The sequence below is a fragment of the Streptomyces sp. NPDC024555 genome, from assembly GCF_055559335.1.
This window is the reverse complement of sequence record NZ_JBVHKV010000026.1, coordinates 1-57,154: the sequence shown is the minus strand read 5'-3', so window position 1 is coordinate 57,154 and position 57,154 is coordinate 1. Positions and strand designations below refer to the sequence as shown.

Annotated in this window: 48 protein-coding genes (1 of these 48 cut by a window edge); 33 read left to right on the top strand and 15 right to left on the bottom strand. The window is 71.1% G+C overall.

The features are described 5' to 3' along the window. Positions 1 to 200: the 3' end of a type VII secretion-associated serine protease mycosin gene (gene mycP / locus ACZ4FH_RS32850; protein ID WP_467309429.1), read on the top strand. Its footprint begins 1,006 nt before the window's first position; 200 of the gene's 1,206 nt are visible here — the last part of the coding sequence; its start codon lies off the left edge, out of view; its stop codon occupies positions 198 to 200. Between the two features lie 97 nt (positions 201 to 297). Here mycP and ACZ4FH_RS32845 read toward each other — a convergent pair whose 3' ends face one another. Further along, positions 298 to 1,227 (bottom strand): serine hydrolase, encoded by a 930-nt coding sequence (locus ACZ4FH_RS32845; RefSeq protein ID WP_467309428.1) that lies wholly within the window; start codon positions 1,225 to 1,227, stop codon positions 298 to 300. Positions 1,228 to 1,313: 86 nt separating this feature from the next. Between ACZ4FH_RS32845 and ACZ4FH_RS32840 the strand changes: the two genes are divergently transcribed. Continuing rightward, complete coding sequence (locus tag ACZ4FH_RS32840) at positions 1,314 to 2,042, top strand: SseB family protein (RefSeq protein ID WP_467309427.1); 729 nt, start codon at positions 1,314 to 1,316, stop codon at positions 2,040 to 2,042. 77 nt (positions 2,043 to 2,119) lie between these two features. Here ACZ4FH_RS32840 and ACZ4FH_RS32835 read toward each other — a convergent pair whose 3' ends face one another. Continuing rightward, positions 2,120 to 2,482, bottom strand: a complete 363-nt coding sequence (locus ACZ4FH_RS32835) for a DUF1844 domain-containing protein (protein ID WP_385104179.1) — start codon at positions 2,480 to 2,482, stop codon at positions 2,120 to 2,122. Positions 2,483 to 2,869: 387 nt separating this feature from the next. Here ACZ4FH_RS32835 and infC point away from each other — a divergent pair, with 387 nt between their 5' ends. The 8 genes from infC (at position 2,870) to ACZ4FH_RS32795 (ending at position 12,076) form a co-directional block, all read left to right on the top strand. Next, positions 2,870 to 3,499, top strand: coding sequence for a translation initiation factor IF-3 (infC, locus tag ACZ4FH_RS32830; RefSeq protein ID WP_383646147.1), 630 nt, complete (start codon positions 2,870 to 2,872; stop codon positions 3,497 to 3,499). A 120-nt stretch (positions 3,500 to 3,619) separates the two neighbouring features. Continuing rightward, positions 3,620 to 3,814, top strand: coding sequence for a 50S ribosomal protein L35 (gene rpmI, locus ACZ4FH_RS32825; RefSeq protein WP_003970213.1), 195 nt, complete (start codon positions 3,620 to 3,622; stop codon positions 3,812 to 3,814). A 106-nt stretch (positions 3,815 to 3,920) separates the two neighbouring features. Then, a complete protein-coding gene (gene rplT, locus ACZ4FH_RS32820; protein WP_003970214.1) occupies positions 3,921 to 4,304 on the top strand; it encodes a 50S ribosomal protein L20 in 384 nt (127 codons plus the stop codon). Between the two features lie 128 nt (positions 4,305 to 4,432). Beyond that, the gene (locus ACZ4FH_RS32815; protein ID WP_467309426.1) at positions 4,433 to 5,275 is read left to right on the top strand and encodes a TrmH family RNA methyltransferase; all 843 of its coding nucleotides are present in this window, start codon (positions 4,433 to 4,435) and stop codon (positions 5,273 to 5,275) included. Positions 5,276 to 5,386: 111 nt separating this feature from the next. After that, positions 5,387 to 6,538, top strand: a complete 1,152-nt coding sequence (locus ACZ4FH_RS32810; protein ID WP_467309425.1) for a sensor histidine kinase — start codon at positions 5,387 to 5,389, stop codon at positions 6,536 to 6,538. Positions 6,539 to 6,662: 124 nt separating this feature from the next. Continuing rightward, positions 6,663 to 7,790 carry a phenylalanine--tRNA ligase subunit alpha gene (pheS, locus tag ACZ4FH_RS32805; protein WP_467309424.1) on the top strand — a complete coding sequence of 376 codons (1,128 nt, stop codon included), beginning with the start codon at positions 6,663 to 6,665 and terminating at the stop codon, positions 7,788 to 7,790. Beyond that, positions 7,790 to 10,300: a phenylalanine--tRNA ligase subunit beta gene (gene pheT, locus ACZ4FH_RS32800; protein WP_467309423.1), complete on the top strand. Its 2,511-nt coding sequence runs from the start codon at positions 7,790 to 7,792 to the stop codon at positions 10,298 to 10,300. Before pheS ends, pheT begins: the two co-directional genes overlap by 1 nt. Positions 10,301 to 10,735: 435 nt before the next feature. Continuing rightward, positions 10,736 to 12,076: a transcriptional regulator gene (locus tag ACZ4FH_RS32795; protein WP_383645648.1), complete on the top strand. Its 1,341-nt coding sequence runs from the start codon at positions 10,736 to 10,738 to the stop codon at positions 12,074 to 12,076. 203 nt (positions 12,077 to 12,279) lie between these two features. Here the strand turns inward: ACZ4FH_RS32795 and ACZ4FH_RS32790 are convergent, their stop codons facing one another. From ACZ4FH_RS32790 to ACZ4FH_RS32775, 4 genes are read right to left on the bottom strand one after another with little or no spacing between them, the layout of a single operon-like run. Continuing rightward, entirely contained in the window at positions 12,280 to 13,056 is a 777-nt protein-coding gene (locus ACZ4FH_RS32790) for a succinate dehydrogenase/fumarate reductase iron-sulfur subunit (protein ID WP_467309422.1), read from the bottom strand. Then, complete coding sequence (locus ACZ4FH_RS32785) at positions 13,053 to 14,963, bottom strand: fumarate reductase/succinate dehydrogenase flavoprotein subunit (protein WP_467309421.1); 1,911 nt, start codon at positions 14,961 to 14,963, stop codon at positions 13,053 to 13,055. Before ACZ4FH_RS32785 ends, ACZ4FH_RS32790 begins: the two co-directional genes overlap by 4 nt. After that, positions 14,964 to 15,806 carry a hypothetical protein gene (locus ACZ4FH_RS32780; protein WP_383634558.1) on the bottom strand — a complete coding sequence of 281 codons (843 nt, stop codon included), beginning with the start codon at positions 15,804 to 15,806 and terminating at the stop codon, positions 14,964 to 14,966. It abuts the gene before it with no gap. A gap of 30 nt (positions 15,807 to 15,836) precedes the next feature. Continuing rightward, complete coding sequence (locus ACZ4FH_RS32775; protein ID WP_467309420.1) at positions 15,837 to 16,064, bottom strand: hypothetical protein; 228 nt, start codon at positions 16,062 to 16,064, stop codon at positions 15,837 to 15,839. Positions 16,065 to 16,394: 330 nt separating this feature from the next. Here ACZ4FH_RS32775 and ACZ4FH_RS32770 point away from each other — a divergent pair, with 330 nt between their 5' ends. The 7 genes from ACZ4FH_RS32770 to ACZ4FH_RS32740 all read left to right on the top strand — a co-directional run bounded on the left by ACZ4FH_RS32770 (position 16,395) and on the right by ACZ4FH_RS32740 (position 27,359). Further along, the gene (locus ACZ4FH_RS32770) at positions 16,395 to 18,728 is read left to right on the top strand and encodes an ABC transporter family substrate-binding protein (RefSeq protein WP_467309419.1); all 2,334 of its coding nucleotides are present in this window, start codon (positions 16,395 to 16,397) and stop codon (positions 18,726 to 18,728) included. 408 nt (positions 18,729 to 19,136) lie between these two features. Beyond that, on the top strand, positions 19,137 to 21,011 hold the full coding sequence (typA, locus tag ACZ4FH_RS32765; RefSeq protein WP_467309418.1) for a translational GTPase TypA: 1,875 nt from the start codon (positions 19,137 to 19,139) through the stop codon (positions 21,009 to 21,011). A 459-nt stretch (positions 21,012 to 21,470) separates the two neighbouring features. Continuing rightward, positions 21,471 to 23,111, top strand: a complete 1,641-nt coding sequence (locus tag ACZ4FH_RS32760) for a peptide ABC transporter substrate-binding protein (protein ID WP_467309417.1) — start codon at positions 21,471 to 21,473, stop codon at positions 23,109 to 23,111. A 170-nt stretch (positions 23,112 to 23,281) separates the two neighbouring features. Further along, the gene (locus ACZ4FH_RS32755) at positions 23,282 to 24,214 is read left to right on the top strand and encodes an ABC transporter permease (protein ID WP_467309463.1); all 933 of its coding nucleotides are present in this window, start codon (positions 23,282 to 23,284) and stop codon (positions 24,212 to 24,214) included. Then, positions 24,207 to 25,154 (top strand): ABC transporter permease, encoded by a 948-nt coding sequence (locus ACZ4FH_RS32750; protein WP_383634568.1) that lies wholly within the window; start codon positions 24,207 to 24,209, stop codon positions 25,152 to 25,154. Before ACZ4FH_RS32755 ends, ACZ4FH_RS32750 begins: the two co-directional genes overlap by 8 nt. A gap of 11 nt (positions 25,155 to 25,165) precedes the next feature. After that, positions 25,166 to 26,224 (top strand): ABC transporter ATP-binding protein, encoded by a 1,059-nt coding sequence (locus tag ACZ4FH_RS32745; protein WP_467309416.1) that lies wholly within the window; start codon positions 25,166 to 25,168, stop codon positions 26,222 to 26,224. Further along, positions 26,217 to 27,359, top strand: a complete 1,143-nt coding sequence (locus ACZ4FH_RS32740) for an ABC transporter ATP-binding protein (RefSeq protein ID WP_467309415.1) — start codon at positions 26,217 to 26,219, stop codon at positions 27,357 to 27,359. Before ACZ4FH_RS32745 ends, ACZ4FH_RS32740 begins: the two co-directional genes overlap by 8 nt. Positions 27,360 to 27,547: 188 nt before the next feature. Here ACZ4FH_RS32740 and ACZ4FH_RS32735 read toward each other — a convergent pair whose 3' ends face one another. The 5 genes from ACZ4FH_RS32735 to ACZ4FH_RS32715 form a co-directional block, all read right to left on the bottom strand. Beyond that, positions 27,548 to 28,615: an ABC transporter ATP-binding protein gene (locus ACZ4FH_RS32735; protein ID WP_467309414.1), complete on the bottom strand. Its 1,068-nt coding sequence runs from the start codon at positions 28,613 to 28,615 to the stop codon at positions 27,548 to 27,550. 26 nt (positions 28,616 to 28,641) lie between these two features. Next, positions 28,642 to 29,679, bottom strand: coding sequence for an ABC transporter ATP-binding protein (locus ACZ4FH_RS32730; RefSeq protein WP_467309413.1), 1,038 nt, complete (start codon positions 29,677 to 29,679; stop codon positions 28,642 to 28,644). Between the two features lie 57 nt (positions 29,680 to 29,736). Then, a complete protein-coding gene (locus ACZ4FH_RS32725; RefSeq protein WP_467309412.1) occupies positions 29,737 to 30,717 on the bottom strand; it encodes an ABC transporter permease in 981 nt (326 codons plus the stop codon). A 162-nt stretch (positions 30,718 to 30,879) separates the two neighbouring features. Next, positions 30,880 to 32,646: an ABC transporter substrate-binding protein gene (locus tag ACZ4FH_RS32720; RefSeq protein ID WP_467309411.1), complete on the bottom strand. Its 1,767-nt coding sequence runs from the start codon at positions 32,644 to 32,646 to the stop codon at positions 30,880 to 30,882. An 81-nt stretch (positions 32,647 to 32,727) separates the two neighbouring features. Further along, positions 32,728 to 33,762 (bottom strand): ABC transporter permease, encoded by a 1,035-nt coding sequence (locus tag ACZ4FH_RS32715; RefSeq protein WP_467309410.1) that lies wholly within the window; start codon positions 33,760 to 33,762, stop codon positions 32,728 to 32,730. 420 nt (positions 33,763 to 34,182) lie between these two features. On the opposite strand from ACZ4FH_RS32715, the gene ACZ4FH_RS32710 reads away from it, so the two are divergent. The 6 genes from ACZ4FH_RS32710 to ACZ4FH_RS32685 all read left to right on the top strand — a co-directional run bounded on the left by ACZ4FH_RS32710 (position 34,183) and on the right by ACZ4FH_RS32685 (position 41,500). Then, a complete protein-coding gene (locus ACZ4FH_RS32710; protein WP_467309409.1) occupies positions 34,183 to 35,814 on the top strand; it encodes a peptide ABC transporter substrate-binding protein in 1,632 nt (543 codons plus the stop codon). Between the two features lie 120 nt (positions 35,815 to 35,934). Next, positions 35,935 to 36,858, top strand: a complete 924-nt coding sequence (locus tag ACZ4FH_RS32705) for an ABC transporter permease (protein WP_383634586.1) — start codon at positions 35,935 to 35,937, stop codon at positions 36,856 to 36,858. Continuing rightward, positions 36,851 to 37,825, top strand: a complete 975-nt coding sequence (locus ACZ4FH_RS32700) for an ABC transporter permease (protein ID WP_467309408.1) — start codon at positions 36,851 to 36,853, stop codon at positions 37,823 to 37,825. The genes ACZ4FH_RS32705 and ACZ4FH_RS32700 overlap by 8 nt, the downstream gene beginning before the upstream one ends. A 13-nt stretch (positions 37,826 to 37,838) precedes the next feature. Beyond that, positions 37,839 to 38,816: an ABC transporter ATP-binding protein gene (locus ACZ4FH_RS32695; RefSeq protein WP_467309407.1), complete on the top strand. Its 978-nt coding sequence runs from the start codon at positions 37,839 to 37,841 to the stop codon at positions 38,814 to 38,816. After that, the gene (locus tag ACZ4FH_RS32690) at positions 38,806 to 40,206 is read left to right on the top strand and encodes an ABC transporter ATP-binding protein (RefSeq protein ID WP_467309406.1); all 1,401 of its coding nucleotides are present in this window, start codon (positions 38,806 to 38,808) and stop codon (positions 40,204 to 40,206) included. Before ACZ4FH_RS32695 ends, ACZ4FH_RS32690 begins: the two co-directional genes overlap by 11 nt. Positions 40,207 to 40,426: 220 nt before the next feature. Beyond that, positions 40,427 to 41,500, top strand: coding sequence for a hypothetical protein (locus ACZ4FH_RS32685; RefSeq protein WP_467309405.1), 1,074 nt, complete (start codon positions 40,427 to 40,429; stop codon positions 41,498 to 41,500). A gap of 3 nt (positions 41,501 to 41,503) precedes the next feature. Here the strand turns inward: ACZ4FH_RS32685 and ACZ4FH_RS32680 are convergent, their stop codons facing one another. Continuing rightward, positions 41,504 to 43,585: a S9 family peptidase gene (locus tag ACZ4FH_RS32680; protein WP_467309462.1), complete on the bottom strand. Its 2,082-nt coding sequence runs from the start codon at positions 43,583 to 43,585 to the stop codon at positions 41,504 to 41,506. Positions 43,586 to 43,795: 210 nt separating this feature from the next. Between ACZ4FH_RS32680 and ACZ4FH_RS32675 the strand changes: the two genes are divergently transcribed. The 6 genes from ACZ4FH_RS32675 to ACZ4FH_RS32650 all read left to right on the top strand — a co-directional run bounded on the left by ACZ4FH_RS32675 (position 43,796) and on the right by ACZ4FH_RS32650 (position 49,838). Beyond that, on the top strand, positions 43,796 to 43,990 hold the full coding sequence (locus ACZ4FH_RS32675) for a hypothetical protein (protein WP_450685140.1): 195 nt from the start codon (positions 43,796 to 43,798) through the stop codon (positions 43,988 to 43,990). 72 nt (positions 43,991 to 44,062) lie between these two features. Next, positions 44,063 to 44,962 carry an N-acetyl-1-D-myo-inositol-2-amino-2-deoxy-alpha-D-glucopyranoside deacetylase gene (gene mshB / locus ACZ4FH_RS32670; RefSeq protein WP_467309404.1) on the top strand — a complete coding sequence of 300 codons (900 nt, stop codon included), beginning with the start codon at positions 44,063 to 44,065 and terminating at the stop codon, positions 44,960 to 44,962. Then, positions 44,959 to 45,408 carry a DUF6113 family protein gene (locus ACZ4FH_RS32665; RefSeq protein ID WP_467309403.1) on the top strand — a complete coding sequence of 150 codons (450 nt, stop codon included), beginning with the start codon at positions 44,959 to 44,961 and terminating at the stop codon, positions 45,406 to 45,408. The genes mshB and ACZ4FH_RS32665 overlap by 4 nt, the downstream gene beginning before the upstream one ends. Before the next feature lie 337 nt (positions 45,409 to 45,745). Continuing rightward, positions 45,746 to 47,986, top strand: coding sequence for a peptidoglycan binding domain-containing protein (locus tag ACZ4FH_RS32660; RefSeq protein ID WP_467309402.1), 2,241 nt, complete (start codon positions 45,746 to 45,748; stop codon positions 47,984 to 47,986). A gap of 164 nt (positions 47,987 to 48,150) precedes the next feature. Next, entirely contained in the window at positions 48,151 to 49,086 is a 936-nt protein-coding gene (locus ACZ4FH_RS32655) for an ABC transporter ATP-binding protein (RefSeq protein WP_467309401.1), read from the top strand. Then, the gene (locus ACZ4FH_RS32650; protein ID WP_467309400.1) at positions 49,083 to 49,838 is read left to right on the top strand and encodes an ABC transporter permease; all 756 of its coding nucleotides are present in this window, start codon (positions 49,083 to 49,085) and stop codon (positions 49,836 to 49,838) included. The genes ACZ4FH_RS32655 and ACZ4FH_RS32650 overlap by 4 nt, the downstream gene beginning before the upstream one ends. Here the strand turns inward: ACZ4FH_RS32650 and ACZ4FH_RS32645 are convergent. Then, a complete protein-coding gene (locus ACZ4FH_RS32645; RefSeq protein WP_467309399.1) occupies positions 49,789 to 51,099 on the bottom strand; it encodes an RNA-guided endonuclease InsQ/TnpB family protein in 1,311 nt (436 codons plus the stop codon). The two genes, ACZ4FH_RS32650 and ACZ4FH_RS32645, sit on opposite strands and share 50 nt — an antisense overlap. Before the next feature lie 144 nt (positions 51,100 to 51,243). Here ACZ4FH_RS32645 and ACZ4FH_RS32640 point away from each other — a divergent pair, with 144 nt between their 5' ends. Both ACZ4FH_RS32640 and ACZ4FH_RS32635 read left to right on the top strand, forming a co-directional pair. Beyond that, positions 51,244 to 52,425, top strand: a complete 1,182-nt coding sequence (locus ACZ4FH_RS32640; protein ID WP_467309398.1) for a sensor histidine kinase — start codon at positions 51,244 to 51,246, stop codon at positions 52,423 to 52,425. After that, complete coding sequence (locus ACZ4FH_RS32635) at positions 52,422 to 53,033, top strand: response regulator (protein WP_467309397.1); 612 nt, start codon at positions 52,422 to 52,424, stop codon at positions 53,031 to 53,033. The genes ACZ4FH_RS32640 and ACZ4FH_RS32635 overlap by 4 nt, the downstream gene beginning before the upstream one ends. A 61-nt stretch (positions 53,034 to 53,094) precedes the next feature. On the opposite strand, the gene ACZ4FH_RS32630 is transcribed toward ACZ4FH_RS32635, so the two are convergent. Together ACZ4FH_RS32630 and ACZ4FH_RS32625 are read right to left on the bottom strand one after the other, a co-directional pair. After that, on the bottom strand, positions 53,095 to 53,769 hold the full coding sequence (locus tag ACZ4FH_RS32630) for a response regulator transcription factor (protein ID WP_467309396.1): 675 nt from the start codon (positions 53,767 to 53,769) through the stop codon (positions 53,095 to 53,097). Next, positions 53,766 to 54,983, bottom strand: a complete 1,218-nt coding sequence (locus ACZ4FH_RS32625; protein WP_467309395.1) for a sensor histidine kinase — start codon at positions 54,981 to 54,983, stop codon at positions 53,766 to 53,768. Before ACZ4FH_RS32625 ends, ACZ4FH_RS32630 begins: the two co-directional genes overlap by 4 nt. A 133-nt stretch (positions 54,984 to 55,116) precedes the next feature. On the opposite strand from ACZ4FH_RS32625, the gene ACZ4FH_RS32620 reads away from it, so the two are divergent. Further along, on the top strand, positions 55,117 to 56,025 hold the full coding sequence (locus tag ACZ4FH_RS32620; protein WP_467309394.1) for an ATP-binding cassette domain-containing protein: 909 nt from the start codon (positions 55,117 to 55,119) through the stop codon (positions 56,023 to 56,025). Further along, complete coding sequence (locus tag ACZ4FH_RS32615; protein WP_467309393.1) at positions 56,022 to 56,888, top strand: ABC transporter permease; 867 nt, start codon at positions 56,022 to 56,024, stop codon at positions 56,886 to 56,888. Before ACZ4FH_RS32620 ends, ACZ4FH_RS32615 begins: the two co-directional genes overlap by 4 nt. The last annotated feature ends 266 nt before the right edge of the window (positions 56,889 to 57,154 follow it).

Below are 57,154 nucleotides of genomic sequence, written 5' to 3'. Positions count from 1 at the left end.
GCCCCGAGGACGCGCACGCCGGCTCCGCCGCCGGCTACCAGAAGCGGTACTTCGGGTCCGGCCCCGCCCCGGCCCGCCCGGACGACGGACCGGCCGGCTGGCTCGCCCCGGTGGCGGGCGGACTCGGCGCGCTCCTGCTCGCCCTGGCGGTCCTGCTCTGGCGCGGCCGGGGACCCCGCATCCGCACCCCGCGCCGCTGACCGTATCCGCTCCCCGCGCCGCTGACCGCCGCCACCGGGCCTCGCCCGTCGCCCGATCTGCGCCGCCCCGCCCCCCGCCGGTCGAACCCGGTGTGGCTCAGCCGTCCTTCGAGGCCCGGACCACACCCACGGCCGCCTCCGCCACCGACTCGACCCGCGCGATCCCCGCCTCCTTGGTGGGCTGCCCGGCGGAGAGCACGGCGACCAGACAGGGATGGCCGTCCACCGTGACGCGGCCGACGCTGTTGATGTTCCACAGTCCGGTGGCGGTCCTCGGCATCCAGCCGTTCTTCAGCGCCACGCCGCTGCCCGCCGCCGACACCCCCCACCGCTGGTCGGCCTGGACCCGCTCCATCAGCCCCCGCAGATATGTCCGGGACGCCGGCTCCAGCACGGCGTCCTCCTCGTCGGTGAACACCGCCTCCAGCAGCGTCAGCTGATCGGCCGCCGTGGTCCGGGTCAGCCCCCACGCCCGCGCGGCCTTCGTCGAGGTCAGACCGAACCGCTCGTTGGCCGCGTCGAGACCGTCCGCCCCGCCCACCGCCGAGAACAGCGCGGTCGCCGCGTCGTTGTCGCTGCGCCCGATCATCACGACCGCCCGCGCACGCTCCGCCGAGGTCAGCGCGCGCCCCTCGTCCTGCGCGCGCAGCAGCAGCGCGGCGAGGATGTCGACCTTGACGATGCTCGCCGTGTCGTACGTCGCCTCCGCGCCCCCGTACACCGCGCGGATCCCGGTGTCCCGGTCCAGCACGGCCACCGACACCGCCTCCCCGTCCGCGTCCGCCAGCAGCGGTTCCAGGGCCGCCGCCAGCTCCGTGTCCCGGTCCTCCATCGCTGCCCCGCCCTCCGCCGCCGATGCCGGGGCGGACGCCGCCGGCGACACGGACGATACGGAGGCCGAGGCGGCGGGCACCTGACGCGGCGACCGGCCGGAGAGGTACGCGCCCCCGGCGGCCGACGCGGTCAGGACGACGGCGGCGGTCAGGGAGACGGACAGGGCGGATCGGCGGAGAGCATGACGGGCCATGCCCCGGATGCTAGGAACCGAGGCTGGCAGCGGCCTGGGTCCGACCTGTCGAACGGATGAGAAAGCCCAGGCACTACGCTCGCCCTGTGGCGCAGAAGAACATTCCGGACCCCGGATACTCCGACGACGACGGCTCGGCCGACCCCGCCCTGACCGAGGCACTGACCGCCTGGTCCACCGACCGCGCGGCCGTCGGCCCGGTGCTCGAAGCCCTCAGGGGGGCCCGGCTCCTCGTCCCCGTGGTCGCCGTCCTCGGCGAGGTCGAGCACGACGAGAACGGCCTGCGCCGCGAGAAGACCAGCGACATGGCGGTGCCCACGCTCCGGGCGGGTGACCGCCGCGCCCTGCCCGCCTTCACCTCCACCGCCTCCCTGGCCCTGTGGGACCCGGAGGCGCGCCCCGTCGCCGTACCCCTGCACCAGGCCCTCCAGGCCGCCGCGCACGAGAAGGCCGACACCGTGGTGCTCGATCTCGCGGGCCCCGTGGCCTTCGAGCTGACCGGCTCCGCCCTGCTCGCCCTGGCCGAGGGCCGGACCAGCGCCGATCCGCTCGACGATCCCGCCGTCACCACCGCCGTGCGCGCGGCCGTCGCCGCCGAGCCCGCCGTGCTCCGCGCCCATCTGGGTCCCGGCCGCGCCGACGGCACCCTCGCCCTGGTGCTGGCCGCCGGCGCCGACCCCGCCGAGGCGGCGGGCCGCGTCGCGCGCGCCCTGGCGGCCGACGAGGTGCTGCGCGCCCGGCTGGTGCGCGGACTGGACCTCGCGCTGCTCCCGGCCGACGCGCCGGCCCCGGGCGAGGCCCTGTTCACACGCTGAGCCGCCCCCGTACGCCGTGAGCCCCCCGCCGGTGCGGCGGGGGGCTCACGTACGGAAACGGTCGGGACGGGCGGTGCTCAGCCGAAGACGGGGCCGGTGTACTTCTCGCCGGGGCCGTGACCGGGCTCGTCCGGCACCACCGACGCCTCGCGGAAGGCCAGCTGGAGCGACTTCAGACCGTCGCGGAGCGGGGCCGCGTGGAAGGAGCTGATCTCCGTGGTGCTCGCGTCCAGCAGCCCGGCCAGGGCGTGGACCAGCTTGCGGGCCTCGTCCAGGTCCTTGTGGTCGTCGCCGTCCTCGGTCAGTCCGAGCTTCACGGCGGCGGCGCTCATCAGGTTGACGGCGACCGTCACGATCACCTCGACGGCGGGCACCTCCGCGATGTCGCGGGCCATGTCGTCGAAGCCGGGGGTCTCACTGGTGGGGGTCGCGTCACTCATGCGCCATACGATAGGCCCCCGGCCCGCCCCCTCCGTCCCCGGGAGCGGATGCGCACACCGGTTCGCGCTCGCCCGGGCAAGCTGCTAACCTTGTGTAACGACCGGCTGGGTGCCTATGCGCCCGGCCCACAAGTGGAGGCTCCGATCTCCCACCTGACCGTCCTCCGGGACGGCGGGTCACCGGTCAGGTGGCGCCCATCGTTCCGTACGGACGATGGAGCCGCCCGATGCGCCCCGCGGTTGACCGTGGCGGTGTTCCGGTTGTCCAGGAGCCCCGCATGTGTCCCGGCGGGGCATTTTTCATGGCCCTGCGCGGTTGGTCTTGTCTGAAACAGACGTTACGCGGCTGTCCGCCAGGCGGTCGCGTGGTGCTACCGAGGAGGATCCATCAGCGCCGAGCCCCGCATCAACGACCGGATTCGCGTGCCCGAGGTGCGACTTGTCGGTCCCAGTGGCGAGCAGGTCGGAATCGTGCCGCTTGCCAAGGCCCTGGAACTCGCACAGGAGTACGACCTCGACCTGGTCGAGGTGGCGGCTACCGCCCGTCCGCCCGTGTGCAAGCTCATGGACTACGGCAAGTTCAAGTACGAGTCGGCCATGAAGGCCCGTGAGGCGCGCAAGAACCAGGCGCACACGGTCATCAAGGAGATGAAGCTCCGGCCGAAGATCGACCCGCACGACTACGACACCAAAAAGGGTCACGTCGTCCGGTTCCTCAAGCAGGGTGACAAGGTCAAGATCACGATCATGTTCCGTGGTCGTGAGCAGTCCCGCCCCGAACTGGGCTTCCGACTGCTCCAGCGTCTGGCTTCGGACGTGGAGGAACTCGGCTTCATCGAGTCCAACCCGAAGCAGGACGGCCGGAACATGATCATGGTTCTGGGCCCGCACAAGAAGAAGACCGAAGCCATGGCCGAGGCCCGCGAGGCCCAGGCCGCCCGCAAGGCCGAGCGTCAGGGCACGTCCGACGCCCCGGCCGCGGACGAGGCTCCGGCCGAGACACCTTCCGAGGCGTGACCTCCGGGGGCCGCCATCCAGGCGCCCCCGGGTCCACCCCGGAACCCATGAAGATCTGACGCCCCTGCTGTCCGGTGCCCGCACCGAGAGGGGCGCCACTGACGAGGAGAGAACGGCGCGATGCCGAAGAACAAGACGCACAGCGGTGCCAGCAAGCGCTTCAAGATCACCGGCTCCGGCAAGGTGCTCCGCGAGAGGGCCGGCAAGCGCCACCTGCTCGAGCACAAGTCGTCCAAGAAGACCCGCTCGCTGACCGGCACGGTCGTCGTGGCTCCGGCCGACGCCAAGAAGATCAAGAAGCTTCTCGGCAAGTGAGGCGTCGTTCCGGGTGACACCCGGGACGCGCCCTCGATCCGACCGGGACCAATTCGTTTCCGGGCCGTGTGAGGACACCCACGGCCCCGCTACAAGGAGTTAACAAGTGGCACGCGTCAAGCGGGCAGTCAACGCCCACAAGAAGCGCCGGGCGATCCTCGAGGCCGCCAGCGGTTACCGCGGTCAGCGCTCGCGCCTGTACCGCAAGGCCAAGGAGCAGGTCACCCACTCCCTGGTCTACAACTACAACGACCGCAAGAAGCGCAAGGGCGACTTCCGTCAGCTGTGGATCCAGCGCATCAACGCCGCTGCCCGCCAGAACGGCATGACGTACAACCGCCTCATCCAGGGTCTGAAGGCCGCCAACATCGAGGTGGACCGCAAGATCCTGGCCGAGCTCGCGGTCAACGACGCCAACGCGTTCGCCGCCCTCGTCGAGGTCGCCCAGAAGGCCCTTCCGAGCGACGTCAACGCCCCGAAGGCCGCCTGATCCAGGCCGCACTTCTTGGCTTCTGAGCCGGACCCGCAGGCGCGCGCCGTCTGCGGGTCCGGTGCGTTGCACCCCCGGACCCCGCCGTCCGGACCTTTTTCGTCCCGCAAGAGAGGCGCGCCGCCGACATGGGCACCCCCGAACTGATCTCCCCGCGTTCGCCCCGGGTCGCCGCCGCGAGACGGCTGGCCAGGCGCAACTTCCGCGGCAAGGAGCGCAGGTTCATCGCCGAGGGGCCGCAGGCCGTGCGCGAGGCCGCGGACCACCGCGGCAGCGACGGCGAACCCACCCTCATCGAGCTGTTCGCCACCGTCGAGGCCGCCGAGCGCCACACCGCCATCGTCGACGCCGCCCGCGCCGCCGGGGCCCGTGTGCACCTCGCCGACAGCGAGGTCCTGGCCGATGTCTCGCAGACCGTCACCCCGCAGGGCCTGATCGGCGTCTGCCGCTTCCTGGACACGCCCTTCGACGCCGTCCTCGCCGCCCGGCCCCGGCTCGTCGCCGTCCTCGCCAACGTCCGCGACCCCGGGAACGCCGGCACCGTGCTGCGCTGCGCCGACGCCGCGGGCGCCGACGCGGTCGTCCTCACCGACGCCTCCGTCGACCTGTACAACCCCAAGTCGGTCCGCGCCTCCGTCGGCTCCCTCTTCCATCTGCCGGTCGCCGTCGGCGTACCCGTCGAGACTGCGGTGAGCGGACTGCGGGAGGCGGGCGTGCGGATCCTCGCCGCCGACGGAGCGGGCGAGAGGGACCTGGACGACGAACTCGACGCCGGCACCATGGGCACCCCCACCGCCTGGGTCTTCGGCAACGAGGCCTGGGGCCTTCCCGAGGAGACCCGCGCCCTGGCCGACGCCGTCGTCCGGGTGCCCATCCACGGCAGGGCCGAGAGCCTCAACCTCGCCACCGCCGCCGCGGTCTGCCTCTACGCCTCGGCCCGCGCCCAGCGCCCCCGGCGTACCACGGGCTGACCCGCCCGCCCCGGCCCCGCTCCCGCTCCCACGGGACAACTCCGTACGGGCCCTAGTAGGGTGACGAACTCGGGGGCCCACTGCACCGGTTCGAGAGGTGGGGTACGGGACATGGCTGTCGGCATGAGCGGGTCGCGGGCGACAGGGGCGGCCGTCGCGCGCCCCGCCGGGGACCCGGACGGGGTGACCGTCGCGGACATCGGCCCCGGCGGCCGCGCGCTGGACCCGGACGACCTTCCCGACGGGCTCGTCGTCGCCGACGGGACCGGCCGGGTCATCTGCTTCAACGCCGCCGCCGCCCGGATCACCGCACTGTCCCCGGCGGCCGCGCTGGGCCGCCCGCTCCAGCACGTCCTGCCGCTGGAGGACCTCAAGGGCCGCCGCTGGTGGGAGCTGACCGACCCGTACGGCGGCCTCGCCACCCGCGTCGGCCAGCCCGAGCGCAATCTGCTGCTGCCCGGCGGCCGCGAGGTCCTCGTCTCGGCGCGCTACGTACGGGAGAGCCCGACCGGACCCGTGCGCCGGCTGGTGATCAGCCTGCGCGGCACCGAGGCCCGCCGCCGCAACGAGCGCAGCCACGCCGAACTCATCGCCACCGTCGCCCACGAACTGCGCTCGCCGCTCACCTCCGTCAAGGGCTTCACCGCCACCCTGCTGGCCAAGTGGGAGCGCTTCACGGACGACCAGAAGCGGCTGATGCTGGAGACCGTCGACGCCGACGCCAACCGCGTCACCCGGCTGATCGCCGAACTGCTGGACATCTCCCGGATCGACTCCGGCCGGCTGGAACTGCGCCGCCAGCCCGTCGACCTCTCCGCCGCCGTCGAACGCCACGTCCAGGCCCTCACCGCCACCGGCCAGGACCCCGGCCGCTTCCTCGTCCGCACCTGCCAGCCGCTGCCCCAGGTGTGGGCCGACCCCGACAAGGTCGACCAGGTCCTCGGCAACCTCCTGGAAAACGCGGTGCGCCACGGCGAGGGAACCGTCACCATCGAAGTGGCCCCCGCGACGGCATCGATCGACGAGAAGGGAACGGCGGTCACCGTGAGTGATGAAGGTCCCGGCATTCCCGAGGAGTCGATGGGCCGTGTCTTCACCCGCTTCTGGCGGGGGAGCAAGCGCGGCGGCACCGGCCTGGGCCTCTACATCGTCAAGGGCATCGTCGAGGCCCACGGCGGCACGATCACGGTCGGGCGCGGGCCCGGGGGCGGCGCCGAGTTCCGATTTATGCTGCCCGTGGCTGCGCCGGCCTACCTGAAGTAGCGGCCCCGGCGGCCCACGGGCGCCTCCTTCATCCCGTGACCCTTAGACTCGACCATTGGCACCTTTGCGTCCTCCGGTCGTCGAGCGGGGTCGCGCCACCAGCCAATCGGAAGTACGGGAAGAGATGTCGGCACCGAACAAGTCGTACGACCCAGTCGAGGTCGAGGCACTGAAACCGGAAGAGATCGAGCGCATGCGGGACGAGGCGTTCGCCGCCTTCGCCGCCGCCGGTGACCTCGATGCGCTCGCCCAGGCGAAGACCGCGCACACCGGTGGTACCTCCCCCCTGTCGCTCGCCAACCGTGAGATCGGCGCGCTGCCCCCGCAGGCCAAGGCCGAGGCCGGCAAGCGCGTCGGCCAGGCCCGCGGCGCCGTGGGCAAGGCCCTGGCCGCGCGCCAGGCGGAGCTGGAGGCCGAGCGGGACGCCCGGGTCCTGGTCGAGGAAGCGGTGGACGTCACCCTGCCCTACGACCGCACCCCGGCCGGCGCCCGCCACCCCCTGACGACCATCATGGAGCGCGTCGCCGACGTCTTCGTGGCCATGGGCTACGAGATCGCCGAGGGCCCCGAGGCCGAGGCCGAGTGGTTCAACTTCGACGCGCTGAACTTCGTGCCCGACCACCCCGCGCGCCAGATGCAGGACACCTTCTTCGTCGAGGGCGCCGACGGCGCCAAGACCGACGAGTCCGGTGTCGTGCTGCGCACCCACACCTCGCCGGTCCAGGCCCGCACCCTGCTCGACCGCGAGCCCCCGGTCTACGTCGTCTGTCCGGGCCGGGTCTACCGCACCGACGAGCTCGACGCCACGCACACCCCGGTCTTCCACCAGATCGAGCTGCTCGCCGTCGACGAGGGCCTGACCATGGCCGATCTGAAGGGCACCCTCGACCACATGGTCCAGGCGCTCTTCGGCCCGGACATGAAGACCCGGCTGCGGCCGAACTTCTTCCCGTTCACCGAGCCGTCCGCCGAGATGGACATGGTCTGCTACGTCTGCCGCGGCGAGTCCGTCGGCAACCCCGACCGCCCCTGCCGCACCTGCGGCAGCGAGGGCTGGATCGAGCTGGGCGGCTGCGGCATGGTCAACCCCAAGGTGCTCATCGCCTGCGGCGTCGACCCGGAGAAGTACAGCGGATTCGCCTTCGGCTTCGGCATCGAGCGGATGCTGATGTTCCGCCACCACGTTGAAGACATGCGAGACATGGTCGAGGGAGACGTCCGGTTCACCCGGCCCTTCGGGATGGAGATCTGATGCGCGTCCCGCTTTCCTGGCTGCGGGAATACGTCGACCTGCCGGTCACCGAGACCGGCCGCGACGTGCAGGCCAAGCTCGTCGGGGTCGGCCTGGAGGTCGAGACCGTCGAGCAGATCGGCGCCGGCCTCCAGGGCCCGCTGGTCGTCGGACAGGTGCTGACCATCGAGGAGCTGGAGGGCTTCAAGAAGCCCATCCGCTTCTGCACGGTCGACGTCGGCACCGCCAACGGCACCGGCGAGCCGCAGGAGATCGTCTGCGGCGCCCGTAACTTCTCGGTCGGCGACAAGGTCGTCGTGGTCCTGCCCGGCGCGGTGCTCCCCGGCGACTTCGCCATCGCCGCGCGCAAGACGTACGGCAGGACCTCGCACGGCATGATCTGCTCCACCGACGAACTGGGCATGGGCGACGACGGCACGCACGGCATCATCGTGCTCCCGCCGGAGCACGAGGCGGGCACCGACGCGATCGAGCTGCTCCAGCTCGTCGACGAGGTCCTCGACATCGCCGTCACCCCGGACCGCGGCTACTGCCTGTCGATGCGCGGGGTCGCCCGCGAGACCGCCACCGCGTACGGGCTGCCGCTGCGCGACCCCGCGCTCCTCGACGTGCCCGCGCCCAACGCGTACGGCTACCCGGTCGAGGTCTCCGACCCGATCGGCTGCGACCGCTTCACCGCGCGCACCGTGACCGGCCTCCAGCCCGAGGCCCGGTCCCCGATCTGGATGCAGCGCCGCCTCCAGAAGGCCGGCATGCGCCCGATCTCGCTCGCCGTCGACGTCACCAACTACGTGATGCTCGAACTGGGCCAGCCGCTGCACGCCTACGACCGCAGCCGCATCGAGGGCCCGATCGGCGTGCGCCGCGCCGAGCAGGGCGAGAAGCTCACCACCCTCGACGGGCAGGTCCGCGTCCTGGACGCCGCCGACCTCGTCATCACCGACGACCGGGGCCCCATCGGCCTCGCGGGCGTCATGGGCGGGGCGAACACCGAGATCGCCGACGCCTCGGAGGAGGCGCACACCACCGAGGTCGTCATCGAGGCCGCGCACTTCGACGCGATCTCGATCGCCCGGACCGCGCGCCGCCACAAGCTGTCCTCCGAGGCGTCCAAGCGCTTCGAGCGCGGCGTCGACCCGCAGGCCGCGGCCGCCGCCGCGCAGCGCACCGTCGACCTGCTGGTGCTGCTCGCCGGCGGCACCGCCGAGGCGGGCGTCACCGAGATCAGCGCCCCGTCCGCGCCCCGGACCATCACCATGGCGGCCGACCACCCCGACCGGGTCGCCGGTGTCGCCTACGGCCGCGAGACCGTGGTGCGCCGCCTCCAGGAGGTCGGCTGCGACGTCTACGGACAGGACGAGCTGCTGGTCACCGCGCCCTCCTGGCGCCCCGACCTGAACGAGCCGAACGACCTGGCCGAAGAGGTCATCCGGCTGGAGGGCTACGAGAACCTGCCCTCCACCCTCCCCACCCCGCCCTCCGGCCGCGGGCTCACCGACCGCCAGCGGCTGCACCGCCGCGTCGGTCGCGCCCTGGCCGGCGCCGGATACGTCGAGGCGCTGAACTACCCGTTCATCGGCGAGGCGGTCCTCGACCAGCTCGGCCTGGAGGCGGACGACGACCGCCGCCGCACGGTCAAGCTGGTCAACCCGATCTCCGACGAGGAGCCCTCGCTGCGCACCACGCTGCTGCCGGGCCTCCTCGGCGCGCTGCGGCGCAACGACGGCCGGGGCAGCCACGACCTCGCGCTCTTCGAGACCGGTCTGGTCTTCCGGCCCACCGGCCGGGAGACGAAGCCCGTCCGGCTGCCCGTCGACCGGCGCCCCTCCGACGAGGAGCTCGCCACGCTCGACGCCGCCCTGCCGTACCAGCCGCGCCAGGTCGCGGTGGTCCTCGCGGGCGCCCGCGAGCAGGCCGGCTGGTGGGGCAAGGGCCGCCCGGCGGACTGGGCGGACGCCATCGAGGCCGCCCGCACCGTCGCACGGGAGGCCGGCGTCGAGCTGACCGTCCGCGCCGACCGGCACGCGCCCTGGCACCCGGGCCGCTGCGCCGCGCTGTACGTGACGGCCGACGGAGCGGAGACCCTCGTCGGGCACGCGGGCGAACTGCACCCGCGCGTCATCAAGGTGCTCCACCTGCCGGCGCGCAGCTGCGCCATGGAGCTGCGGCTCGACCTGCTGGAGCAGGCCGCCGACGGCGTGCTCCAGGCGCCCCGGATCTCCACCTTCCCGGTGGCGACCCAGGACGTCGCGCTCGTCGTCGACGCGTCCGTCCCGGCCGCCGACGTGGAGCGGGCCCTGCGCGAGGGCGCCGGCGAACTCCTCGAATCGCTGCGGCTGTTCGACGTGTTCACCGGCGAGCAGATCGGCGAGGGCAGCAAGTCCCTGGCGTACGCGCTGCGCTTCCGCGCGGGCGACCGCACGCTGACCGTCGACGAGGCGAGCGCCGCGCGCGACGCGGCGGTCGCGCTGGCCGCCGAGCGCACCGGCGCGGTGCTGCGCGGCGCGTAGCACACACGCGGAGAGCGAAGGGAGGGGCGTGTCCGGCCACCGGACACGCCCCTCCTCCGTACTCGCCGGGCGACACGGACCGCACACGGGGCCCGGCACGGGCCGGGGGGCGACCCCGGCCGTCGGCCGACCCCGTGGCCACCCTCCGATCCCTGGGCAGTGGGTCGTGCGATCCGGCGCCGCCCGCGCTGCCGCGGAGTGTCGGGCAGGTCGGCAGGGCGGACGGCGCGGGAGCGGGCCGTCGTGCTGTACGAGGGGGAGCAGACGACCCGGCCGCCTCTTGCGAGGAGACCCATTCAAACCATCCGCGCACCGCCGCGACAGCGTGCGCGACGGGACGGTTCGGGCATTCCGTTCACACCCCGTGTGAATCGTGCTCCACTGGGGCGACACGTCCGTGGCGTGCCGATCCACCCGGAGGGGGCGATGGGGGCAATGGAGCCCAATACCTTGCTAGAGGCGCTGATCGACGAGGCGGGTGTCTCCCGGGCCGGACTGGCGGCCCATGTGAACCGGGCGGGGCGGGACCGGGGGCTGTGCCTGCGCTACGAGCACACCGCGGTGGCCCGCTGGCTGAAGGGCCAGCGCCCGCGCGGCCAGGTCCCCGACCTCATCTGCGAGGTGCTGGGCCACCGTCTGAGCAGGGCGCTCTCGCTCGACGACATCGGCATGGCCTTCCCCGCCGGCGGTCCGGCCGCCCCGGCCTCCTCGCTCACCGGCTTCGTCGAACGGACCACGGCCCTGTGGCGCTCGGACGAGCAGCAGCGCCACGGACTGGCCGCCGCCCCGGCCGCCACGGGGACCACGGCGGTGATGCCCGTCTGGGAATGGGAGAACCCGCCGGAGGACGCCGATGTCTCCCGGACCGGGCCGCGCCGCGTCGGCACGGCCGACATAGCGATGCTGCGGGCCGCCCGCGCCCACTACGAACTGATGTATCGCAAGGCGGGCGGAATCGCGACGCGTTCGCGCATCATCGGCTTCCTCAACGCCGAGACGGCCCCGCTGCTGCGCGGCGGTTACAGCGACGCGACGGGGCGTCAACTGCACCGCGCGACCGGCGCGCTGGTGGCCGTCGCCGGGATCTGCGCCTACGACTCCGACGCGCACGGACTGGCCCAGCGCTACTTCCACCAGGCGCTGCGGCTGGCCAAGGCGAGCGGCGACCGGGGACTCGGCGGCTATGTGATCGCGCTGCTGGTCAACCAGTCGCTGTTCCTGGCCGAGTACCGGCAGTCGGTCGCCTTCGCCGAGTCCGCGCTGCGGGCCGCCGGGGGCGAGATCACCCCGGCACTGGCCGCCGATCTCCACGCGATGCAGGCCAAGGCGTACGCCCATCTCGGCGACGGACCGAACGCCCGGCGGTGCATCCGGCACGCCGAGTCCGAGGCCGCGCGGATCCGCCCCGAGCGGGAGCCGGACGAGACCGGGTACGTGCAGCCGGGGCTGGTCGACGTCCAGGTGGCGGAGGCGCTCCTCGGCCTCGGGGACCTGCCGGCCGCCGTCGAGCACGCCGCCGCCGCGGTGCGCACCCCGGCGCACGACCGGGGCCGCGTCCACCGACTGGCCATCCTCACCACGATCGAACTGCGCCGGGGCGAGGCCGACCGGGCCGCGGTCATCGCGACGGAGATGGCGGAGCGTGCCGGGGGCATGGAGTCGCGGCGGCTGCGCGACCGGCTGCGCGAGGTGCGCGGACAGTTGGTGGCCAGCGGCAGCGCCGAGGCCGGACGGGCCGCCGCTCTGGTCGAGGGGGCGCTGCGCGTACCGCTGTGAGCGCCCCGCGTCCGCCCCGGTGCCGTCGTGGGGGGGGGGGGGGGGCCCCCCCCCCCCCCCCCGCGCACGCCGGCCGGGGGGAAACCCCCCCCCGCGGGGGGGGCCCCCCCCCCCCGTGGGGGGGGGGGGGGGGGGGCGGGGGGGCCGCGGGGGGGGGGGGCCCCCCCCCCCCGGGGCCCCCCCCCCCCCACGGCCGTACGGACTCAGGACGAGGCGTCGCGGCGCCGGATCCTGTTGCCCAGCCAGACCAGCGGGTCGTACTTCCGGTCCACGGCCCGTTCCTTGAGCGGGATCAGCGCGTTGTCGGTGATCCTGATGTGCTCGGGGCAGACCTCCGTACAGCACTTCGTGATGTTGCAGAGCCCGAGCCCGTGCTCCTCCTGGGCGGTGGCCTTCCGGTCGAGACCGGCCTCGGCCGCCGCGTCCAGGGGATGCATGTCCAGCTCGGCCACCCGCATCAGGAAGCGCGGACCGGCGAACGCGGTCTTGTTCTCCTCGTGGTCCCGCACCACATGACAGGTGTCCTGGCACAGGAAGCACTCGATGCACTTGCGGAACTCCTGCGAGCGGTCCACATCGACCTGCTGCATCCGGTACTCGCCCGGCGCCACGCCCTCCGGCGGCACGAAGGCGGGCACCTCCCGCGCCTTGGCGTAGTTGAACGACACGTCCGTCACCAGATCGCGCACCACTGGGAAGGCCCGCAGCGGGGTGACCGTGATCGTCTCGTCGCGGTCGAAGACCGACATCCGGGTCATGCACATCAGCCGGGGCCGGCCGTTGATCTCGGCGCTGCACGACCCGCACTTGCCGGCCTTGCAGTTCCACCGCACCGCCAGATCGCCGGCCTGCGTGGACTGGATGCGGTGGATGAGGTCGAGGACCACCTCGCCGTCGTTGACCTCGACGTCGAAGTCCTCCAGCGCGCCGCCCCCGGCGTCCCCGCGCCACACCCTGAACCGTGCCTGGTAGCCGCTCATTCGGGAAGCTCCTCATCGGCGAGGTACTTGACCAGCTCCTCCTTCTCGAAGAGGGAGAGCAGGTCCGGACGGACGGGCTCGGTCGCCACGCGCTCCAGCGCGATCCGGCCGCCCCCGGCGTCCGGTTCCGCCGACGGCCGGCAGAGCAGGCTGACCGCTCTCCAGGAGCGCTCCATGTCCGGGCAGTCCTCCCGGGTGTGGCCGCCCCGGCTCTCGGTGCGCTCCAGCGCGGCCCGCGCCACGCACTCGCTGACCAGCAGCATGTTCCGCAGGTCCAGCGCGAGGTGCCAGCCGGGGTTGAACTGCCGGTGGCCCTCGACACCGGCGCGCGCGGCCCGTTCGCGCAGCCCGGCCAGTCTCTCCAGGGCCTCGGCCATCTCCGGGGCCCGCCGGATGATGCCGACCAGGTCGTTCATCGTCTGCTGGAGCTCCTGGTGCAGGGTGTACGGGTTCTCGACGGGGCCGCCGTCCGCGCGCTCCTCCGCCCCGAAGGGGCGCAGCGCCTCCGCCGCGGCCGCGTCGACCGCCGCCGCGTCCACGGGCGGCCGGTCACCGGTGCCCGCGGCGTACTCGGCGGCGTGCAGACCGGCCCGCCGGCCGAAGACCAGCAGATCGGACAGCGAGTTGCCGCCCAGCCGGTTGGAGCCGTGCATCCCGCCGGCCACCTCGCCCGCCGCGTACAGTCCGGGCACCCCGAGCGCGGCGGCGCTGTCCGAGTCGACGGCGACGCCGCCCATCACGTAGTGGCAGGTCGGGCCGACCTCCATCGCCTCGGCGGTGATGTCGACATCGGCCAGCTCCTTGAACTGGTGGTACATCGAGGGCAGCCGGCGCCTGATCCGCTCGGCCGGCATCCGGGTCGACACATCGAGGAAGACCCCGCCGTGCGGGGAGCCCCGGCCCGCCTTCACCTCGGCGTTGATGGCGCGGGCGACCTCGTCGCGCGGCAGCAGCTCGGGCGGGCGGCGGTTGTGGTCCGGGTCCTCGTACCAGCGGTCGCCCTCCTCCTCGGACTGCGCGTACTTCTCCTTGAAGACGTCCGGGACGTAGTCGAACATGAACCGCTTGCCCTCGGAGTTGCGCAGCACCCCGCCGTCGCCGCGCACCGACTCGGTGACGAGGATGCCCTTGACCGAGGGCGGCCAGACCATGCCGGTGGGGTGGAACTGCACGAACTCCATGTTCATCAGGGGCGCGCCCGCGAGCAGGGCCAGGGCGTGGCCGTCGCCGGTGTACTCCCAGGAGTTCGACGTCACCTTGAAGGACTTGCCGATGCCGCCGGTGGCCAGGACGACGGCCGGGGCCTCCAGCACGAAGAAGCGGCCGCTCTCGCGCTCGTAGCAGAAGGTGCCCGCCACCCGCTCGCCGTCCTTGAGGACACGGGTGACCGTGCACTCCTGGAAGACCTTGAGGCGGGCCTCGTAGTCGCCGAACTCGCGCTCGTCCTCCTGCTGGAGGGCGACGATCCGCTGCTGGAGGGTGCGGATCAGTTCCAGGCCGGTGCGGTCGCCGACGTGTGCGAGCCGGGGGTACTCGTGGCCGCCGAAGTTGCGCTGCGAGATCTTCCCCTCGGGGGTGCGGTCGAAGAGCGCCCCCCAGGTCTCCAGCTCCCAGACCCGGTCGGGGGCCTCCTTGGCGTGCAGCTCGGCCATCCGCCACTGGTTGAGGAACTTGCCGCCGCGCAGGGTGTCGCGGAAGTGCACCTGCCAGTTGTCGCCGGAGTTCACATTGCCCATGGAGGCGGCGATCCCGCCCTCCGCCATGACCGTGTGCGCCTTGCCGAAGAGCGATTTGCAGATGACGGCGGTACGGGCGCCGCGCTCGCGCGCCTCGATCGCGGCCCGCAGTCCGGCGCCCCCGGCACCGACCACGACGACGTCCCACTGCTGTCGTTCGAGCTCAGTCATTCAGAAAAACCTCGGATCGTCGAAGGCGCCGGAGGAGACGAGATACACGTAGAAGTCGGCGAGCGCCACGCTGACCAGGGACGCCCAGGCGAGCGGCGCGTGCCGGCCGTTCAGCCGCCCGGCCCAGCCCCAGAGCCGGTAGCGCACGGGATGCTTCGAGAAGTGCCGGAGCCGGCCGCCGACGATGTGCCGGCAGGAGTGGCAGGACAGGGTGTACGCCCAGATCAGCACCGTGTTGACCAGGAAGAACACCGAACCGAGGCCCATATGTCCCCAGCTGTAGTCCGGGTCGCGGAAGGTGAGCACGGTGTCGTAGGTGAGGATCCCGGCGACCGGCAGCGCGGCGTAGAAGAAGTACCGGTGGATGTTCTGCAGGATCAGCGGGAAGCGGGTCTCGCCGCTGTACGAGGCGTGCGGCTCGGCGACCGCGCAGGCCGGGGGCGAGGCCCAGAAGCCCCGGTAGTAGGCCTTGCGGTAGTAGTAGCAGGTCAGCCGGAAGCCGAGCGGGAAGACCAGGATCAGCAGGGCGGGGGACAGGACCCACCAACTGCCGAAGAGCGCCCAGTTGGGGCCGTCGCGCATGGGCACGCAGCTGTCGGCCAGACAGGGCGAGTAGAACGGCGAGACATAGGGCGCGGTGTAGTAGTGCGCGTCCGAGAAGGCCCGCCAGGTCGAGTAGACGATGAAGGCGAGCAGCCCGCCCGCGGTGGCGGCGGGCTGGAGCCACCAGCGGTCGGTGCGCAGATGGCGGGCGGCGATGGCGGCCCGTCCGGGGTGACGCACCCCGGTGGCGCGGCCGGTGCCCGTTCCCGGTTCGGTTCCTGGTTCTGTACCGGTGGCCAAAGGAACTCTCCTGGATTCGGTTGATGCGCCTTACGGTGCGTGCCGGCCGGGGACCCCCAGGCCTTCGTCGTCCGCGTCCGTCCAGAGGCTGGAGTCGTAGGGCGCCTCGGTGATCGTGATGACGTCGTCGCGGGCGAGCGGGTCCGCGGCCCGGTCCGTCTCGCGCAGCCGGGCGATGCTCCGCTCCAGCCGTGCGACGGTGCGGACCAGATCGTCGAGACAGTGCTGAACATCCGTCAACTCATCGTGCAGTGACATGACTTGCTCTCACTTCCGCCGGCGCGGGTGGTCATGTTCATGCGCCTGAGAGTGTCGCGCGTCACATCCCGGTTGGGAAGAGAGCGGGCCGCACGGGCTTGTGCGAGGAGGCGGTACGGCTCCGTGGCGCGTCGCTTTCCGGCCGCCGCCCGCACTCCGCCGCCCGGGTGAGCTTCGCGCGGTTCGCGCCGTGTCCCCGTGCGCTCCCGCGCGCGGGCGCCTTCAGTGGACGGACGGAATAGGTGTGATCAGCTGCAAATCGACCCATACGCATCATCCGGCACCTCTGCGCAGGCAGAGGGGCCGGGCCGTCCCCGGAGGTAGTCAGTCATGTCCCACGTCGGCGTCCCGCGCGGGACATCCCGAAAGCGGCGCTCGCTCGCCCTGCTCACCACGGGGGTGCTCACCCTCCCCGTCCTGGCCGGCTGCAGCGCGGACCACGACGACACCGCGGCCGCCACCGTCGTCCCCCAGGACATCGCGCCCGCCGCCCGTGCCCGCGTCGCCGACGGGGGTACGGTCACCTGGGCGGTCGACGCGCTGCCCGCCACCCTCAACGCCTTCCAGGCCGACGCCGACGCCGCCACCACCCGGATCACCGGCGCCCTGCTGCCCACCCTCTTCCCGCTCGACGCCCGCGGCCGGCCGCAGCTCAACCCGGACTACCTGGAATCCGCGAAGGTGGTCTCCACCGAGCCCCGGCAGGTCGTGCTCTACCGGCTCAACCAGCAGGCCGTCTGGAGCGACGGCCGGGAGATCGGCGCCCCCGACTTCGTCGCCCAGTGGCGCGCGCTGAGCGGCAAGGACTCCGCGTTCTGGACCGCCCGCAACGCCGGGTACGACCGCATCGAGAAGATCGAGCGCGGCGCCGACGACCTGGAGGTCAAGGTCACCTTCGCCAAGCCCTACGCGGACTGGCGCTCCCTCTTCTCCCCGCTCTACCCGAAGCAGGTCACCGGCTCCCCGGACGCCTTCAACGACGGGGCGCGGACCACCCTCAAGGCCACCGCCGGCCCCTTCCGGCTGCGCACGGTCGACACGAAGGCGGGCTCCGTCACCCTGGTCCGCAACCCGCGCTGGTGGGGCTCCCGGGCCAAGCTGGACGAGCTGGTCTTCACGGCGGTCGCGCCGAAGGACCGGGCCGAGGCGCTGACCGAGGGCGCCGTCGACATCGCCGACGTCGACCCGGCCGTCGCCCGCCGCATCACCGAGGCCGCCCGGGGCACCACCGCGGGCGCGCCCCCCGCCGCGGGCCCCGGCGCCGAGCTGACCCCGGCCGCCGCCCTGCGGTCCTGGGCGCTCGCGCACGGATCCGACGAGGACGCGGCCGAGGAGGCGCGGGCGGACCGGGCCGAGAAGGCCGAGGCCGCCGAGGCGTACGCCGCCGAGCAGAAGGACCTGCGGTCCTATGTGGTCCGCAAGTCCCTGGAGCCCGCCTACACCCAGCTCGCGCTGAACGGCGAGTCCGGACCGCTCGCCGACGACCGGGTCCGGCGCGCCGTCGCCCGCGCCCTGGACCGCCAGCAGCTCGTCGACCTGGTGCTGGGGCCGCTCGGCCTGCCCGCCCAGCCGCTCGGCAGCCATCTGGCCCTCGCCGGGCAGCCCGCGTACACGGACGGCAGCGACGCGCTCGGCGGCCAGGACACCGAGAAGGCCCAGGCGCTGCTGGCCGCCGCCGGCTGGACCCGCGAGGGCGCGGCGAAGACCGACGGCACGAAGGCCGGCAGCGAGAGCGACCACCAGAAGGACAAGGAGAAGGACAAGGAGAAGGAGAAGGGCAAGGAGGACGACGGCAAGACCCGCGACACGGCCGGGCGCGAACCGTCGAAGGACGACGGCCTCTACATCGTCGGCGACGACGGCAAGCCCGGCGAGCCCCGCGACCCCGCCCGGCACGTGATCGCGCCCGCCCCCGCCGCCGCCCTCCAGGGCGAGGCCCTGCTCCGCCAGGCCGGCCGGCTCGGCGGGACCGGCACCTCCGAGGACGCCCCGGTCCGGATCACCGCCCAGGACCGGCAGCCCGGCGGCGCGGCCGGTGCCTACGCCCCCGTCGGGACCGCGGCCCCGTCCCCGGCGGCCGACGCGGCGCGCGGACCGCTCGGCAAGAACGGCAAGCCGCTGACCCTCCGCTTCGTCCTGCCGTCCGGACCCGGCTCGGAGACCCTGCGCACCGTCGGCGACCGGATCGCCTCGATGCTCGACACCATCGGCATCCGTACCGTGATCACCAAGGTCGCCGACGACAGCTACTTCAAGGACCACGTCGCCTCCGGCGACTACGACCTGGCGCTGTACTCCTGGCCGGCCACCGCCTACCCGGCCACCGACGACCGCCCCGTCTTCGCGAAGCCGGTGCCCGCCAGTGACGGATCCCTGCTCGTCGAGCAGAACTACACCCGGGTGGGCACCGACCACATCGACCAGCTCTTCGACGAGGCCGTCTCGACCCTCGACGAGGACGCCGCCCAGCGGCTGATGAAGCAGGCCGACGCCCGGATCTGGGCCGCCGCGGGCTCCATCCCCCTCTATCAGCGCCCGCAGCTGGTCGCGACCGGCCGGACGCTGGTCAACGCCGGCGCCTTCGGCTTCGGGACGCCGCACTACCAGGACATCGGATTCAAGGCCCCGCAGTCGGCCGGAGCCCCCGCGCATCCGAAGAAGTAGCAGGTCAACGCTTGATCGAAAGCTCAGAAGCAGCTCAAGTCCCTTGCCCGCCGGCCTGCCGGCGGGCAAGGCTGTGCGCACCCGTCGACCCGGGTGACCACTCCGCCGCCTGTCAGGACCCGGGGCCCCAACCCCGAGGACCGCGCCGCGGAGCCCCGCTCCGTCCCACACCCCCCCCACGACGGAGCCGTGACTTCGGAGCCCCACCTCCGGAGTCGCCGGGCCGGACACCGTTCCGGGCCGCGCGGATCAGGTGCCCCATGGCCGGTAACGCTTGCCCGGGAAGCCGCAGGGGCGGCAGCCCCGTACCATGGGAGGAGCCGTGGCGCGTCCGCCCGGCGGGCGTACGAGGACTCAAGACCGACTAAGACGCCTGAATCCCCGATCCGAGAGAAGCGCAAGCCACCCATGCCCACGCGCCACGACATCCGTAACGTAGCCATCGTCGCCCACGTCGACCACGGCAAGACCACCCTGGTCGACGCCATGCTCAAGCAGGCCGGCTCCTTCGCCGCGCACGCTGCCGAGTCCCTCGACGACCGCATGATGGACTCGAACGACCTGGAGCGTGAGAAGGGCATCACGATCCTGGCCAAGAACACGGCCGTGAAGTACCACCCCAAGGATGGCGGCGACGTCATCACGATCAACATCATCGACACCCCCGGCCACGCCGACTTCGGTGGTGAGGTCGAGCGCGGTCTGTCGATGGTGGACGCGGTCGTGCTGCTGGTGGACGCCTCCGAGGGCCCGCTCCCGCAGACCCGCTTCGTGCTGCGCAAGGCGCTGACCGCCAAGCTGCCGGTCATCCTCTGCATCAACAAGACGGACCGGCCGGACTCCCGGATCGCCGAGGTCATCGACGAGACGTACGACCTCTTCCTGGACCTGGACGCCGACGAGGACCAGATCGAGTTCCCGATCGTCTACGCCTGCGCCCGTGACGGTGTCGCCTCGCTGACCAAGCCAGAGGACGGCACGGTCCCGCAGGACAGCACCAGCCTGGAGCCGTTCTTCAACACCATCCTCTCCACCGTCCCGGCCCCCGAGTACGACGAGGAGGCCCCGCTCCAGGCGCACGTCACCAACCTGGACGCCGACAACTTCCTCGGCCGTATCGCGCTCTGCCGCGTCGAGCAGGGCGAGCTGCGCAAGGGCCAGACGGTCACCTGGATCAAGCGCGACGGCACGCAGTCCAACGTCCGCATCACCGAGCTGCTCATGACCGAGGCGCTCACCCGCAAGCCGGCCGAGAAGGCGGGTCCGGGCGACATCTGCGCCATCGCCGGTATCCCGGACATCATGATCGGCGAGACCCTGGCCGACACCGAGAACCCGATCGCGCTGCCGCTGATCACGGTCGACGAGCCCGCCATCTCGATGACCATCGGTGCCAACACCTCGCCGCTGGTCGGCAAGGGCGGCAAGGGCCACAAGGTCACCGCCCGCCAGATCAAGGACCGTCTGGACCGCGAGCTGATCGGTAACGTCTCGCTGCGCGTCCTGGACACCGAGCGCCCCGACGCCTGGGAGGTCCAGGGCCGTGGTGAGCTGGCGCTCGCCATCCTGGTCGAGCAGATGCGCCGTGAGGGCTTCGAGCTGACCGTCGGCAAGCCCGAGGTCGTCACCAAGCAGATCGACGGCAAGACCCACGAGCCGATCGAGCGCATGACGATCGACTCGCCGGAGGAGCACCTCGGCGCCATCACGCAGCTGATGGCGACCCGCAAGGGCCGCATGGAGACCATGACGAACCACGGTTCGGGCTGGGTCCGCATGGAGTGGATCGTTCCTTCGCGCGGTCTCATCGGCTTCCGTACGGAGTTCCTGACCCAGACCCGCGGCACCGGCATCGCGCACTCCATCTTCGAGGGCCACGAGCCGTGGTTCGGCGAGCTGCGGACCCGTCACAACGGCTCCCTGGTCGCGGACCGCGCGGGCACGGTGACGCCGTTCGCGATGGTCAACCTCCAGGAGCGCGGTGTCATCTTCACCGAGGCCGGCACCGAGGTCTACGAGGGCATGATCATCGGCGAGAACTCGCGCGCCGACGACATGGACGTGAACATCACCAAGGAGAAGAAGCTCACCAACATGCGCGCGGCCTCCGCGGACACCACGGAGAACGTGGTCCCGGCCCGCAAGCTGTCGCTGGAGCAGTCCCTGGAGTTCTGCCGCGACGACGAGTGCATCGAGGTGACCCCGGAGACCGTGCGTATCCGCAAGGTCGTCCTGGACCAGAAGGACCGCGGTCGCGCCGCCTCGCGCGCCAAGCACAACTGACCCGCCACGGGTAGGCCGTTTCCGGCCGACGATCCGTCAGCGCCAGGCATTGCCGAAGCCCAGGGCCCTCACAGACACTGTGGGGGCCCTGGGCCTTGGTCAAGCGGTTTTGAGGACCGCTGTCCACGATCTGAGACAAATCCGTCCGATTATCGGAGGTAGCTCTCCGAAACGTGTGTTAACAGTCCGTTTCGGGGGTGTCTGTCTGGGATCAGTTTGTCCGGATTTTGATCCTCGTGGCCGGTGGATGTTGTCAAACCGAGACCCTTTAAGTGTGGTTTACGGCCCAGTCGTACTTAATAGTTGGCTCCATTGAGCTCGGGTCAATGGGTCACGCACTGTGGGGAGTGCCGACTCACGAGCACACTAAGGGCACTGAAACGATCACCGTCAGGGGTGTCGGTGATTCGACCCAGTGCCCTTCTTGTAGTCAAAAGTGGACTCATGAGGAGGAAACCCATGCGTGGTGCCAAGAGCGCCAAGTGGGTCGCGGGAGCGGCCATCATCGCCCTGGCTGCGACTGCCTGTGGCGGCGGCGACGACGACGCCGACAAGGGCAAGGGCAGCGCCAAGGGCGCTGTCAACGCCGACGGCATCTTCTCCGTCGAGGTCGGTGAGCCGCAGAACCCGCTGCAGCCGGCCAACACGATGGAGTCGAACGGCAGCATCGTCACCGACGCGATCTTCTCGCAGCTGGTCGACTACGACCCGTCCGGCAAGCTTGAGATGATCAACGCCGAGTCCGTGGAGAGCAAGGACTCCAAGCTCTGGACGGTCAAGCTCAAGAAGGACTGGAAGTTCCACGACGGCACCCCCGTCACCGCCGAGTCCTACATCAAGGCGTGGAACTGGGCCGCCAACAGCAAGAACAACCAGACCAACGCGTCCTGGTTCGGCGACATCAAGGGCTTCAGCGACGTCCACCCCGACGACGCCAAGGCCAAGCCGAAGTCGGACGTCATGTCCGGTCTGAAGAAGGTGGACGACTACACGTTCACCATCGAGCTGAACGCCCCCCTGCCGTACTTCGCGTACAAGCTCGGCTACACGGTCTTCTCGCCGCTGCCCGAGTCCTTCTACGCGGACCCGAAGGCCGCCGGTGAGAAGCCGGTCGGCAACGGCGCGTACAAGTTCGTCAGCTGGGACCACAAGAAGCAGATCAAGGTCGTCCGCAACGACGACTACAAGGGTCTCGACAAGGCGAAGAACGGTGGTGTGATCTTCAAGAACTACACCACCCTGGAGACCGCCTACGAGGACCTGAAGTCCGGCAACGTCGACGTGCTGCGCCAGATCGGCCCGAAGGACCTCCCGGTCTACCGGTCCGACCTCGGTGACCGCGCCGTGGACAAGCCGTACTCCGCGATCCAGACGATCGCCGTGGCGTACTACACGGACCAGTTCAAGAAGATCGACCCCAAGGTCATCCAGGGTCTGTCGATGGGCATCGACCGCGCCACGATCACCAAGACGGTGCTCCAGGGCACCCGTGAGCCCGCCACCGGCTGGGTCGCGCAGGGCGTGCTCGGCTTCCAGAAGGACGCCACGGGCGACGTCACCAAGTACGACCCGGCGAAGGCCAAGCAGCTCATCAAGGACGGCGGCGGCGTCCCGGGCAACAAGATCTCGATCCAGTTCAACGCCGACGGCGGCCACAAGGAATGGGTCGAGGCGGTCTGCAACAGCATCACGCAGTCGACCGGTGTCCAGTGCGTCGGTGACTCGAAGGCCGACTTCCAGGCCGACACCAACGCCCGTGACGCCAAGCAGGTCAAGTCCCTGTACCGCTCCGGCTGGGTGCTCGACTACCCGGTGAACGCGAACTTCATCTCGGACCTGTTCCGTACCGGTGCAGCCGGTAACCAGGGTGACTTCTCGAACAAGGAACTGGACGCGGAGATCAAGAAGGCCGACTCCGCCGCCTCCCTCGACGAGTCCGTCGCGGCCTACCAGAAGATCGAGAAGGAGCTGGTGAACCTCATGCCCTCCATCCCGCTCTGGTACTACAAGGTCAACGCCGGCTACTCGGAGAAGGTCCAGAACGTGGACTACGCGCAGGACGGCGACCCGATCCTCACCCAGATCGAAGTCAAGAAGTAACCACACCTACGTAGTCCGCGCGCAGACGCGCGGCCGCCACTGACAAGTGGTCCGCGTCTGCCCGCACGGCAGTGGCCGGGGGGCCCTTCCACGTGTCCGACGACCCCACAGGGGGAGCCGGAGCGGGGGAGGGCCCGTCGGCTGCCGCCTGCCTATTACATGGAGGCATGATGGGGCGCTATGTCGCACGACGACTGCTCCAGATGATCCCGGTCTTCCTCGGGACAACGCTGCTGATCTTCCTGATGGTCTACACGCTGCCCGGCGACCCCGTGCGCGGGCTCTTCGGGGACAAGGGAGTCGACCCGGCGACTCTGGCGAGACTCCGCCACGAGAAGGGTCTGGATCTTCCGATCCTGCAGCAGTACTGGAATTACATGACAGGCATCGTCCTGCATTTCGATTTCGGTGAGCAGATAGCCAGTGGGCGTCCCGTCACGGATGTGCTCGGCGACGCGTTCCCCGTCACCCTCCGGCTGGCCGGAATGGCGTTCGTCATCGAGATCGTCGTCGGCATCGCGCTCGGCGTCGTCGCCGGTCTGCGCGCCGGCCGGCTGACCGACAACGTGATCCTCGTCTTCACGCTGCTGATCATCTCGATCCCGGTCTTCGTCCTCGGCTTCATCGTCAAGACGGTGTTCGCCTTCCAGCTCGGCTGGATCGACCCGAACGTCTCGGGCGACGCCAAGTGGGGCGAACTCCTGGCGCCCGCCATCGTGCTGGGCTCCCTCTCGCTCGCGTACATCGCGCGGCTCACCCGTACGACGATGGCCGAGAACCTGCGCTCCGACTACATGCGCACCGCCATCGCCAAGGGTCTGCCCAAGCGGCGCGTCGTCGGTGTGCACCTGATGCGCAACTCGCTGATCCCCGTCATCACCTTCCTCGGCACGGACCTGGGCGCCCTCATGGGCGGCGCGGTCGTCACCGAGGGCCTCTTCAACGTCAAGGGCGTCGGCGGCACGATCTACGAGTCCATCGTCAAGCGCGAGGGCACGACGCTCGTCGGCCTCGTGACCATCCTGGTGCTCGTGTATCTCCTCATGAGCCTCATAGTCGACCTGCTGTACGCGGTCCTGGACCCGAGGATCCGTTATGCCTGACGTGACCAAGACCGCTCCCGCGCCCGAGGACGCCACGCCCGTGGTGGACCCGTCCGCGCCCGTGAAGGCCGAGAAGGCCCGCAGCCTGTGGGGCGACGCCTGGCGGGACCTGCGTTCCAACTGGTACTTCATCATCTCCTCGGTGCTGATCGTCATCCTCGTCGTGATGGCGATCTTCCCGGGCCTGTTCACCAGCGCCTCGCCGACCTCCGCCGACCTGGTGCACCACTACCTGGGCAAGCCGGAGCTGGGCAAGATCGGCTCCGAGGGCTGGCTGGGCTACGACGGCCAGGGCCACAGCGTCTACGCCCGCGTCATCTACGGCACCCGGGCCTCGGTCACCGTCGGCATCTGCGTGACGATCCTCGTGACGCTCTTCGGCGGACTGATCGGCATGCTCGCCGGTTACTTCGGCGGCTGGGTCGACGCGCTGCTCGCCGGCTTCTTCACCAACGTCTTCCTCGGCATCCCCTTCCTGCTGGGTGCCATGGTCGTGCTCCAGTCCTTCACCGACCGGACGATCTGGGTGGTCATCTTCGCCCTGGCCTTCCTCGGCTGGACGCAGATCGCGCGTGTCATGCGTGGCGCGGTGATCGTGATCAAGCAGTCGGACTACGTGCAGGCCGCCAGGGCGCTCGGCGCGGGAACCGGCCGGATCCTCTTCCGGCACATCCTGCCCAACGCCATGGCCCCCGTGATCGTCGTCGCCACCATCTCCCTCGGCGTCTACATCTCGGCCGAGGCGACCCTGTCCTACCTGGGTCTGGGTCTGGCCGCGCCGACCGTCTCCTGGGGCATGGACATCTCGGGTGGCGCGGCTCAGATCCGCGTCGCGCAGCACATCCTGCTGTACCCGTCGATCATGCTCTCCATCACCGTTCTGGCGTTCATCATGCTCGGCGAAGCCGTCCGCAACGCCCTCGACCCCAAGTCGCGATAAGGAGGGCGAACGTGACCACCATCGACAAGACGGCCTCAGTCCCGTCCCCGCGCTCGGGTGACGACTACGTCGGCCCGCTGCTCGAAGTCCGTGATCTGCACGTGGAGTTCCACACCCGCGACGGTGTGGCCAAGGCGGTCAACGGAGTCAACTACAGCGTGAACGCCGGTGAGACCCTCGCCGTTCTCGGTGAGTCCGGCTCCGGCAAGTCCGTGACGGCGCAGGCCATCATGGGCATCCTCGACATGCCGCCCGGCAAGATCCCGCAGGGCGAGATCATGTTCCGCGGCCAGGACATGCTCAAGATGTCCTACGAGGAGCGCCGCAGGATCCGCGGCCAGAAGATCGCGATGATCTTCCAGGACGCGCTGTCCTCGCTGAACCCGGTCCTCACCGTCGGCTACCAGCTCGGCGAGATGTTCCGGGTCCACCAGGGCCTGTCCAAGAAGGAGGCCCGCGCCAGGGCCATCGAGCTGATGGACCAGGTGAAGATCCCGGCCGCCGCGGCCCGGGTCTCGGACTACCCGCACCAGTTCTCCGGCGGTATGCGCCAGCGCATCATGATCGCCATGGCGCTGGCCCTGGAGCCGGACCTGATCATCGCGGACGAGCCGACCACCGCGCTCGACGTGACCGTCCAGGCCCAGGTCATGGACCTGCTCGCGGAGCTCCAGCGCGAGTACAACATGGGCCTGATCCTCATCACCCACGACCTGGGTGTCGTCGCGGACGTCGCCGACAAGATCGCGGTGATGTACGCCGGCCGGATCGTCGAGACCGCTCCGGTGCACGAGATCTACAAGCGCCCCGCGCACCCGTACACCAAGGGTCTGCTGGCGTCGATCCCGCGCCTGGACCAGAAGGGCCAGGAGCTCTTCGCGATCAAGGGTCTGCCGCCCAACCTGCTCAACGTGCCCTCGGGCTGCGCGTTCAACCCGCGCTGCACGGCCGCGCAGGACATCTGCCGTACGGACATTCCGGCGCTCAGCCCGGTGACCGAGAAGGACGGCACCGAGCTGGCCGGCCGCGGCAGCGCCTGCCACTTCTGGAAGGAGACGATCCATGGCTGACATCAAGAAGGACTCCGTGGACGCCACCCCGAACGTCACCGAAGTGGAGACCGTCGACGCGGCCACCGAGGCGGAGGCCGTCGCCGCCATCGACGCGCCCGTCTCGCAGGGCGAGCCGATCCTCCAGGTCCGCAACCTGGTGAAGCACTTCCCGCTGACCCAGGGCATCCTGTTCAAGAAGCAGGTCGGCGCGGTCAAGGCCGTGGACGGCATCTCGTTCGACCTGTACGCGGGCGAGACCCTCGGCATCGTCGGCGAGTCCGGCTGCGGCAAGTCCACCGTCGCCAAGCTGCTGATGACGCTGGAGCGGGCCACCGCCGGCGAGGTCTTCTTCAAGGGCCAGGACATCACCAAGCTGTCCGGCCGCGCGCTGAAGGCCGTGCGCCGCAACATCCAGATGGTGTTCCAGGACCCGTACACCTCGCTGAACCCGCGCATGACGGTCGGCGACATCATCGGGGAGACCTTCGAGATCCACCCCGAGGTGGCTCCCAAGGGCGACCGGCGCCGCCGGGTCCAGGAGCTCCTGGACGTCGTGGGCCTCAACCCGGAGTACATCAACCGCTATCCGCACCAGTTCTCCGGCGGTCAGCGCCAGCGCATCGGCATCGCCCGCGGCCTCGCGCTCAACCCGGAGATCATCATCTGCGACGAGCCGGTCTCCGCGCTCGACGTGTCGGTGCAGGCGCAGGTCATCAACCTGATGGAGAAGCTCCAGGACGAGTTCAAGCTCTCCTACGTCTTCATCGCGCACGACCTGTCCATCGTCCGGCACATCTCGGACCGGGTCGGCGTCATGTACCTCGGCAAGATGGCCGAGATCGGTACGGACACGCAGATCTACGACCACCCGACGCACCCCTACACCCAGGCGCTGCTGTCGGCGGTCCCGGTCCCCGACCCGGACGCCCGCGAGGGCCGCGAGCGCATCATCCTCACCGGCGACGTCCCGTCCCCGGCCAACCCGCCGTCGGGCTGCCGCTTCCGCACCCGCTGCTGGAAGGCCCAGGACAAGTGCGCCACGGAGATGCCGCTGCTGGCGATCCCCGAGCGCTTCAAGTCCGAGGACACCCCGGCCGCCCACGAGTCGGCGTGCCACTTCGCCGAGGAGAAGGACGTGGTGGGCGCGGCCTGACGCCCCCGCCCGCCGTCCCCGGCCCACCACCGGACCCCCGGAGCCCCTCGCGGCCCCGGGGGTCCGGTGCTTCCCGCTGCGGGGCGCCCGCAACCGCGAAGGCGCCCGGAACCGTGGGGTTCCGGGCGCCTCTCCCCGTACCCGGGGAACAGGGCTCGCAGGGGCTCGGGTCAACAGGCCGGCGCGTCCTATTCCTTCGTCGGGCCGGGCACTGGGCCGGCGGGCGCCTTGCGCGCCGCCGGCACGGCCTGGGCGGTGCCGGTCTCCTCCGGGAAGTGGCAGGCCGTCAGATGGCCCTCCCGGTTGCCCTCGACCCGGACCAGCGGCGGCACGTCGGTCGCGCACTTGTCCTGGGCCTTCCAGCAGCGCGTGCGGAAGCGGCAGCCCGAGGGCGGGTTGACGGGGGAGGGGACGTCACCGGTGAGCCGGATGCGCTCGCGCGCGGGCACGTCGTCGGCGGTGGCCTCCGGAACGGCCGACAGGAGCGCCCGGGTGTAGGGGTGCCGGGGGCTGCCGTACAGGTCCTCGCGGTCGGCGATCTCCACGATCCGGCCGAGGTACATGACGGCGACGCGCTGCGAGAAGTGCCGGACGATCGCGAGGTCGTGGGCGATGAAGACGAAGGCGATGCCCAGATCCTGCTGGAGCTGCTGGAGCAGGTTGACGACCTGGGCCTGGATGGACACGTCGAGCGCGGAGACCGGCTCGTCGGCCACGATCAGCTTCGGCTCCAGGGCCAGGGCGCGGGCCACCCCGATGCGCTGGCGCTGACCGCCGGAGAACTCGTGCGGGAAGCGGTTGTAGTGCTCCGGGTTGAGACCGACGGTCTCCAGGAGCTCGCGCACCCGCTTCTCGAATCCGCCGGCCGGCTTGATGCCGTTGATCTCCATCGGGGCGGAGATGATCTTCCCGACGGTCTGCCGCGGGTTCAGCGACGCGTACGGGTCCTGGAAGATCATCTGGATCTCGGACCGGATCGGTGCCAGCTGCCGGCGGCCGGCGTGGGTGATGTCCTGGCCCTGGTAGCTGATGGTCCCGCCGGTCGGCTCCAGCAGCCGGGTGATCAGCCGGCCCGTCGTGGACTTGCCGCAGCCGGACTCGCCGACCAGACCCAGGCTCTCACCGGCGGCGACCTGGAGGTCCAGACCGTCCACGGCCTTGACCGCGCCGACCTGCCGCTTGAAGGGGAATCCGCCCATCACCGGGAAGTGCTTGGTCAGGCCTCTGACGTCGAGGAGGGGGCTCGTGCTGCTCATGATCGTGAAATCCCGTCTCGTGTACGTCAGTGCGACTGGCTCGTCGCGTAGGCGGCGAAGAAGTCGCGGCGTTGGTCGGCTGTGAGGTGGCAGGCGGCGGTGTGGCCGCCGACGCCGGTCGGCAGCGGCAGCTCTCCCGAGCAGAGCCCCGGATCCGTCCGCTCGGTGAAGCCGCACCGCGGGTGGAAGCTGCAACCGGACGGCGGGTTGAGGAGCGAGGGAGGCGCTCCGGGGATCGGGGACAGCGGCACGTCGACCGGTCCGTCCAGCGTCGGCATGGACCCCAGCAGACCCCAGGTGTACGGGTGCTGGGGCGCGCCCAGCACCTCCTTCTTGGTGCCGCGCTCCACACACCGGCCGCCGTACATCACCAGCACGTCGTCGGCGATGTCCGCGATGACCCCGAGGTCGTGGGTGATGAAGATGATCGCCGTGCCGAACTCCTGCTGGAGGTCCTTGAGCAGGTCCATGATCTGGGCCTGCACGGTGACGTCGAGCGCCGTGGTGGGCTCGTCCGCGATCAGCAGCTCGGGGTCGCAGACCAGCGCCATGGCGATCATCGCGCGCTGGCGCATACCGCCGGAGAACTGGTGCGGGTAGTCGTTGGCGCGCATGTCGGGCTGCGGGATGCCGACCCGCCGCAGCATCTCGACGGCCCGCGCGTGGGCCTCCTTGCGGGAGGCGCCCGTGTGCTTGCGGTACGTCTCGCCGATCTGGCGGCCGATCGTGTGGTACGGCGAGAGCGAGGCCAGCGCGTCCTGGAAGATCATCGACATGGTGTTGCCGCGCAGCCGTTCCAGCTGGCGTTCGGTCGAGGTCAGCAGGTCCTGGCCGTCGAGCAGGATCTCGCCGTCGATGGCGGTGCGGGCGGGGTCGTGCAGGCCCAGGATCGTCAGGTTGGTGACGGACTTGCCGGAGCCCGACTCGCCCACGATGCCGAGGGTTTTGCCCTTGGCCAGGTCGAAGGAGAGACCGTCGACGGCCTTGACGACGCCGTCCTCGGTGGAGAAGTGGACCTTCAGGTCCTTGACGGACAGGAAGGGCTGCTGGTCGGTGCTCGTCACGGGGACGCTCCTGAGGGGGTGATGCCGGAGTAGCTGTCGAGGGCGGGGCGCCCGGGGTCAGGCGAGCCGGATCCGCGGGTCGATGAAGGCGTAGACGGCGTCGATGACGATGTTCATCAGAACGATCGCGCCGGCCGCCAGGACGGTGACGCCGAGGAGCATCGGCAGGTCGCTCTTGATGGTGGAGTCCACCGCGAGGCGGCCGATGCCCTGCATGCTGAAGGTGGTCTCGGTGATGATCGCACCGCCGATCAGCACGCCCAGGTCGATGCCGAAGACCGTGACGATCGGTCCCATGGCGCCGCGCCAGGCGAAGCGGAAGAACACGTTCGTCCGCGAGAGGCCCTTGGCGCGGGCCGTGCGGACGTAGTCCTCGCTGAGCTCCTCGACCAGCTGGGAGCGGGTCATACGGGTGTAGTTGGCGGTGAAGATGATCGCCAGCACGAACCAGGGCAGCAGGAGCCCGGAGAACCAGGCGGCCGGGTCCTCGGTCAGCGGGGTGTACGACGGCTGCGCGAAGATCCCCAGCTTCGTGACCAGGAAGAACATCGCGATGTAGCCGACGAAGTAGATCTGGAGCGAGGAACCGAGCAGGGAGGCGGAGCTGGCGAGCTTGTCGAGGAACTTGCCCTGCTTGACGGCGGCCAGCATGCCGGCCCCGATGCCGAAGATCAGGAAGACCACGGCCGCGCCCAGGGCGAGCGACAGGGTCGTCGGGAGGCGGTCCATGATGGTGCCGAGCACGGGCTCGCGGTTGGCGAAGGAGTAGCCGAGGCACGGCGCGGGGCAGTGGCCGTAGCTGGCGTAGTCGCGCCCCGCGAAGACCCCCACCAGCCAGTGCCAGTACTGCACCGGGACCGGTGAGTCGATGCCCAGGTTGCGCCGGATCTGCGCGAGGGCGTCCGGCGTGCAGTTCTTGCCGCACGACATCATCGCCGGGTCACGCGGGACGGCGTAGAAGAGGGCGAAGGTGATGGCACTGACGATCAGCAGGATGACCAGTGCACCGAGGATGCGGCGGACGAGGAAGCGGGTCATGGGGCGTGACTTTCCGGACGGGGCGCCGTCGCCGGGGCGTGAAGGGAATAGGGCCGGGAGGGGAGGCCGGAGAGCGGCTGCCCCGGGGCCCCGCCGTCGAAGCCGCCCCCGCGCCATGGGCAGGGGGCGGCGGAGTCCGACGGCGGGACCCGGGTGTACGGCCTACTTCATGGCGTACAGCTTGCAGAGCGCGACGCAGGTGTTGGCGCTGTCGTAGATGACGTTGCCGACCTTGGAGCCGTACATCCAGTTGCGGAGCGGGTGGTAGTCCGGGACGGTCGCGGCCAGCTCCATGATCTGCCGGTCGATGGCGCCCCAGGCCTTGTTGGCGGCGTCGACGTCCGCGATCGCGGAGGCGGCGTCGATGGCCTTGTCGACGCTCGGGTCCTTCAGCTGCGCGTAGTTGCTGCGGCCGTCGCCGACGTTCTTGCCGCTCCAGCAGGGGTAGAAGACGGAGTAGCCGTTCGGCCAGTCCGGGCTCCAGCCCGCGGCGAACATGTCGAAGTCGTTGTCGATCTTGCCGATCTGGGTGTAGAAGGTCGACTTGTCGATCTGCTTGTTGACGACCGTGAAGCCGGCCTTCTCCAGCGCGTTCTTGACCGCGACCGCCTGCTTCAGGGCGTTGTCCGAGGTCTGCCAGGCGATGACCAGCTTCTGGCCCTCCTTGCCGGCTTCCTTGAGCAGGGCCTTGGCCTTCTCGGGGTCGCCGCCGGGCTTCTTGGTCGCGCCGTACAGGTCGAACTTCTCGTAGCCCGGCGTCACCGGCGAGAGGATGGTGGTGGCGATCTCGGTGCTGGAGGCACCGCCGCGGATGGTCTGGAGCTGCTGGTGCGGCCAGGCCCAGTTGATCGCCTGGCGGACCTTGACGTCCGTGATGCGGGTGGTGTTGATCGGCCAGTAGTACGTCGCGGTGTCGACCGCGTTGAGCACGCGCTTCTTGTACTGCGGGTTGGTGAGGACCTGGGCGATGCGCTCGGCGGCGACCTCGTTGAAGATCGCCATGGCGTACTGGTCCTTGCCCGAGTCCGCGATGAAGCGGTCCGTGGCGGCCAGCGGCTGGAAGCCGAACTGGAAGACGTACTTGTCCGGGTAGTTGTTCCGGATCGAGTCGGTGGCCGGGTCCCAGTGCTCGTTGCGCACGTAGGTCAGCGACTTGCCGATGCTCCGGCTCTCGATCCGGTACGGGCCGCTGCAGAACGGCTGCTTGTCGTACTTCTCCTTGGTGTCGTGCTTCTTGTTCACCAGGGCGTAACCACGCATGGCCAGCGTGTAGTTGAAGTCCGCGCGCGGCTCGTTCAGGCGGAAGGTGATGGTCTTGCCCTCGACCTCGAGGGAGTCCAGCTTCTTGCCGTCGTACGGGCCCTTGTACTTGTCGCCGCCGACCATGAACTGCTGGACGTAGCGGGGGCCTTCGGTGACGAAGGAGGCGAAGAGGCGCTCGAAGGTGTGGCGGAGGTCCTCGCCGGAGATCTCCGAGCCGTCCTCCCACTTGACGCCGTCCTTCAGGGTGAAGGTCCAGGTCTTGCCGCCGTCCTTCATGGTGCCGGCGTCGGTGGCGAGGTCGCCGACCAGGACCGCGCCGCCCTTGTTGTCGATCTTGTAGCCGGTCAGACCGCGCAGGATCGGGACGGTGATGGCGGCCTCGGTGGAGACGTAGATCTGCGCCGGGTCCATGTGGTCCATGTCGAACTGGTCGAGCGAGTAGATCGTCCCGCCCTTGACCGCTCCCGGCACCTCGGCGGCCGGGCCCGTCGAGTCGGCCTTGGTGCCGACCGGAATCGCCTGGGTCTTGGCGTCGCTGACCTTCGGGGGCGCGCTCTTCTTGCCGTTGCTGCCGCTGCCGCCGCCGCTGTCGCACGCCGTCAGGACGGACGACGAGGCCGCCACCACGCCGGTGGCGATCAGGAAGTTTCTACGGGAGAAAGACATGGGTGATCCTGCCTCACAGGGACGGTCGGAACGGATGGCCCGGCCGGGACGGACGTGGTGCGGCCGGGTGGAACGAGGTGGTTACCGCTTGGACTTGGGGTCGAGCGCGTCGCGCACCGAGTCGCCGAGCAGATTGAAGGCGAGGACGAAGATCACCATCGACAGGCCCGGGAAGAGCATGAAGGTGAGGTCCTCGGTGTAGAACTGCGCCCCGCGCTGGATCATGACGCCCCAGTCCGGGGTCGGGTCGATGATGCCGACGCCGAGGAAGGCCAGTCCGGCCTCCGCCGTGACGAAGGCGGGCAGCATCAGGGTGGACTGGATGATGATCGGGGTCCACAGATTGGGCAGCAGTTCCTTGAAGACGATGCGCCGGGGCGATGCCCCCGTGACCTTGGCCGCCTCGACGAACTCCCGCTCACGCAGGCCCAGTACCTGGCCGCGCAGCAGCCGGGCGATGGAGGCCCAGCCGAAGGCGGAGAGGACCAGGATCAGCGAGATCGCCCGCAGGGCGGTGGGGATGTTCTCGTCGGGGGCGACGAACAGCCCGTAGACGACCGGCATGAAGGCGATGAAGAACAGCGTGGACGGGAACGACAACAGGATGTCGATGATCCGGCCGACGAAGTAGTCGGTCCGGCCGCCCAGGTACCCCGCCGTGACCCCGACGATCACCCCGACGAGGGTGGTCAGCAGGGTGGCGGCCAGCGCGACGCTCAGCGAGGTGCGGATGCCGTACAGGAGGAACGTGAAGACGTCGCGGCCCAGTTGGGGTTCGATGCCGAACCAGAACTCGGAGCTCATCCCGCCGTTGGGACCGGAGGGGTAGGCGAACGCGTCCAGGAGCTCGGGCCGGTCGCTCGCGTAGGTGGTGTACGGGTCCTTGCCGTACAGCTTCGCGATCAGGGGCGCCGCCAGCGCGACCACGAAGAAGAACGCGACGATCCAGGCGGACACCACGCCGGTCCTGTCACGCTTGAAGCGGATCCAGGCGAGACGGCCGGGGCTCCTGGATGTGGATCCCTTGCCGGCGCCTTCGGTAAGCCGGGACTCCCCGCCCGTTTCGGTGGGTGTCAGTTCCACCGACAGGCTGGGCGTCGGGGATGGCGTGGTCATCGTGCTCCTGTCCCCGTACGAACATTTCCTCCAGGTGGGAGGAGTGTGAAGAAGAGGTTGAGTTGGACCCAATCAATCGAGTTGACAGCGGTCAATCGGCTAGGCAAGTCCATACCCGGTCTTTAAGTTCTTGACCCGAACTTGTCAAAACTTGATCGTTCGTCATCTGGACAGCGCTGCGGCGGACCCGGCGCATCCACCCAATCCGGACCACGGTGTCCGATCCCTGGTGTATCCGTTTCGTTATCCGGGTTCAGGTGTGCGTGCGGCGGAGCGGGGCACGGGCGCGCGTTTCCCTGAAAAGGCGTCCGGTCACCCGTCCGGCGCAACGACACATTCGGCCGTAGTACAGATGCATTGATTCCGCTATGAGGTGATATTTGACTCTACGTGAGACCGAGCACTAAGAGGAGGCACTCCATGCGCGGAGCCACACAGGTCAAGTGGGCCGCATGCGCGGTGGCCGTAGCCCTGGCGGCGACGGCCTGCGGCGGAGGGGACAGCGGCAGTGGCGGTGGTGGCGCCGACGGGATCGTGAGCTCCTCGTGGGGTGACCCCCAGAACCCGCTGGAACCGGCCAACACCAACGAGGTGCAGGGCGGCAAGGTCCTCGACATGATCTTCCGGGGCCTCAAGAAGTACGACCCGAAGACCGGCGAGGCGACGAACATGCTCGCCGACAAGATCGAGACCAAGGACAACCAGAACTTCACCATCACCGTCAAGGACGGCTGGACCTTCAGCAACGGCGAGAAGATCACCGCGAAGTCCTTCGTCGACGCGTGGAACTACGGCGCCCTGCTGAAGAACAACCAGAAGAACGCGTACTTCTTCGGCTACATCGACGGCTACACCAAGGTCCACCCCGACAGCGGCTCGGCCAGCGCCACCACGATGTCGGGCCTGAAGGTCGTCAACGACATGACCTTCACCGTCAAGCTGTCGCAGAAGTTCTCGCTCTGGCCCGACACCCTCGGCTACCCCGCCTTCGCGCCGCTGCCCAAGGCCTTCTTCACGGACCACGCCGCCTGGGTGTCCAAGCCGGTCGGGAACGGCCCGTACACCATCGACAAGTACACCAAGGGCTCCTCGATGAGCCTGCGCAAGTGGGACGACTACCCCGGCGACGACAAGGCGCAGAACGGCGGCATCGACCTCAAGGTCTACACCGACAACAACACCGCCTACACCGACCTGACGGCCGGCAACCTCGACCTGGTCGACGACGTGCCCGCCTCCCAGCTCAAGAACGTCAAGTCGGACCTCGGCGACCGCTACATCAACACCCCGGCCGGCATCATCCAGACGCTCGCCTTCCCGTTCTACGACCCGCAGTGGAACACCCCGGGCGCCGTGAAGGTCCGCCAGGGCCTGTCGATGGCGATCAACCGCCAGCAGATCACCGACCAGATCTTCCAGCAGACCCGCACCCCCGCCTCCGACTGGACCTCCCCGGTCCTCGGTGAGGACGGCGGCTTCAAGAAGGGCCTGTGCGGCAAGGAGTGCACGTACAACGCCGCCGAGGCCAAGAAGATGATCCAGGACGGCGGCGGCATCCCCGGCGGCCAGCTCAAGATCTCGTACAACGCGGACACCGGCTCCCACAAGGAATGGGTCGACGCCGTCTGCAACAGCATCAACAAGGTCATGGGCAACAACAAGGCCTGCGTCGGCGCCCCCGTCGGCACCTTCGCCGACTTCCGCAGCCAGGTCTCCCAGCAGAAGCTGCACGGCGCCTGGCGCGCGGGCTGGCAGATGGACTACCCGCTCATCCAGAACTTCCTCCAGCCCGTCTACTACACCAACGCCTCGTCCAACGACGGCAAGTGGAGCAACAAGCAGTTCGACGACCTCGTCAACAAGGCCAACGCCGAGTCCGACAAGGCGACGGCCGTCTCCACCTTCCAGGACGCCGAGAAGGTCATGGTCGAGCAGATGCCCGTCATCCCGCTCTGGTACCAGAACGGCAGCGCGGGCTACTCGGACAGGGTCACCAACGTCTCGCTGAACCAGTTCAGCGTCCCGGTGTACGAGCAGATCAAGGTCAAGTAGCGGACCGGGCCGGGTGGCCGGTGCCCGGGTCCCTCCGGAGCACCGGCCACCCGGCCTTCCCGTCCCCGTGACCGCCCCCGACCCCCCGAGCCCCCGACCCCGCGACCCCCGGAGCCCTTCATGGGACGTTATGTGATCCGGCGGCTGCTGCAGATGATCCCGGTCTTCTTCGGCACCACGCTGCTGATCTTCCTCATGGTGAACGTGATGGGTGACCCCATCGCGGGTCTCTGCGGCGACCGCCAGTGCGACCCGGCGACCGCCGCCCAACTCCGTTCGGAATTCGGCCTCGACAAACCCGTGTGGCAGCAATACCTGACCTACATGGGGAACGTCTTCACCGGCGACTTCGGGACCGCGTTCAACGGTCAGAAGGTCACCGAACTGATGTCGACGGCCTTCCCCATCACCATCCGCCTCACCCTCGTGGCGATCGTCTTCGAGATCGTCATCGGCATCAGCCTCGGCGTCGTCACCGGCCTGCGCCGCGGCCGGCCCGTCGACACCACCGTGCTGATCCTCACCCTGATCGTCATCTCGATCCCGACCTTCGTCACCGGTCTGCTCCTCCAGCTCCTGCTGGGCGTGCAGTGGGGCGTCATCAAACCGTCCGTGTCCCCCGAGGCCCCGCTCAACGAACTGCTCATCCCCGGGCTCGTCGTCGCCTCCGTCTCCCTGGCCTACGTCACCCGGCTCACCCGCACCTCGATCGCCGAGAACGCCCGCGCCGACTACGTCCGCACCGCCGTCGCCAAGGGCCTGCCCCGGCGCCGCGTCATCGTCCGGCACCTGCTGCGCAACTCGCTGATCCCCGTCGTCACCTTCATCGGCACGGACGTCGGCGCCCTCATGGGCGGCGCGATCGTCACGGAGCGGATCTTCAACATCCACGGCGTCGGCTACCAGCTCTACCAGGGCATCCTGCGCCAGAACTCGCAGACGGTCGTCGGCTTCGTCACCGTCCTGGTCCTGGTCTTCCTCGCCGCGAACCTGATCGTCGACCTCCTGTACGCCGTACTCGACCCGAGGATCCGCTATGCCTGACCAGACACCGGACGAGGCGATCTCACCGGCCGGAGCGGGTGCGACGATGGATCTCGCCCTCGACGAGGGCGACACCCTGGAGAAGAGCCCCGGCGGACCCGAGGGCACCGGCCCCGAGACCAAACCGCAGAGCCTGTGGTCCGACGCCTGGCGCGATCTGCGCCGCAACCCCGTCTTCATCATCTCCGCGCTGATCATCCTGTTCCTGGTGATCATCTCGATCTGGCCACAGCTCATCGCCTCCGGCGACCCGCTCGACTGCGACCTCGGCAAGGCCCAGCAGGGCTCCCAGCCCGGCCACCCCTTCGGCTTCGACGGCCAGGGCTGCGACGTCTACACCCGCGTCGTCTACGGCGCCCGCAACTCCGTGACCGTCGGCGTCTGCTCCACCATCGGGGTCTCCCTGATCGGCAGCGTCCTCGGCGGACTGGCCGGCTTCTTCGGCGGCGCGTGGGACGCGATCCTCTCCCGGCTCACCGACATCTTCTTCGGCATCCCGGTCGTCCTCGGCGGTCTGGTCTTCCTCTCCGTGGTCACCAGCTCCACCGTCTGGCCGGTCATCGGCTTCATCGTGCTGCTGGGCTGGCCGCAGATCGCCCGTATCGCCCGCGGCTCCGTGATCACCGCCAAGCACAACGACTACGTCCAGGCGGCCCGCGCGCTCGGCGCCTCCAACGGGCGGATGATGCTGCGCCACATCGCCCCGAACGCCGTCGCCCCGGTCATCGTCGTGGCGACCATCGCGCTGGGCACGTACATCTCCCTGGAGGCGACCCTGTCCTTCCTCGGCGTCGGCCTGAAGCCGCCGGCCGTCTCCTGGGGCATCGACATCTCGGCCGCGTCCCAGTACATCCGCAACGCCCCGCACATGCTCCTCTGGCCGGCCGGCGCGCTGGCGGTCACCGTGCTCGCGTTCATCATGCTCGGCGACGCGGTGCGCGACGCCCTCGACCCCAAGCTGCGCTGAGGAGTCCGCTGCCATGCTGCTCGAAGTACGCGATCTGCACGTGGAGTTCCACACCCGCGACGGGGTCGCCAAGGCCGTCAACGGAGTCAACTACTCGGTGTCCGAAGGGGAGACGCTCGCCGTGCTCGGCGAGTCCGGGTCCGGGAAGTCGGTCACCGCTCAGGCGATCATGGGCATCCTCGACATGCCGCCCGGGAAGATCAGCGGCGGCGAAATCCTCTTCAAGGACCGCGACCTGCTCAAGCTCAAGGCCGAGGAGCGCCGGAAGATCCGCGGCCAGGAGATGGCCATGATCTTCCAGGACGCGCTCTCCTCCCTCAACCCCGTGCTGACCGTGGGTGAACAGCTCGGCGAGATGTTCGTCGTGCACCGCGGGCTCTCCCGCAAGGACGCGAAGGCCAAGGCCGTCGAACTCATGGACCGGGTACGGATCCCGGCCGCCAAGGAACGGGTCGGCAACTACCCGCACCAGTTCTCCGGCGGGATGCGCCAGCGCATCATGATCGCCATGGCGCTGGCCCTGGAGCCCTCGCTGATCATCGCGGACGAACCCACCACCGCCCTCGACGTCACCGTCCAGGCCCAGGTGATGGACCTCCTCGCCGAGCTCCAGCGCGAGCTGAACATGGGCCTGATCCTCATCACCCACGACCTCGGCGTGGTCGCCGACGTCGCCGACAAGATCGCCGTCATGTACGCGGGCCGGATCGTCGAGACCTCCCCCGTCCACGAGATCTACAAGGCTCCCGCTCATCCCTACACCAAGGGGCTGCTCCGCTCGATCCCGCGCCTGGACCAGAAGGGCCAGGAGCTGTACGCGATCAAGGGCCTGCCGCCCAACCTGCTGCACATCCCGCCGGGCTGCGCCTTCAACCCGCGCTGCCCGATGGCCCAGGACGTCTGCCGCACCGACGTGCCCCCGCTGTTCGACGTGGCCGAGCACCGTCAGAGCGCCTGCTACTTCTGGAAGGAGACGCTCGATGCACGCTGACCACTCGGGGCGCAGGGAAGCCCGCGAGGAGGGCGAGACGGCCCGCGACCTGCTCGCCAAGTCGCGGCAGGAGAGCGCGTACGCGGGCGGCGAGCCGATCCTGGAGGTGCGCGACCTCGCCAAGCACTACCCGCTCACCCAGGGCATCCTCTTCAAGAAGCAGATCGGCGCGGTGAAGGCGGTCGACGGGGTCTCCTTCGACCTCGCCGCCGGGGAGACCCTGGGCATCGTGGGGGAGTCCGGCTGCGGCAAGTCGACCGTGGCCCGGATGCTCGTCCATCTGGAACAGCCGACGGCCGGTGCGATCCGCTACAAGGGCGAGGACGTCACCAAGCTCTCGGGCCGTGCGCTGAAGGCCGTGCGCCGCAACATCCAGATGGTGTTCCAGGACCCGTACACCTCGCTGAACCCGCGCATGACGGTCGGCGACATCATCGGCGAGCCGTACGAGATCCACCCCGAGGTGGCCCCCAAGGGCGAGCGCCGCCGCAAGGTCCAGGACCTGCTGGACGTGGTCGGGCTCAACCCGGAGTACATCAACCGCTATCCGCACCAGTTCTCCGGCGGCCAGCGCCAGCGCATCGGCATCGCCCGCGGCCTCGCGCTCAACCCCGAGATCATCGTGGCGGACGAACCGGTCTCCGCGCTCGACGTCTCCGTCCAGGCCCAGGTCGTCAACCTGCTGGACCGGCTCCAGGCCGAGTTCCACCTGAGCTACGTCTTCATCGCGCACGACCTCTCCATCGTCCGCCACATCTCGGACCGGGTCGGAGTGATGTACCTCGGCCGGTTCGCCGAGATCGGTACGGACGCGGAGATCTACGACCACCCCACGCACCCGTACACCCAGGCGCTGCTCTCCGCCGTCCCCGTGCCGGACCCGATGGCGCGCGAGCACCGGGAGCGGATCATCCTCCACGGCGACGTGCCCTCGCCCGCCAAGCCGCCGTCCGGCTGCCGCTTCCGCACCCGTTGCTGGAAGGCCCAGGAGCGGTGCGAGCTGGAGGTGCCGCTCCTCGCGGTCCCCGCGGTCTTCCGGCTCACCGACACCCCTGCCAAGCACGCCTCCGCCTGTCACTTCGCCGAGGAGAAGCGGGTGGTGCCCCCCGAGGGCACCCTGGAGACGGTCGGCGAGGAACTGGTCGACCACCCGGAGCAACTGGCGGAGACCACACGGGCGGCCGCCCCCGCCACGACCGGGGAACCGGCGACGACCGGGGAACCCGCGACGACCGGGGAACCCGCCCCGGCCGAGGAGCCGGCGGCCGGGGAGGCCCCGGAGGACGAGGCCCCCGCCGGGGAGCCGTCCGCCGAGGAGCCGCCGCCGGCCGAGGGGGACGGGGGCGGGGACGACGGGCCGCCGCCCTCCGGCAGCAGCCGGGTGATCTGAGCCGCGGCCTCCGTTAACGCGGGGGCAACCCGCCCGACGCACGTCCGATATACGGACCCGTCAGCATGAAGAGCGTACGGCCGTGCGGGTGCCGTGGACCGGCCGGCGGGACGTGGGTCCCGCCGGCCGGTTGCCCGAAAGGGCCGTACCGGCCGCCCTCTTGTCGCCGGGGCCGGTGCCGTGGAGTATCGCTGGGGTGATACTCACCCGTGGTGCAAGAGTGACCGGTGCCGCTCTCTGCGCGGTGCTCGCCGTGATCGTCGCGTGCTGGCTCGTACGGGACGTCAGGGCCGTGGAGATCGACCATCTGTGGCGCTACTGGGCCGGGTGGCGCGATTCCGGCCGCACCGGCGTCCCCACCACCTCTGCGTCCGACGTGGTCCTGCTCGTGGTGTACGCGGCCACCGCGGTCGCCGCTCTCAGCTCCGCCGCGGCCGGCAGCGCGCTCGTCGCCGCCGGGGTCGTCACCCTCGCCGTGCGCCTGCCGGGCGTCTGGACCATCGGCAGTGCGCAGATGGAGCAGGCCTACTCCGACGAACTCCGCTCCCGGGCCCTGATCTGCGCCTTCGTGGCCCTCGCCGCCGGAATCGGACTGTTCGTCACCGCCGGGGCCGGACGGCGGCCGACGTTCGACACCACCGAGGAACTGCCCGGCAAGCCCGGACCGGGCGCCGCCGTCACCACGTTCCTGCTGCTCGGCGCCGCGGGCGCGGTCCTGCTCGCCTGGGAGATCCGGCACGTGGTCGTGCGGCCGGACCTCTTCCCCCACTGGTACGTGGGCGGAGAAGGCTACGGGCAGGCGCTGACCGATCCACCGCCCGGCTGGGCGGCCGTCGCCCCCGCCCTCCTCGCGCTCTACATCGCGGGCAGCGCGCTGGCCCCCGCCGTGCACACCCGCCCCTTCGGCCTGATGACCGCGGCGCTGCTGCTGGTCTCGGGCGGACTGCAGCTGATCTGGGCGGTGCACGAGGACGTCTTCGACCACTTCGGCTCGCTGGGCACCGAGGACCAGCTGATGGTCGCGAGCTGGGGTTTCGAGACCTTCGTCGCGCTGGTGGTCCTGCTCGTCCTGAGTCCCCGGGGCCTGCCCGAGGTCAACAGCCCCTACGGCCCGGGGCCGGGCTACGGGACCCCCGGCTACGACTCCCCGGGCTACGGCTACCCGCCCGCCGGCCCCTCCTCCTACGCGCGCGACCCCGGCGCCCAGCCGCACACACCGGGCTACGGCTATCCGCAGGGCGGCGGGGGGTTCGGACCGCCCCCGCCGCCCTCGCAGCCGCCGCCCGGCTGGTGACGCTCAGAGCCCCAGGGAACGCTTCAGGAAGTCCACCTGGAGCAGCAGCAGGTTCTCCGACACCTTCTCCTGCGGGGTCATGTGCGTGACCCCGCTCAGCGGCACCACCTCGTGCGGCCGGCCCGCCGCGAGCAGCGCCGAGGAGAGCCGCAGGGTGTGGGCGACGACCACGTTGTCGTCCGCCAGACCATGGATGATCATCATCGGGCGGGCCTGCCCGGCGGCGTGGGACAGTCCCTCGTCGGTGACCAGTGAGTTGTCCGCGTACACCTCGGGCCGCTCCGCCGGGTCGCCCAGATAGCGCTCCGAGTAGTGGGTGTCGTAGAGCCGCTGATCGGTCACCGGGGCGCCCACGATCGCCGCGTGGAAGACCTCGGGGCGCCGCAGCGCGGCCATCCCGGCCAGGAAGCCGCCGTACGACCAGCCCCGGATCGCCACCCGGTCCAGATCCAGCGGGAACCGCTCCGCGAGGGCGTGCAGCGCCTCGACCTGGTCGTCGAGGGTGAGCGCCAGATCGTGCTTGACCGCCTTCTCCCAGGCGGGGGAGCGGCCCGGGGTGCCCCGGCCGTCTGCGACCACCACGGCGAAGCCCTGGTCCGCGAACCACTGCGAGGTCAGATGCGGATTGTGGGCGGCGAGGACCCGGCGGCCGTGCGGTCCGCCGTACGGATCCATCAGCACGGGCAGCGGACCGTCCGCGTCCCGGTACCCGGTGGGGAGCAGCACGGCGCACGGAATCCGGTGTGCGCCCCCCTCGGTGAGGACCGGCCGGGCGGACAGCACCGGTCGCTCCGCGTGGTCGGCCACGGTCGCCACCGGCTTGCCGTCGCGCAGCACCCGGGCCGTCGATCCGGGCGCGTCGACCGAGGTGGAGACGAGCACCGTGACCCCGCCGGACCGGACGGCCGTGTGCACGCCGACGCCCTCGGAGACCCGCTCGACGCCCAGCTCGTTGACCCGGTACACATGGGTCTCGCCGGTCTCCGGCGCGCTCGCCCGCTCACCCGCCGAGGCCGTCACCAGGATGTCCGAGGCGCCGATGTCCAGCACCGAGCGGATCTGCAACTGGGCCCCGGTCAGCGGCCGGTCGCCGACCGCGAGGACCCGCGCACCGCCCTCGTCCGCGATCCGCACCAGCCGTCCGTCGGGCGTCCAGCCCGGCACCCCGGGGAACAGTTCCAGCCAGTCCGGGTCCTCGTCCGCGTGCACCGTCCGGGTCGCCCCGCTCTCCGGGTCCACCGCGAGGTAGAGCTGGCTCTGCTGGTCACGGGCCTGGACCAGCAGGAGCGGCGCCCCGTCCGACGACCAGTGCACCCGGGCCAGATAGGGGAACCGGCCACGGTCCCAGATCACTTCGGTGCGCTCCCCGGCCAGCCCCAGGACGAAGAGCCGCACCTCGGCGTTGGGGGTGCCGGCCGCCGGATAGGCGACCTCGGCCGGCGGCTGCTCCGGGTTGGCCGGATCGGAGATCCACCAGCGCCGCACCGCGCTGTCGTCGACGCGGGCCACCAGCAGCCGGTCCGACTCCGGTGACCACCAGAAGCCGCGTGTGCGGGCCATCTCCTCCGCCGCGACGAACTCCGCCAGACCGTAGGAGACATGGCCGTCCTCCGGCTCGGCCAGCGCCCGGTCGCCCTCGCCGTCGGAGCCCACGACCCGCAGCGCGCCCTTGGACACGTATGCGACGTGTCGTCCGTCCGGGGAGGGGCGCGGATCGATCACCGGACCCGGCACGGGCAGGGCGCGCGCCGTACCGGACCGCAGCCCGGCGACGTACACCTTCCCCGAGAGCGCGAAGGCCGCCAACTCGGCCGCCCCGTCCAGCGCGTAGCCGACGATGCCCGACGCGCCCTCGCGGCTCCGCTCGCGGCGGGCCCGCTCCTGCGCCGACAGGCGCTCCCGGGAACCGCCCAGCAGGACCTCCGGATCGGCCACGAGCCGCTCCCGCGGGCCCGAGGGGCCGCTCAGGTCCAGCACCCAGAGCCTGCCGCTCCGGTCGGTCCCCGACCCCGTCCTGACGAAGACCACGCGCTCACCGTCGGGCGACACCGTGAACGCGCGCGGTGCACCGAGGGTGAATCGCATGGTCCGGGCGGACTGCGACGGGAAGGTGATCTCTGGCGTAGTCATATGCCGAACCTATCGGCCGGAACACCGGTCCGTGCCCCCCTCGTGCTGCCGTGCGCCGACCAATGCCTTCGCACTCATAGTTATGATCCGTAGCGCTCGGTGGGTATGAACCTGCTGGCTCCACGCGTGCTGCCCGTTCCGACCGTACAGATGGAGGTGACCGCCGTGGCGCTCTCGATTTCGGCGGTGGTGCTGCTGGCGATCGTCGTCGTCCTGCTGATCCGGAAAGCCGGACTGAAGGGCGGTCACGCGGTCGTCTGCATGCTCCTCGGTTTCTATCTCGCCAGTTCGTCCGTGGCCCCCACCATCTCCGAGCTGACCACCAACGTGGCCGGAATGATCGGGGGCATCAAGTTCTGACGCCCGCGGCCGCCCGGCGCCGTCCGGCGCCGCCGTCCGCCACCGGGGCCACCGGCTCGTAGGGTGGTCCCCATGACGGATCTTCCCGCCCGGCGTCTGCTCCTGGTGCACGCGCACCCCGACGACGAGTCGATCAACAACGGCGCCACCATGGCCAGGTACGCGGCCGAGGGCGCCCGGGTCACGCTGGTGACCTGCACCCTCGGCGAGGAGGGCGAGGTCATTCCGCCCGGACTCGCCCATCTCACGGCAGACCGGGACGATTCCCTCGGCCCCTACCGCAGCGGCGAACTCGCCGCCGCCATGAAGGAGCTGGGGGTCACCGACCACCGCTTCCTCGGCGGCGCCGGCCGCTACCGCGACTCCGGCATGATGGACACCCCGCCGAACCACCGGCCGGGCGCCTTCTGGTCCGCCTCCCTCGACGAGGCCGCCGGGCACCTCGTGGACGTCATCCGCGAGGTCCGCCCCCAGGTGCTCGTGACCTACGACCCCGACGGCGGCTACGGACACCCCGACCACATCCAGGCGCACCGGGTCGCCACCCGCGCCGCCGCACTGGCCGCCGACCCCGCCCACCGCCCCGGCTCCGGAGCCCCGCACACCATCGCCAAGATCTACTGGAACCGGGTGCCGCGCACGGTCGCCGAGGAGGGCTTCGCCCGGCTGCGGGCCGCCGACCCCGCCCCGTTCCCCGGCGTCGCCGCCGTCGGCGACGTCCCCGGTGTGGTGGACGACGCCCTGATCACCACCGAGATCGACGCGGGCGCGTACGGCGGGGCCAAGGCCGCCGCGATGCGCGCGCACGCCACCCAGATCACGGTGGACGGCCCCTGGTTCGCGCTCTCCAACGATCTGGGCCAGCCGCTGTTCACCACCGAGTACTACGAGTTGGCCGACGGCACCCCGGGGGCCACCGGCGGCGCCCGCGAGACCGACCTCTTCGCGGGCCTGACGGAGGCCGACCTGTGAGCACCGACCGCTCGCGGGCCGCGGCCCGGACCAACGCCCCGCCCCGGGACGTTCCGGCCACCGGACTGGCCGCGCCCCTCAACCCCCGCCGGATCGCCGTCCTGCTCGTCCTCGCGGTGATCGGCGCGTGCACCGGCATCGCCGGGACACTGGTCCAAGCGGCCTGGTTCCCGGGCGGATTGCTGCTGGCCCTGCTCGCGGCCGGCGGCCTCTTCTACGGCGGACGCGTGCTGACGGGCACCCAGCCCGGGGCCGTCGCCCCCGCGGCGGGCTGGTTGATTTCGGTCATCTTTCTGCTGGGCGGCCGCCCGGAGGGCGACTACGTCTTCGGCAACGAGCTGGGTCTGATCCTCTTCATGCTCGGGGGAATGGCCATCGCTGTGATCTGCGCCACCATGGGGCGGGTGCCCCGGCCGGGGGCGGACGGCGGCCCATCCGGCAAGTGACGTGCCACGTCCCCTCCCGTCGCGCCCCTGTCCCGCCCGGCCGGTGCGCACTCGTTTCCCCCGGTCGCGGGGTGTCTGTCGGCGGCGGACAGTATGGTGGTCCGCGCGCCTAGTCGGGTGCTGAAGATCTTGACCGGGCTCGCGGGCCCGGCACGCACATCTGCGGCGTCACCGAACGCCCTAATAGCTCCGCTATGAGGACGCTCCGGCGCCTCGCAGCTGCACGCGCCAGCGGCCGCTTTCCTGATCCGGCCAAGATCTCCGGCAACCTTCTGGTCGTCCCCCGTGCCGTGGCACGGGGAGAGTACGGGCGGCGAGCCAATCGGGAGAACCTGCTTTGAGTCGTGAAACTGACAGTTCGTCCTCCGGGCCCCAGGGGCGCGGTGGAGCCGCGTACCCCTCGGGTACGCCGCCGTACGGATCCCGCCAGTATCCGTCGCTGCACCCGTCCGACGCCCCCGAGGACTCCCCGGAGCCGGGCGAGCCGTCCGCGGCCGGGGAACCGAAGACCGAGACGACCCTGACCACGCGGATCCGGATCAACATTCCAGGGTCCCGCCCCATCCCGCCGGTGGTCATGCGTACGCCCATGACGGAGGGCGAGGGCGGTGCCGAGCGCACCGGCTCCACCCCGCGTCCGGGCACCGCCGCGGCCGACGGCGCCCCGGCGTCGGAGACGGCCGGTCAGGACACCGGTGAGACCGCGGTGGTGACCGATCCCGCCGAGAAGCCGGCCAAGGAGAAGAGCGGCAGCGACTGGTTCGCCCCGCGCAAGCCCGTGGCCGCGGCCCCCGCGCCCGCCGGCACCGCGCCGGCCGGTCCGGGCGGCACGGACGGCGCCGGTTTCTCCGCGAACGGCGCCGGTGGTCCCGGCGGCACGGACGGTGCGGGCTTCTCCGTCAACGGGGCGGGCGGCACGGACGGTGCCGGTTTCTCCGTCAACGGCGCCGGTGGCCCCGGTGGCACGGACGGTGCGGGCTTCTCCGCGCACGGTGCCTCGGCCCTCGGTGACGGTCCGTCCGGACCGGACGCGCCCGGCGGTCCCGGCGAGGGACGGGGCCCCGGCCCGGTCACCCCGCCCGGCGGCCCCCGCGTCGACCTGCCCTACTTCTCCGACGGTCCGCAGCACTCCGACGGCCCGGCCGCACCCGGACCCGAGGGCTTCGGCCCCGACGGCCCCGGCGGGCCGCGCTCCACGCCGAACCTCGGGGTCCGTACGCCGGGCCCGGCCGGCCCCACCACGGGCCCGGCCACCGGCACCTCCCCGCTCACCCCGGACCTGGACGCCCGCTCCCCGTTCGCGCCGACCGGTCCCAAGGGGCCGGGCGGCCGTCCGCAGGGACCCGGCGGTGTGCCGCCCCGGATGTCCGACGACACCGCCGTGCTCACCCCGCAGGCCCCGGCGCCCCCGGCCGCCCATGTCTCGGGCGACACGCTGAACAGCGGCATCCCCGTGGTGCCCGCGGACCGCGGACCCTCTGGGGGCCCGTCCCCGTTCCCCGGCGCCGACACCGGTCCGCGCACCTCGGACGGCGCCATGGGCACCGGCCCCGCGGGCCCCGGCGGATTCGCCGCCCAGGCCCCGCAGACCGCCCGCCCCGCCCCGGCGGCCCCGGCCGCCCCGGCGAAGAAGGGCCGCTCCAAGCTGGTCATGCTCGGCGTGGCCGCCGTCTGCGTGCTCGGCCTCGCCTACGGCGCCGGGCTGCTGATGAACCACTCCGACGTCGCCAAGGGCACCACCGTGCTCGGCGTCGACATCGGCGGCGGCACCCGGGACGACGCCGTCCAGAAGCTGGACGCCGCCCTCGGCGAGCGGTCCAAGGCCCCGCTCCAGCTGACCGTGGACGGCAAGGAGACCCAGCTCGCCCCCGACAAGGCCGGCCTCTCCCTGGACAGCCAGGCGACCGTCCGCGCGGCGGCGGGCAGCGACTACAACCCCGTCTCCGTCATCGGCTCCCTCTTCGGCGGCGCGCGCACCGTCGACCCGGTCATCCCGGTCGACGAGGAGAAGCTCGGCGTCGCCCTGAAGGACCTGGCGGGCGCCTCCGGCACGGCCACCGAGGGCCGGATCGAGTTCGTCCCCGGCAAGGCCGTCGCCGTACCGGGCAAGGCGGGCAAGACCCTCGACGTCAACCAGTCGATGGTCTCGGTGCGCGACGCGTACCGGGCGCAGGTCGAGACGGGGCGGACGAAGACCGTCGAACTGCCCGTCACCACCCGCGAACCCACCATCACCAAGGCCGAACTGGACCGGGCCATGAAGGAGTTCGCGGAGCCCGCGATGTCCGGTCTGATCACCATCAAGGCCGGGTCCAAGCAGATCCCCTTCGGACCGGCCAAGTCCCTGCCGAAGATCCTCTCGATGGTGCCGGTCGACGGAAAGCTCGTCGACCACTACGACAAGAAGGCCATCGAGGAACTCTGCGCCGGAGTCTTCGACGGCATCATGATCACCAAGGGCAACGGCACGAAGCACGAGGTAGGCCCGGACGACGTGGCCTTCGCCATGAAGGGCGCGCTGCTCGGCAAGACCCAGGCCGAGCGGACCGTCACGATCGACCTCGGCGGCAACGGCTGACCCCACCCGCACCGCACGCCTCCGCCCCCGGCCCCACCCGGCCGGGGGCGGAGCCGTACCCCCGGCCGCACACCGGCGTCACCCCCGGGGCATGACATCTGTCATCGCGGATCCACGATCCCCGGCCCTGCCGGGGACACCCCCCGCCGCGCCAGTCTTGGCGTATGACAACGACAGCCACCGAAGCCACGGCCGCCCGGACCGCGGCCGTCCGCTTCGACCGGGTCGGCAAGGCCTTCGGAGCCGTACGGGCCGTCGACGGGCTCACCCTGGACCTGCACCCCGGCGAGACCGTGGCGCTCCTCGGGCCCAACGGCGCCGGCAAGTCCACCACCCTCGACCTCCTCCTCGGGCTGCGCACCGCCGACACCGGCACCGTGCGGCTCTTCGGCACCACCCCGGAGGCGGCCATCGCCGCGGGCCGGGTCGGCGCCATGCTCCAGAGCGGCGGACTGATGGAGGACGTCACCGTCGGGGAACTGGTCCGGCTCGCCTGCGAACTGCACCCCCGGCCCCATCCGGTCGCCGAGGTGCTCTCCCGCGCCGGCATCACCTCCCTCGCCGACCGCCTGGTCAACAAGCTCTCCGGCGGCCAGGAGCAGCGCGTCCGCTTCGCGCTCGCCACCGCCGGGGCCAACGACCTGATCGTCCTCGACGAGCCGACCACCGGCATGGACGTCACCGCCCGCCAGGCCTTCTGGGCCACCATGCGCGAACAGGCCGACCAGGGCCGCACGGTGCTGTTCGCCACCCACTACCTCGAAGAGGCCGACGCCATCGCCGACCGCGTCCTGGTCCTCCACAAGGGCCGGATCCTCGCCGACGGCACCGCCGCCGAGATCAAGGCACGGGCCGGGGCCCGCCGGATCTCCTTCGCCCTGGACACCCCCGTGGACGAGGACGCCCTGCGCGCCCTGCCGCACCTGACCCGGCTCGACGTCAGCGGCTCCCGCGTCCGCATCCAGTCGCACGACGCCGACGCCACCGTGCACGCGCTCTACGGCCTCGGGCTCTACCCGCGCGAGCTCGAAGTCGCCGGACTGGGCCTGGAACAGGCCTTCGTCGCCCTCACCGAGGCCGAGGAGGCCAGAACCGCATGAACCAGCTTCTCTCGTGGCCGCTCGTCCGGCTCGAAGTCACCCGCACCCTGCGGAACAAGAAGTTCATGTTCTTCTCGGTCATCTACCCGTCGGTGATCTACCTGCTGATCTCCAGCACCCGGAACACCACCGACACGGTGCCCGGCTCCGATCTGACCCTCCAGGGCTTCTTCATGGTCTCCATGGCCTCCTTCGGCGCGCTGACCGCCGTTCTCATGGGCAACAGCGAACGCATCGCCAAGGAGCGCGAGAAGGGCTGGGTGCGCCAGCTGCGCCTGACCGCCCTGCCCGGCCGGGGCTACGTCCTGGCGAAGATCGCCGGCGCCGCCATGGTGACGCTGCCCTGCATCGTCGTCGTCTTCCTCGTCGCCGCCACGGTCAAGCACGTCCGCGTCGACGCCTGGCAGTGGTTCGCGCTCACCGGCGTCATCTGGGCCGGCTCGCTGGTCTTCGCCGCGCTCGGGGTCGCCATCGGCTACGTCGCCAGCGGTGACGCCGTCCGCCCGATCACCATGATCATCTACTTCGGGCTGTCGATCCTCGGCGGACTGTGGATGCCCAGCACCACCTTCCCCCAGTGGCTCCAGAACATCTCTCAGTGGCTGCCCACCCACGCGTACGCTGCACTCGGCCAAGCCGTCGAGACCGGCGGCGCACCCCACGCCAGGGACATCGCCGTCCTCTGCGCCTACTTCCTGCTCTTCACGGGCGGCGCGGCCTGGCTCTACCGGAAGGACACCCTGAAGGCTTGACATCCTCCCCGCCCTGAAGAAGCGCGGGGATTCCTGGCTCACGTTGGCCGGGGACCAGCGGTCCACCGGTTCTTACACGATCGGCACCAGCCGGGTTGAGACCAGCCCGGACCAGCATCACGCGCGCGGAGTTCTTGTCCCTCGGGGACACGGCTCCGCACGCGGTGCAGGTGTAGGTACGTTCCGAAAGAGGAAGTGCGTGCTTGGTTCTCGCTCCGCACGACGCGCACTCCATGGTGGTGTGCGCGGGATGCACGAGACGAATGTCCCGTGCGTGCTTACGCCCCATTTCGATGAGGGCGGTCTTGGTGGTGCCGATCGCGGCGTCGGCGGCCTTGCGGGCCATGGTGGTCTTCGCCAGGAACTTCGGGCGGAAGTCTTCGACGGCAATGGCATCGTGGTCGCGGACGACGGACTTGGCCCACTTGCGGGCGGTGTCCTGCCGCTGCCGGACCACCTTCTTGTGCAGCTTCGCCGCCTGGCGTCGGGCGTTGCGGTAGCCCTTGGACGCGGCCCTGCCCTTCGCGGGGCGGCGGCGGGCCATCATCCGCTGATAGCGCCCCAGCTTCCGCGCCGCACTCTTCCCGTGTCCGGGGTGGGACAGGTCGTGGGCCTCGGATGTGGTGGTGGCGGTCTCCTTCACACCCCAGTCCACGCCGAGCACGCGCCCCGTGGTGGGGAGCGGTTCGGGTTCGGCGGTGACGACGAACGACGCGTACCAGTGCCCGAGGCTGTCCCGGTACACCCGCACGCTGGAAGGTACGGACGGCAGCTCGCGGGACCACACGACCGTCAGGACGATGCCGCCCGCGAGGTGCAGGCGGCCCTCCTTCAGACGGAAGCCGCGCTGGGTGTAGTTCAGCGTGGGCCGTGCGTCCCGCTTGCGCTTGATCCGGGGCATCCCGGCCCGCCGCCGAACCGGCAGCTTCGCCTTGACGTCCTTGACCGCCTTGGCCCGGGACGTGGCGAAATCACGGATGGTCTGCTGCTGCGGCACCGACGCACCCGCACGCAGCCACGCCATGGACCGCCGCGCCTCCGTCAGCAGTCTGTCCAGCCGGCCCGGACCACACGTCGCCTTCTCAGCCGCGTCCCGGTTCGCGGCGTGGACCTTGCGGGACATCGCCACGCACTCGTTCCACACCCACCGGCACCGCGCCCACTCACCCTCAAGCCGAGCGAGCGCGGCAGACGACACACGCAGCCGGAAGGTGTACCGGGCAAGCCCGGAAACCTGCTCAACTGCCGCTTTTGCCGCCATGATCCGCAACCTAACAGCCCCCACTGACAACGAAGGAAAGTGCAGCTCAAGACCGATGCGCAGCGAACTCCGCCGCTTCGCGGCTCCGCACCAAGAACCCATTCCTGCCCGCCCTGAAGGACGGGGCATCCTGGGAGAATCAAGGTGAACGAGGACGAGAACGAGCGGTCCCCCGGCATCGGCAGACCGCCCACGAACGCCCGGCAGACCCGGATCAAACTGCTGTGGATCTGTGTCTGGCTGGCCTTCATGAGCGCCCCCGTCAAGGATCTCGCCGAGGGCAACCACACGCCCTGGGCCACCGCCCTCGGCACCCTGGGGCTGCTGGTCTTCGTCGGGACCTATCTGGTCCTCGTCTTCCGCCACACCTCGCGGGCGCTCGACCCCTTGCGGGTCCGGGCCACCCTCCTCGTCCTCGGGGCGCTCGCCGTCCTGCTCTCGCTGACCTTCGGGACCCCCTGGCTGGTCCTGTTCGTGTACGTCTCGGTCTCCGTCGGCGCCACCCTGCCGATACGGGACGCGCGGTGGCTGATCCCCGTGGTCGGCGCGGTCCTGGTGGGCATCGCGCTGGCCGGCGACCATCCGCGCTCCATCATCCCGGCGCTGCTCGTCCCCGCGCTCATCGGCGGCTTCGCGATGACCGGCGTACGGCAGCTGATCCGCACCACGATCGAACTGCGCGAGGCCCGCGCCACCGTGGCGCAGCTCGCCGCCAACGAGGAGCGGCTGCGCCTCGCCCGCGATCTGCACGACCTGCTCGGCCACTCCCTCTCGCTGATCACGCTCAAGAGCGAGCTGGCCGGGCGGATGCTGCCCGACCATCCGGAACAGGCCGCCGCCCAGGTCGCCGACATCGAACAGGTCAGCCGCCAGGCCCTGGTGGACGTCCGCAGCGCCGTCACCGGCTACCGCCGCCCCACGCTCCCCGGCGAACTGGCCGGTGCCCGCACCGCGCTGGCCGCCGCCGGCATCACCGCCGAGGTCCCGGCCGAGGCCCCCGACGACGTCCCGGAGAAGGCCGAGGAGGCCCTGGCCTGGGCGCTGCGCGAGGCCGTCACCAATGTGGTGCGGCACAGCGGCGCACGCCGCTGCGCGGTCACCCTGACGCCCCGCCAGACCCTCGGCGGACGCATCCTCGAACTGACCGTCACCGACGACGGCCGGGGCTCCTCCGGTACGAAACCGGGCAACGGCCTCACCGGCATGTCCGAGCGCCTGGCCGCCGTCGACGGAACCCTGAGCACCTCCGCCGATCCGCGCTCCGGCCGGGGCTTCAGCACCGTCCTCACCGTTCCTCTGGAATCCGGCCTAGGATCCCGGGAATGAGCATGATCAGACTCCTCCTCGCCGAGGACCAGTCCATGGTCCGCGAGGCCCTGGCGACCCTTCTCGGCCTGGAACCGGACATCGAGGTCGTCGCCCAGGTCGCCCGGGGCGACGAGGTCGTCGCCGCGGCCGGCGCGCACGAGGTCGACGTGGCCCTCCTGGACATCGAGATGCCCGGCATGACCGGTATCGAGGCGACCGCGGAACTGCGCCGGACCCACCCCGGGGTCAAGGTCGTCGTCGTCACCACCTTCGGCCGCCCCGGCTATCTGCGCCGGGCGATGGAGGCGGGCGCCGACGCCTTCCTGGTCAAGGACGCGCCGGCCGCCGAACTCGCCGCGGCCGTACGCAAGGTGCTCGCCGGGGAACGCGTCATCGACCCGACCCTCGCCGCCGCCGCCCTCGCCGACGGAGCCAGCCCGCTGACCGAGCGGGAACGCGACGTCCTGCGCGTCGCCGCCGACGGCTCGACCAACGCGGAGATCGCCGCCGCCCTGCACCTGTCCCAGGGCACGGTCCGCAACTACCTCTCCATGGCCATCCAGAAGATGGCCGCCCGCAACCGCGCCGAGGCGGTCCGGCTGGCCCGGGAGAAGGGCTGGCTGTAGGGAGCGCGTCCGGAGAGTCCCGCCCGCCCGGTGACGCCCGGCACGCCCCGGGTCCCGCCCCTCACCGGGAGGTGGACACCAGCCCCGCCTCGTACGCCATGATCACCAGTTGGACGCGGTCCCGGGCCCCGAGCTTGGCCAGGAGCCGGGTGAGGTAGGTCTTGGCGGTGGCGATGCTGATGACGAGCCGTTCGGCGATCTCCGCGTTGGAGAGCCCGCTGCCGACCAGCACCAGCACCTCGCGCTCCCGGTCGGTGATCGCCGGCAGCGGCCCGGGCGGCGGCGCGACGGCGGGGCGGTTCGCGAACTCCCTGATCAGCCGCCGGGTGACGCCCGGGGCGAGCAGCGCGTCACCCGCCGCCACCACCCGGACCGCCGCCAGGATGTCGTCCAGGGCCATGTCCTTGACGAGGAACCCGGCCGCGCCGGCCCGCAGGGCCCCGTACACGTACGCGTCGTCGTCGAACGTCGTGAGCATCAGGACGTGCGTCGCGGCCGTGCCCGTGGTGATCCGGCGGGTCGCCTCGATGCCGTCCGTTCCCGGCATCCGGATGTCCATCACGACGACGTCGGGGGCCAGTTCGGCCGTCAGCCGGACCGCCTCGTCGCCCGTTCCGGCCTCGCCGACGACCTCGATGTCCTCGATGTCGGCGATCACCATGCGCAGCGCGGTCCGCACCAGCGGCTGGTCGTCGGCGAGCAGGACCCGGACCGGCGCGGGCGCCTCCCCGCTCATACGGACGCGCCCGTCGGCACGGGCAGCCGGGCCGTCACCCGGAATCCGCCCTCCGCGAGCGGCGCCGCGCTGAACTCGCCGTGCAGCAGGGCGACCCGCTCCCGCATCCCGGCCAGGCCGAAACCGGGCCGTGCGGCGGCCCCCGTGCCCCGGCCCCGGTCGGTGACCTGGACCGTCAGCTCCTCGGGGCCGTAGTCGACGGAGACGAGGCACGCGTCGGCCGCGGCGTGACGGACCACGTTCGTCACCGATTCCTGCACGATGCGGAACGCGGAGAGCTCGATGTCCGCGGGCAGCGGACGGCGTTCGCCCCGCCGGGTCAGCTCCACCCGGACCCCCGCCGAGGTGGTGGCGGCCGCCAGCCGGTCGAGGTCGTCGAGGCCCTCGGCGGGGCGCAGCGGCGAGGCGTCCCGCTCCGTCCCGCGGTCCTCCGGCCCGCTCTCCCGCAGCGCGACGAGCAGCCGCCGCAGCCCGGACAGGGTCTCCCGGCCCGCCGTCTCCACCGCGCTCATCGCCTCGCGCGCCGCGTCGGGCCGGGTGTGCACCACCCGGGCCGCCGCCCCCGCCTGGAGGGCGATGATGCCGACGCTGTGCGCGACCATGTCGTGCATCTCGCGCGCGATCCGCAGCCGCTCCTCGACCACGGCCTGGGCGGCCGCGCGCGCGGCCAGCGCCTCGCCGTGCCGGCGCGTCTCGAACGCCGAACGGCCCACCAGCCAGGCGACCACCGCGGTCAGCGCGACGACCAGCTCCGCCGAGGTGCCCAGCGGCCATCCCATGAGCCCGCGCACGGTGAGGAAGACGAGGAGCGTGCCGAGCGCCAGGGCGAGGGCGAGGGCCGCGGTGCGCCGGGGCAGCCGCGCCGCGATGAAGTACAGCGCGGCGTCGGCCGCGAGGAACTGGGCGAGCGGGATCTCCGCCACGCTCAGCGGCAGGGTGGCGAACGCGGCGGCGGCGAGGACCAGCGCGAGCGCCCTCAGCGGCCGCCGCTCCAGCAGCACGGCGCCCCGTACGGCGAGCATCCAGGAGACCAACTGGAAGGCGATGCCGTCCCAGCGCAGGAACAGCACACCGGCCCTGGCGGACGGTTCCACCTCCCCGGGCATCCGCACCCGCAGGAGGAAGGTGAGCAGGACGCCCACGCACCACGCCGCCGTCACCCAGTGAGCCGGGGGCATGCGCTTGAGCAGCGGGAGGGAGGGCGAGGGGGACATGCCGGGATCGTAGCCACCGCACGCCGCCCCGGCATCGGACCGCGGTCGTACAGCCCGGGTCGACATCCGGGCCGGCCGGCTGTCGCCGCAGGTCCGACGACGTGCCGGGGTCCCGCGTCCCACAGTGGTCCCTGTGATCGAAGTCAACGGACTGACCAAGCGATACGGCTCCGCCACGGCCGTCAGGGACCTCACGTTCACCGTACGGCCGGGCGAGGTCACCGGATTCCTCGGGCCCAACGGGGCCGGCAAGACCACCACCCTGCGCCTGCTCCTCGGACTGGTCGAGCCGACCTCGGGCACGGCCACCGTCCGGGGCCGGGCCTTCCGCACCCATGCGCGCGGGCTGCGGGAGGCCGGTGCGCTGCTCGACGCGGGCGATGTGCACGGCGGCCGGACCGCCCGCGCGCACCTCGCGATGCTGGCGCGCGGCAACGGCATCCCCCGGGCCCGGGTGGACGAACTCCTCGGGGAGGTGGGCCTCGCCGCCGTGGCGGGCCGTCGCATCGGCGGCTACTCGCTCGGGATGCGCCAGCGCCTCGGGATCGCCACGGCCCTGCTCGGCGACCCTCCGGTGCTGCTCTTCGACGAGCCGCTCAACGGCCTCGACCCGGAAGGGGTGCTGTGGGTGCGGGGACTGTTCCGCCGGCTCGCCGCCGAGGGGCGCACGGTCTTCGTCTCCAGCCATCTGATGACGGAGATGGAGCACACCGCCGACCGGCTCGTCGTCATCGGGCGGGGCGAACTCATCGCCGCCGAGCCCCTGTCCGCGTTCGCCGCGCGCTCCGCCCGCACCACCGTGACCGTGCGCACCCCCGACGCCGCGGTCCTGGCCCCGCTCCTGACCGGCGAGGGCGCCGACGTCACCGCCGAGGGCGACCTGCTCGACGTGTCCGGCCTGCCGGCCGCCCGGATCGGCGAACTCGCCCTGCGGCACGGTGTGCCGCTGCACGAACTCACCCCCGTACGCGCCTCGCTGGAGCAGGCCTTCATGGAACTGACCGCCGACCGCGTCGACTACCTCGCCGGAGACCCCCGATGACGGCCACCGCCCCCACCGCCCCCGCCGCCGCGGAGCCCGTCCCGCGCGACGCGCCCCCCGCCCGCTTCCGCGATCTGCTGGCCGCCGAGTGGCTGAAGACCTGGTCGCTGCGGTCCACGCCCTGGATGTACGTGATCACCGCGTCGGCCGTCGTGGCGTTCAACGTCGGTACGGCGTACGACCAGTACCGGTACTGGAACACCTACGACGAGGGGAGCCGGGCCTCGTTCGTCCGCGACGGCCTCCCGCTCGTCACCGCGTTCACGGCGAACGCGGCGCTGGTGCTGCTCCTGGCCCTGGCCGCGATCGGCGCGGTGGGCGTCACCGCGGAGTACGGCACCGGGCTGATCCGCACCACGTTCACCGCGGTGCCGGCCCGCCGCTCGGTGATGGCCGCCAAGGTCCTCGTCCTGGCCGCCGTCACCACCGTGTTCGGCGCCGCCGTCTCCTTCGCCTCGTTCGCCGCGACCCAGGCGGTCCTGGACGCCCGGGGCGCGGGTGTCCCCCTCGGTCATCCGGGCGCGCTCCAGGTCGTCGCCGCCTCGGCCCTGCTCGCCCCGGTCGCCGCGCTCACCGGACTGGCGATCGGCACCGTGATCCGGCACACCGCGGGTTCCGTCGTCGCGGGTGTGGTGCTGCTGATCCTCGTCCCGGTGTTCCTCAGCGAACGCCGCCACCTGACGGCGGTGCTCGCCCACACCCTGCCGTTCACCGCCTGGCAGCGCCTCACCGAGACGGCCGTCCGCAACGGACCGCCCGAGATGTTCCCGTGGAGCGAGGCCGGGGCCTGGACGGTCTGCGCACTCTGGCTGTCGGCGGCCTGTGCCGTGTCCGTCCTGGCGGTGGGCCGCCGCGACCACTGAGCCCCGGGACCGGCGCACCGGACGGCGGTGCGCCCCGCCGATGACCGGCGGGGCGCACGAGGTGGAGGGTGCGGCGGGCGGGGCGGGGGAGCGCACCGCCCTGCTCCGCTACGGGAAGGACACCACCTGCGAGGGCACCGTGGAGGTGCCCGACGTCGGTGAACCCGTGTCGTTGATGACGTGTTCGTACTGGCCCTGGCCGCCGAGGGAGACGACGAGCAGGTCGTGGAACTTCACGCCGGGCTTGACGGGTGCTTCGAAGCCGT

Excerpts from the sequence above, each read along its gene's own strand:
- ACZ4FH_RS32845 (WP_467309428.1), bottom strand. The coding sequence starts at position 1,227 with ATGGCCCGTCATGCTCTCCGCCGATCCGCCCTGTCCGTCTCCCTGACC.
- ACZ4FH_RS32835 (WP_385104179.1), bottom strand. The coding sequence starts at position 2,482 with ATGAGTGACGCGACCCCCACCAGTGAGACCCCCGGCTTCGACGACATG.
- rpmI (WP_003970213.1), top strand. The coding sequence starts at position 3,620 with ATGCCGAAGAACAAGACGCACAGCGGTGCCAGCAAGCGCTTCAAGATC.
- ACZ4FH_RS32815 (WP_467309426.1), top strand. The coding sequence starts at position 4,433 with ATGGGCACCCCCGAACTGATCTCCCCGCGTTCGCCCCGGGTCGCCGCC.
- ACZ4FH_RS32810 (WP_467309425.1), top strand. The coding sequence starts at position 5,387 with ATGGCTGTCGGCATGAGCGGGTCGCGGGCGACAGGGGCGGCCGTCGCG.
- pheS (WP_467309424.1), top strand. The coding sequence starts at position 6,663 with ATGTCGGCACCGAACAAGTCGTACGACCCAGTCGAGGTCGAGGCACTG.
- pheT (WP_467309423.1), top strand. The coding sequence starts at position 7,790 with ATGCGCGTCCCGCTTTCCTGGCTGCGGGAATACGTCGACCTGCCGGTC.
- ACZ4FH_RS32795 (WP_383645648.1), top strand. The coding sequence starts at position 10,736 with ATGGAGCCCAATACCTTGCTAGAGGCGCTGATCGACGAGGCGGGTGTC.
- ACZ4FH_RS32790 (WP_467309422.1), bottom strand. The coding sequence starts at position 13,056 with ATGAGCGGCTACCAGGCACGGTTCAGGGTGTGGCGCGGGGACGCCGGG.
- ACZ4FH_RS32785 (WP_467309421.1), bottom strand. The coding sequence starts at position 14,963 with ATGACTGAGCTCGAACGACAGCAGTGGGACGTCGTCGTGGTCGGTGCC.
- ACZ4FH_RS32775 (WP_467309420.1), bottom strand. The coding sequence starts at position 16,064 with ATGTCACTGCACGATGAGTTGACGGATGTTCAGCACTGTCTCGACGAT.
- ACZ4FH_RS32770 (WP_467309419.1), top strand. The coding sequence starts at position 16,395 with ATGTCCCACGTCGGCGTCCCGCGCGGGACATCCCGAAAGCGGCGCTCG.
- typA (WP_467309418.1), top strand. The coding sequence starts at position 19,137 with ATGCCCACGCGCCACGACATCCGTAACGTAGCCATCGTCGCCCACGTC.
- ACZ4FH_RS32760 (WP_467309417.1), top strand. The coding sequence starts at position 21,471 with ATGCGTGGTGCCAAGAGCGCCAAGTGGGTCGCGGGAGCGGCCATCATC.
- ACZ4FH_RS32755 (WP_467309463.1), top strand. The coding sequence starts at position 23,282 with ATGGGGCGCTATGTCGCACGACGACTGCTCCAGATGATCCCGGTCTTC.
- ACZ4FH_RS32750 (WP_383634568.1), top strand. The coding sequence starts at position 24,207 with ATGCCTGACGTGACCAAGACCGCTCCCGCGCCCGAGGACGCCACGCCC.
- ACZ4FH_RS32740 (WP_467309415.1), top strand. The coding sequence starts at position 26,217 with ATGGCTGACATCAAGAAGGACTCCGTGGACGCCACCCCGAACGTCACC.
- ACZ4FH_RS32735 (WP_467309414.1), bottom strand. The coding sequence starts at position 28,615 with ATGAGCAGCACGAGCCCCCTCCTCGACGTCAGAGGCCTGACCAAGCAC.
- ACZ4FH_RS32725 (WP_467309412.1), bottom strand. The coding sequence starts at position 30,717 with ATGACCCGCTTCCTCGTCCGCCGCATCCTCGGTGCACTGGTCATCCTG.
- ACZ4FH_RS32720 (WP_467309411.1), bottom strand. The coding sequence starts at position 32,646 with ATGTCTTTCTCCCGTAGAAACTTCCTGATCGCCACCGGCGTGGTGGCG.
- ACZ4FH_RS32715 (WP_467309410.1), bottom strand. The coding sequence starts at position 33,762 with ATGACCACGCCATCCCCGACGCCCAGCCTGTCGGTGGAACTGACACCC.
- ACZ4FH_RS32710 (WP_467309409.1), top strand. The coding sequence starts at position 34,183 with ATGCGCGGAGCCACACAGGTCAAGTGGGCCGCATGCGCGGTGGCCGTA.
- ACZ4FH_RS32705 (WP_383634586.1), top strand. The coding sequence starts at position 35,935 with ATGGGACGTTATGTGATCCGGCGGCTGCTGCAGATGATCCCGGTCTTC.
- ACZ4FH_RS32700 (WP_467309408.1), top strand. The coding sequence starts at position 36,851 with ATGCCTGACCAGACACCGGACGAGGCGATCTCACCGGCCGGAGCGGGT.
- ACZ4FH_RS32695 (WP_467309407.1), top strand. The coding sequence starts at position 37,839 with ATGCTGCTCGAAGTACGCGATCTGCACGTGGAGTTCCACACCCGCGAC.
- ACZ4FH_RS32690 (WP_467309406.1), top strand. The coding sequence starts at position 38,806 with ATGCACGCTGACCACTCGGGGCGCAGGGAAGCCCGCGAGGAGGGCGAG.
- ACZ4FH_RS32680 (WP_467309462.1), bottom strand. The coding sequence starts at position 43,585 with ATGCGATTCACCCTCGGTGCACCGCGCGCGTTCACGGTGTCGCCCGAC.
- mshB (WP_467309404.1), top strand. The coding sequence starts at position 44,063 with ATGACGGATCTTCCCGCCCGGCGTCTGCTCCTGGTGCACGCGCACCCC.
- ACZ4FH_RS32655 (WP_467309401.1), top strand. The coding sequence starts at position 48,151 with ATGACAACGACAGCCACCGAAGCCACGGCCGCCCGGACCGCGGCCGTC.
- ACZ4FH_RS32650 (WP_467309400.1), top strand. The coding sequence starts at position 49,083 with ATGAACCAGCTTCTCTCGTGGCCGCTCGTCCGGCTCGAAGTCACCCGC.
- ACZ4FH_RS32645 (WP_467309399.1), bottom strand. The coding sequence starts at position 51,099 with ATGGCGGCAAAAGCGGCAGTTGAGCAGGTTTCCGGGCTTGCCCGGTAC.
- ACZ4FH_RS32635 (WP_467309397.1), top strand. The coding sequence starts at position 52,422 with ATGAGCATGATCAGACTCCTCCTCGCCGAGGACCAGTCCATGGTCCGC.
- ACZ4FH_RS32630 (WP_467309396.1), bottom strand. The coding sequence starts at position 53,769 with ATGAGCGGGGAGGCGCCCGCGCCGGTCCGGGTCCTGCTCGCCGACGAC.
- ACZ4FH_RS32625 (WP_467309395.1), bottom strand. The coding sequence starts at position 54,983 with ATGTCCCCCTCGCCCTCCCTCCCGCTGCTCAAGCGCATGCCCCCGGCT.
- ACZ4FH_RS32615 (WP_467309393.1), top strand. The coding sequence starts at position 56,022 with ATGACGGCCACCGCCCCCACCGCCCCCGCCGCCGCGGAGCCCGTCCCG.